At 49.2% G+C, this 57,671-nt stretch carries 52 protein-coding genes and 1 pseudogene (1 of these 53 cut by a window edge); 29 read left to right on the top strand and 24 right to left on the bottom strand.

Features of this window, described 5'->3' with window-relative positions:
* The first annotated feature begins 58 nt into the window (after nt 1–58).
* The 8 genes from H6629_07625 (at nt 59) to H6629_07590 (ending at nt 10,247) form a co-directional block, all read left to right on the top strand.
* Complete coding sequence (locus tag H6629_07625) at nt 59–2,947, top strand: hypothetical protein (protein ID MCB9067662.1); 2,889 nt, start codon at nt 59–61, stop codon at nt 2,945–2,947.
* Between the two features lie 22 nt (nt 2,948–2,969).
* On the top strand, nt 2,970–4,031 hold the full coding sequence (locus H6629_07620) for a PorV/PorQ family protein (GenBank protein MCB9067661.1): 1,062 nt from the start codon (nt 2,970–2,972) through the stop codon (nt 4,029–4,031).
* A gap of 118 nt (nt 4,032–4,149) precedes the next feature.
* On the top strand, nt 4,150–5,424 hold the full coding sequence (locus H6629_07615) for a hypothetical protein (GenBank protein MCB9067660.1): 1,275 nt from the start codon (nt 4,150–4,152) through the stop codon (nt 5,422–5,424).
* A 459-nt stretch (nt 5,425–5,883) separates the two neighbouring features.
* Nucleotides 5,884–6,888 (top strand): Gfo/Idh/MocA family oxidoreductase, encoded by a 1,005-nt coding sequence (locus H6629_07610; protein MCB9067659.1) that lies wholly within the window; start codon nt 5,884–5,886, stop codon nt 6,886–6,888.
* 125 nt (nt 6,889–7,013) lie between these two features.
* Nucleotides 7,014–7,970 carry a phosphoglycerate dehydrogenase gene (locus H6629_07605; GenBank protein ID MCB9067658.1) on the top strand — a complete coding sequence of 319 codons (957 nt, stop codon included), beginning with the start codon at nt 7,014–7,016 and terminating at the stop codon, nt 7,968–7,970.
* Between the two features lie 12 nt (nt 7,971–7,982).
* Nucleotides 7,983–8,666, top strand: coding sequence for a 6-phosphogluconolactonase (pgl, locus tag H6629_07600; protein ID MCB9067657.1), 684 nt, complete (start codon nt 7,983–7,985; stop codon nt 8,664–8,666).
* A gap of 153 nt (nt 8,667–8,819) precedes the next feature.
* Nucleotides 8,820–9,611 (top strand): 2,4-dihydroxyhept-2-ene-1,7-dioic acid aldolase, encoded by a 792-nt coding sequence (locus tag H6629_07595; protein MCB9067656.1) that lies wholly within the window; start codon nt 8,820–8,822, stop codon nt 9,609–9,611.
* 15 nt (nt 9,612–9,626) lie between these two features.
* A complete protein-coding gene (locus H6629_07590; GenBank protein MCB9067655.1) occupies nt 9,627–10,247 on the top strand; it encodes an SIS domain-containing protein in 621 nt (206 codons plus the stop codon).
* Between the two features lie 165 nt (nt 10,248–10,412).
* Here the strand turns inward: H6629_07590 and H6629_07585 are convergent, their stop codons facing one another.
* Nucleotides 10,413–11,390: a hydroxyacid dehydrogenase gene (locus H6629_07585; GenBank protein ID MCB9067654.1), complete on the bottom strand. Its 978-nt coding sequence runs from the start codon at nt 11,388–11,390 to the stop codon at nt 10,413–10,415.
* A gap of 177 nt (nt 11,391–11,567) precedes the next feature.
* Nucleotides 11,568–13,304: a response regulator gene (locus tag H6629_07580; GenBank protein MCB9067653.1), complete on the bottom strand. Its 1,737-nt coding sequence runs from the start codon at nt 13,302–13,304 to the stop codon at nt 11,568–11,570.
* Nucleotides 13,305–13,761: 457 nt separating this feature from the next.
* Here H6629_07580 and H6629_07575 point away from each other — a divergent pair, with 457 nt between their 5' ends.
* The 4 genes from H6629_07575 to H6629_07560 all read left to right on the top strand — a co-directional run bounded on the left by H6629_07575 (nt 13,762) and on the right by H6629_07560 (nt 17,056).
* Nucleotides 13,762–14,208, top strand: a complete 447-nt coding sequence (locus H6629_07575) for an Hsp20/alpha crystallin family protein (protein MCB9067652.1) — start codon at nt 13,762–13,764, stop codon at nt 14,206–14,208.
* A 73-nt stretch (nt 14,209–14,281) separates the two neighbouring features.
* Nucleotides 14,282–14,737 carry an Hsp20/alpha crystallin family protein gene (locus H6629_07570; protein MCB9067651.1) on the top strand — a complete coding sequence of 152 codons (456 nt, stop codon included), beginning with the start codon at nt 14,282–14,284 and terminating at the stop codon, nt 14,735–14,737.
* Nucleotides 14,738–15,016: 279 nt separating this feature from the next.
* Nucleotides 15,017–16,021, top strand: a complete 1,005-nt coding sequence (locus H6629_07565) for a c-type cytochrome (GenBank protein ID MCB9067650.1) — start codon at nt 15,017–15,019, stop codon at nt 16,019–16,021.
* A 129-nt stretch (nt 16,022–16,150) separates the two neighbouring features.
* Nucleotides 16,151–17,056: a patatin-like phospholipase family protein gene (locus tag H6629_07560; GenBank protein ID MCB9067649.1), complete on the top strand. Its 906-nt coding sequence runs from the start codon at nt 16,151–16,153 to the stop codon at nt 17,054–17,056.
* Here the strand turns inward: H6629_07560 and H6629_07555 are convergent, their stop codons facing one another.
* The 6 genes and pseudogenes from H6629_07555 to H6629_07530 all read right to left on the bottom strand — a co-directional run bounded on the left by H6629_07555 (nt 17,057) and on the right by H6629_07530 (nt 24,728).
* Nucleotides 17,057–17,362 carry a DUF2442 domain-containing protein gene (locus H6629_07555; GenBank protein MCB9067648.1) on the bottom strand — a complete coding sequence of 102 codons (306 nt, stop codon included), beginning with the start codon at nt 17,360–17,362 and terminating at the stop codon, nt 17,057–17,059.
* Nucleotides 17,343–17,580, bottom strand: a pseudogene (locus tag H6629_07550) (DUF4160 domain-containing protein). The gene H6629_07555 and the pseudogene H6629_07550 overlap by 20 nt, the downstream one beginning before the upstream one ends.
* Nucleotides 17,581–17,713: 133 nt before the next feature.
* Nucleotides 17,714–19,549 (bottom strand): glutamine--fructose-6-phosphate transaminase (isomerizing), encoded by a 1,836-nt coding sequence (glmS, locus tag H6629_07545; protein MCB9067647.1) that lies wholly within the window; start codon nt 19,547–19,549, stop codon nt 17,714–17,716.
* 106 nt (nt 19,550–19,655) lie between these two features.
* Nucleotides 19,656–21,191: a glutamine-hydrolyzing GMP synthase gene (gene guaA, locus H6629_07540; GenBank protein ID MCB9067646.1), complete on the bottom strand. Its 1,536-nt coding sequence runs from the start codon at nt 21,189–21,191 to the stop codon at nt 19,656–19,658.
* A 366-nt stretch (nt 21,192–21,557) separates the two neighbouring features.
* Nucleotides 21,558–24,179: a carbohydrate binding family 9 domain-containing protein gene (locus tag H6629_07535; protein MCB9067645.1), complete on the bottom strand. Its 2,622-nt coding sequence runs from the start codon at nt 24,177–24,179 to the stop codon at nt 21,558–21,560.
* Between the two features lie 105 nt (nt 24,180–24,284).
* Nucleotides 24,285–24,728 (bottom strand): hypothetical protein, encoded by a 444-nt coding sequence (locus tag H6629_07530; GenBank protein MCB9067644.1) that lies wholly within the window; start codon nt 24,726–24,728, stop codon nt 24,285–24,287.
* Between the two features lie 258 nt (nt 24,729–24,986).
* On the opposite strand from H6629_07530, the gene H6629_07525 reads away from it, so the two are divergent.
* Entirely contained in the window at nt 24,987–25,691 is a 705-nt protein-coding gene (locus tag H6629_07525) for a hypothetical protein (GenBank protein ID MCB9067643.1), read from the top strand.
* Here the strand turns inward: H6629_07525 and H6629_07520 are convergent.
* Nucleotides 25,661–26,506, bottom strand: coding sequence for an MBL fold metallo-hydrolase (locus H6629_07520; protein MCB9067642.1), 846 nt, complete (start codon nt 26,504–26,506; stop codon nt 25,661–25,663). The two genes, H6629_07525 and H6629_07520, sit on opposite strands and share 31 nt — an antisense overlap.
* A gap of 639 nt (nt 26,507–27,145) precedes the next feature.
* On the opposite strand from H6629_07520, the gene H6629_07515 reads away from it, so the two are divergent.
* Nucleotides 27,146–27,592, top strand: a complete 447-nt coding sequence (locus H6629_07515) for an S-adenosylmethionine decarboxylase (protein MCB9067641.1) — start codon at nt 27,146–27,148, stop codon at nt 27,590–27,592.
* Nucleotides 27,593–27,649: 57 nt separating this feature from the next.
* Nucleotides 27,650–28,717, top strand: a complete 1,068-nt coding sequence (locus tag H6629_07510; protein MCB9067640.1) for a deoxyhypusine synthase — start codon at nt 27,650–27,652, stop codon at nt 28,715–28,717.
* A gap of 230 nt (nt 28,718–28,947) precedes the next feature.
* Here the strand turns inward: H6629_07510 and H6629_07505 are convergent, their stop codons facing one another.
* The 9 genes from H6629_07505 to H6629_07465 all read right to left on the bottom strand — a co-directional run bounded on the left by H6629_07505 (nt 28,948) and on the right by H6629_07465 (nt 36,633).
* Nucleotides 28,948–29,496: a hypothetical protein gene (locus tag H6629_07505; GenBank protein MCB9067639.1), complete on the bottom strand. Its 549-nt coding sequence runs from the start codon at nt 29,494–29,496 to the stop codon at nt 28,948–28,950.
* 10 nt (nt 29,497–29,506) lie between these two features.
* Nucleotides 29,507–30,178 carry a helix-turn-helix transcriptional regulator gene (locus tag H6629_07500; GenBank protein MCB9067638.1) on the bottom strand — a complete coding sequence of 224 codons (672 nt, stop codon included), beginning with the start codon at nt 30,176–30,178 and terminating at the stop codon, nt 29,507–29,509.
* 205 nt (nt 30,179–30,383) lie between these two features.
* Nucleotides 30,384–30,779: a VOC family protein gene (locus H6629_07495; protein MCB9067637.1), complete on the bottom strand. Its 396-nt coding sequence runs from the start codon at nt 30,777–30,779 to the stop codon at nt 30,384–30,386.
* 262 nt (nt 30,780–31,041) lie between these two features.
* Nucleotides 31,042–31,680 (bottom strand): hypothetical protein, encoded by a 639-nt coding sequence (locus H6629_07490; GenBank protein ID MCB9067636.1) that lies wholly within the window; start codon nt 31,678–31,680, stop codon nt 31,042–31,044.
* A 114-nt stretch (nt 31,681–31,794) separates the two neighbouring features.
* Nucleotides 31,795–32,049, bottom strand: a complete 255-nt coding sequence (locus tag H6629_07485) for a hypothetical protein (protein ID MCB9067635.1) — start codon at nt 32,047–32,049, stop codon at nt 31,795–31,797.
* Complete coding sequence (locus H6629_07480; GenBank protein MCB9067634.1) at nt 31,995–32,480, bottom strand: hypothetical protein; 486 nt, start codon at nt 32,478–32,480, stop codon at nt 31,995–31,997. The genes H6629_07485 and H6629_07480 overlap by 55 nt, the downstream gene beginning before the upstream one ends.
* Nucleotides 32,425–32,889, bottom strand: a complete 465-nt coding sequence (locus tag H6629_07475) for a protein kinase (protein ID MCB9067633.1) — start codon at nt 32,887–32,889, stop codon at nt 32,425–32,427. Before H6629_07475 ends, H6629_07480 begins: the two co-directional genes overlap by 56 nt.
* Nucleotides 32,886–33,272: a protein kinase gene (locus H6629_07470; GenBank protein MCB9067632.1), complete on the bottom strand. Its 387-nt coding sequence runs from the start codon at nt 33,270–33,272 to the stop codon at nt 32,886–32,888. Before H6629_07470 ends, H6629_07475 begins: the two co-directional genes overlap by 4 nt.
* 22 nt (nt 33,273–33,294) lie before the next feature.
* Nucleotides 33,295–36,633 carry a serine/threonine protein kinase gene (locus H6629_07465; protein MCB9067631.1) on the bottom strand — a complete coding sequence of 1,113 codons (3,339 nt, stop codon included), beginning with the start codon at nt 36,631–36,633 and terminating at the stop codon, nt 33,295–33,297.
* Between the two features lie 213 nt (nt 36,634–36,846).
* Between H6629_07465 and H6629_07460 the strand changes: the two genes are divergently transcribed.
* Nucleotides 36,847–37,140: a 4a-hydroxytetrahydrobiopterin dehydratase gene (locus tag H6629_07460; GenBank protein MCB9067630.1), complete on the top strand. Its 294-nt coding sequence runs from the start codon at nt 36,847–36,849 to the stop codon at nt 37,138–37,140.
* 121 nt (nt 37,141–37,261) lie between these two features.
* Here H6629_07460 and H6629_07455 read toward each other — a convergent pair whose 3' ends face one another.
* Nucleotides 37,262–38,326 carry a transporter substrate-binding domain-containing protein gene (locus H6629_07455; protein MCB9067629.1) on the bottom strand — a complete coding sequence of 355 codons (1,065 nt, stop codon included), beginning with the start codon at nt 38,324–38,326 and terminating at the stop codon, nt 37,262–37,264.
* Nucleotides 38,327–38,484: 158 nt separating this feature from the next.
* Between H6629_07455 and H6629_07450 the strand changes: the two genes are divergently transcribed.
* Nucleotides 38,485–39,510: a TAXI family TRAP transporter solute-binding subunit gene (locus H6629_07450; protein MCB9067628.1), complete on the top strand. Its 1,026-nt coding sequence runs from the start codon at nt 38,485–38,487 to the stop codon at nt 39,508–39,510.
* Nucleotides 39,511–39,677: 167 nt separating this feature from the next.
* Here H6629_07450 and upp read toward each other — a convergent pair whose 3' ends face one another.
* Nucleotides 39,678–40,313 carry a uracil phosphoribosyltransferase gene (upp, locus tag H6629_07445; protein MCB9067627.1) on the bottom strand — a complete coding sequence of 212 codons (636 nt, stop codon included), beginning with the start codon at nt 40,311–40,313 and terminating at the stop codon, nt 39,678–39,680.
* Nucleotides 40,303–41,022, bottom strand: coding sequence for a 1-acyl-sn-glycerol-3-phosphate acyltransferase (locus H6629_07440; protein ID MCB9067626.1), 720 nt, complete (start codon nt 41,020–41,022; stop codon nt 40,303–40,305). The genes upp and H6629_07440 overlap by 11 nt, the downstream gene beginning before the upstream one ends.
* 277 nt (nt 41,023–41,299) lie before the next feature.
* On the opposite strand from H6629_07440, the gene H6629_07435 reads away from it, so the two are divergent.
* The 7 genes from H6629_07435 (at nt 41,300) to H6629_07405 (ending at nt 47,430) form a co-directional block, all read left to right on the top strand.
* Complete coding sequence (locus tag H6629_07435) at nt 41,300–41,905, top strand: thymidine kinase (protein ID MCB9067625.1); 606 nt, start codon at nt 41,300–41,302, stop codon at nt 41,903–41,905.
* A gap of 93 nt (nt 41,906–41,998) precedes the next feature.
* Entirely contained in the window at nt 41,999–43,273 is a 1,275-nt protein-coding gene (locus tag H6629_07430) for a NupC/NupG family nucleoside CNT transporter (GenBank protein ID MCB9067624.1), read from the top strand.
* Between the two features lie 129 nt (nt 43,274–43,402).
* Nucleotides 43,403–44,404 (top strand): asparaginase, encoded by a 1,002-nt coding sequence (locus tag H6629_07425; protein ID MCB9067623.1) that lies wholly within the window; start codon nt 43,403–43,405, stop codon nt 44,402–44,404.
* Between the two features lie 40 nt (nt 44,405–44,444).
* Nucleotides 44,445–45,029, top strand: coding sequence for a HupE/UreJ family protein (locus H6629_07420; GenBank protein MCB9067622.1), 585 nt, complete (start codon nt 44,445–44,447; stop codon nt 45,027–45,029).
* 98 nt (nt 45,030–45,127) lie between these two features.
* Complete coding sequence (locus H6629_07415; protein ID MCB9067621.1) at nt 45,128–46,072, top strand: acetyl-CoA carboxylase carboxyltransferase subunit beta; 945 nt, start codon at nt 45,128–45,130, stop codon at nt 46,070–46,072.
* 15 nt (nt 46,073–46,087) lie between these two features.
* On the top strand, nt 46,088–46,864 hold the full coding sequence (surE, locus tag H6629_07410) for a 5'/3'-nucleotidase SurE (protein ID MCB9067620.1): 777 nt from the start codon (nt 46,088–46,090) through the stop codon (nt 46,862–46,864).
* A 146-nt stretch (nt 46,865–47,010) separates the two neighbouring features.
* On the top strand, nt 47,011–47,430 hold the full coding sequence (locus tag H6629_07405) for a hemerythrin family protein (protein ID MCB9067619.1): 420 nt from the start codon (nt 47,011–47,013) through the stop codon (nt 47,428–47,430).
* 224 nt (nt 47,431–47,654) lie between these two features.
* Here H6629_07405 and H6629_07400 read toward each other — a convergent pair whose 3' ends face one another.
* The gene (locus H6629_07400) at nt 47,655–48,485 is read right to left on the bottom strand and encodes a DUF2236 domain-containing protein (GenBank protein ID MCB9067618.1); all 831 of its coding nucleotides are present in this window, start codon (nt 48,483–48,485) and stop codon (nt 47,655–47,657) included.
* Nucleotides 48,486–48,799: 314 nt separating this feature from the next.
* Between H6629_07400 and H6629_07395 the strand changes: the two genes are divergently transcribed.
* Together H6629_07395 and H6629_07390 are read left to right on the top strand one after the other, a co-directional pair.
* Nucleotides 48,800–49,861: a metallophosphoesterase gene (locus H6629_07395; protein ID MCB9067617.1), complete on the top strand. Its 1,062-nt coding sequence runs from the start codon at nt 48,800–48,802 to the stop codon at nt 49,859–49,861.
* Complete coding sequence (locus H6629_07390) at nt 49,858–52,200, top strand: AAA family ATPase (GenBank protein MCB9067616.1); 2,343 nt, start codon at nt 49,858–49,860, stop codon at nt 52,198–52,200. Before H6629_07395 ends, H6629_07390 begins: the two co-directional genes overlap by 4 nt.
* A gap of 6 nt (nt 52,201–52,206) precedes the next feature.
* On the opposite strand, the gene H6629_07385 is transcribed toward H6629_07390, so the two are convergent.
* Together H6629_07385 and H6629_07380 are read right to left on the bottom strand one after the other, a co-directional pair.
* Complete coding sequence (locus tag H6629_07385; protein MCB9067615.1) at nt 52,207–52,980, bottom strand: response regulator transcription factor; 774 nt, start codon at nt 52,978–52,980, stop codon at nt 52,207–52,209.
* A gap of 4 nt (nt 52,981–52,984) precedes the next feature.
* Nucleotides 52,985–54,130, bottom strand: a complete 1,146-nt coding sequence (locus H6629_07380; GenBank protein MCB9067614.1) for a histidine kinase — start codon at nt 54,128–54,130, stop codon at nt 52,985–52,987.
* 497 nt (nt 54,131–54,627) lie between these two features.
* Between H6629_07380 and H6629_07375 the strand changes: the two genes are divergently transcribed.
* The 3 genes from H6629_07375 to H6629_07365 all read left to right on the top strand — a co-directional run.
* Entirely contained in the window at nt 54,628–55,299 is a 672-nt protein-coding gene (locus H6629_07375; protein ID MCB9067613.1) for a TetR family transcriptional regulator, read from the top strand.
* A gap of 406 nt (nt 55,300–55,705) precedes the next feature.
* Nucleotides 55,706–57,490 carry a hypothetical protein gene (locus tag H6629_07370; GenBank protein ID MCB9067612.1) on the top strand — a complete coding sequence of 595 codons (1,785 nt, stop codon included), beginning with the start codon at nt 55,706–55,708 and terminating at the stop codon, nt 57,488–57,490.
* On the top strand, nt 57,453–57,671 hold the beginning of the coding sequence (locus H6629_07365) for a response regulator (protein MCB9067611.1). The gene runs 426 nt beyond the window's last position; only the first 219 of its 645 coding nucleotides appear in the window; it begins with the start codon at nt 57,453–57,455; its stop codon lies off the right edge, out of view. Before H6629_07370 ends, H6629_07365 begins: the two co-directional genes overlap by 38 nt.

The raw sequence follows: 57,671 nt of genomic DNA, 5'->3' as shown, positions 1-57,671 counted from the left end.
AAAAATTTTGATTCGAAACGCGGTTGTAATTAGCTGTTTTTAAAAAGGATAACATCTCATGAAATGGTTTGCGAAAACAATTTTCATCATGCTGCTGGCATCGGTTTTTGGCGGCGGATTTGCCCAGACTGCCAACAAAGAAGTGGACGATGTGCAGTCCAAACGCCCCAAAAAATCGTTGCGAAAAGTGAGCGGTTTTGCCGATGAAGCGGTTGGCGTGCTGGACAAAGGCCAGTTGCAAAATCTGACCATGAACTACGGACAGATCACCGATACACGATATGAGGACGTCGGCAACGCGCCCACCCAGTTTTTTTACGATTTCCGCTATCCGCGCAAAAATTTCACCGGGCTGACCGACGATTTTGCGCTGTTTTTTGCAACGCCGGAAAACACCAGAAACGGCAACAACGGCAACGTGATCGACGGGTGGACGGAAAACGACAACGAGGATTGGGTGGCAAAAGACGGTTCGTATGGCGCAACCCATTACAATCCCGCGAACGATCCGACACCCGAGGCGCAATTGCTTTATCCGCCGGATAACCCGACCACGCCGTATCTGGCGCACAGCGATTTGCCGATCACCTGGCCGGTGGATGAAAACGGCGAACATTTTTGGCCCGGCTACTTCCGCCGCGATGCCACCACCGGCGAAGAAGTTGAGGGCGAATTCGCATCCGATCGCGATGTGTACGCCGTGTTCGACGATTCGAACAACCAGCTTGGCAATCCCCTCGGCATCGAAGTGGAAATGATGGCCTACAGCTACGGTCGCCCGTATGCGGACAAATTCCAGTTTTACGAATTCTTTATCCACAACAAAAGCGGGCGGCAGCTCGATAGCTGTTTTGTCGGATTTTATCTCGATCCCGATTGCAGCGATCACGGCGAGGAAATTTTGCTCGCGCCCGATCCCACGTTCAGCAATCCGGATATTCCTGACCTGATTATCCAGCGCGATTTTGACGGCGATATCGGCGGCGCAACCCGCCCGAATGCCGTTGGTGTCACGGAAGATTATTCCTTCGGCACCGCCATTTTCGAAACACCGAAAAATATGGGCATCACCTCTTTTCATTATTACGAAGATTCAGGCCCGACTGACGATAAAATTTTGTGGCCGATCATCTCCGGTAATCCCGGCGACGCGGATTTGGCCGGATTTGCCGACAATTATTTTCACGGCAGCAACCCGATGATCGACGATATCGCGCTGGTGCAATCCTTCGGCAAAGTGGACTGGGTGTATATTTTTGCCACCGGCCCGTTCACATTCGCGCCGGGCGAAGTCGTAAAATACACGATTGCGGTAGCTGTGGGCGAGACCGATGCTGATCTGATCAAACAGGTGAATCAGGCGCAGGAGATGTATAATTTCAAATTTATCGGTCCGACGGCGCCGCCCGCACCCACGCTTTCCGCCATTCCCGGCGACGGAAAAGTGACCCTTTATTGGGACGATATCTCCGAACGCGTGCCGGATGCCTTCACCGGCGAGATCGATTTTGAAGGATATCGCGTTTACCGCAGTCAGGATAACGGGCAAACCTGGGGCACGGAAGTGACCGATGTTCAGGGCAATCTGATCACCTATCAGCCGGTTGCCCAGTTTGATCTGGACAACGGCATCAGCGGGTTCGATCCGCAAAATCCGTTCACTTATCTGGGAGACGATACCGGTGTTCGCCACACATTTGTGGACAATAATGTGAAAAATGGCATCCGTTATTCGTACACCATTGTGTCGTATGATCGCGGAGATAACATTATTTATTCGCTGGAAACCGCACGCGGAACCAGTACCGCCGACCGCAATTTTGTGACGATCACACCGCGACCCGATTACAGCGGGAAAATTCCCGCAGCGGTGGACGGATTGAGCCAGACCTCCGGCAACGGAAAAGGCGAAGTGGCCATCAATATTATCGATGAAGACAATTTGCCGACCGACAATTACGAGCTGCATTTCAACGGCACACCGGCAACCAGTTTCCGGCTGGTGAACGCCACGCTCGGCGATACGCTGGCATTCAATCTGCCGCTCAATTTTGATGACAATCCGGTGATCGACGGATTTCAGGTGTCGGTCGAATCCGAAGGCAAAATCGGCGGCGTGAAAGCGGTTACCGACGCTTTCGGCAAAAACGTTCTCGGGGGCGCGAACATCGACAGCAGCGGATCGTGGTTTGTAAATGTGGCGGAATTCAACACGTCATCGCTGGAAAATCGCTCCAGAGATTTCGAGATCCGCTTTACCAACGGCACATCGACTGCCTTCAGTTGGGGACCGCCAACCGTTTCCACAGCGGTTTTCCCGGTGAATTTTGAGGTGTGGGACGTTACCGGCGACAGCGAACGGCGCGTCGCGTTTGAGGTGCAGGACAGCAACACCAACGGTCAGTGGGATGAGGGTGAATTGATTTTTGTCCTCGCTGTGGATTATCCCGATCCGCAAATCGGCGAATCGCTGAACGCGGTTTTCCCGCAGGATTTTCCCTTTCAGGTGAATATTTCCAACGCACCTGCCGACACCGATCGCACGCCGCCGCAGCCCGGCGACATCGTGCGTATCGAATCTTTCCGCAGCGTCAGCAACGGCGATGTGTTCCGATTCGGCTTCACCCAAACCGCGTTCGATGCGGCGCAGGTTGAGCTGAGCGAAGTTCGCGCGGTGCCCAATCCGTACATCGTTGGCGCGGAATGGGAAGAAATCCAGAACGTTCACCAGATTCGCTTCATGTTTTTGCCGCCGGTTTGCACGATCAATATTTACACGATCAACGGCGAAAAAGTGAACAGCATCCAACACGATAATTTCACCGGCGACGAGCTGTTCAACCTGGTGAATTTCGAAAATCAGGCGCTGGCGTTTGGCGTTTACATTTATGTGGTAAAAACGCCGGATGGGCAGGAACACATCGGGAAATTTGCTATCATCCGCTAAATTGAAAGATACGGGTATCGGTATGAAATTGAAAGTTAACAAGTGTCAATGGTCATCGGCAATAATGGTTGTTTTTATTGTGCTGCTTGCCGTTGCAGGATCAACGGTTTTTGCGCAGGGTAACAGCGACAAAAATGGCACAACCGCAGCGCAATTCCTGAAAATCGGCGTCGGTGCGCGACCGATGGCGATGAGCGGCGCGTTCGCTGCGCAGGCGGATGACGCATACAGCATGTACTGGAATCCGGCGGGTATCACTAAAGTGAATCGCGTGACGCTATCCGGTGTGCAAACCAGCTGGTTCGCGGATGTCGAGCACCAGTTTCTGGGTATCGTGCTGCCGGTGGACGCATCGTCGTCAATTGGATTTTATGGCATTTTTTTAAATATGGACCCGATCCAGATTACCACCATCGACGATCCGCACGGCACCGGCGAATTTTACGAAGCCAGCGATCTGGCGATCGGCGTTACCTATGCCCGTCGTCCGGTGGATTTTTTGTCGCTGGGCATCAGTGCGAAATTTATTCACCAGCAAATCCACAACGAAACCGCCTCCACGTTTGCGTTCGATGTCGGCAGCATTTTGGATATTCCCTGGCACGGCATGAAACTCGGCATGAATTTCTCCAATTTTGGCGGCAGGCTGAAGCTCAACGGCCGCGATCTGATCAAGGAATTTGACCTGAACCCGGACAACACGCTCAACACCGGTGTGGAAACGCGACTGGCAACGCAGGGTTGGGATTTACCTGTGAATTTCCGGGTTGGCATTTCCACCGATCTGGTCGGCGGCGATGCGGCGTTTGTGCAAAATGAAACCAATCGCATTACCTTTTCGATGGACGGTAACCACCCCGGCGACGCGGCGGAATATCTCAACTTTGGGCTGGAATATTCATTCAACGAGATTTTGCAACTGCGCGGCGGCTATCGCGCCAACCGTGATCTCGAAAAATTTTTCTACGGTGTCGGGTTAAATATTCCCACCGGCGGCACCTCGTCGTTCACGTTCGATTATGCGCTGGCATCGTATGGCGAGCTGGACTACGTGCATATTTTCGCCGGCAGCATTTCGCTGTGATGCAGTTTGCCGGTCATTCCGGGCTCGTCCCGGAATCTCCAGGGTCATTGAATTTCGCTGTCATTTATTCATTTTTAATGATATTTTTGAGTCCAAAAAACCGGAGAAGTCGCATTAGATGAGCCGCCAATATTTGTTTCCCCCAAAATTTTTCCGCAAATATGCTATCCTGATTTTTACATCAGCGGTGATGTTTTCCGCCTGCCATTCCGCGAAACGCACGGCGCAAATTGATTATTTACAGCCAGATGCAACAAAAGACAAACCGTTGACCATCCAGAAAAAGCGCACCATCGCTTTCGAAAACAGCGGCGTTTGGGTGAGCAACCAGTTTGCCGGCGGACGGCTGAACGATTTCACCCGCGTTAACGATTCTGTGTTCACTGCGCTCATCAAACCGGAAAATGCGCCCGTTAACAACAGCGCGTGGTACGCATTCAAAATTTGGGGAAATTCGCCAAAAACCGTTTCGGTGAAGCTGACATACGACGATGGCGATCATCGCTATCACCCTAAAATTAGTGGGGATGGCGAACATTGGCAGCTACTGGCTGATCAATTTTATAGCGAAGACACCGCAACCGGTAGCGCAACCATTCGGCTGAACATCAGTCCGGACACGCTCTGGATTGCCGCGCAGGAGTTGTTTACCAGCAAAGATTTTGACCGGCGAATTGCCGCATTTGCAGAAAAACCGTTTGTGCAAAAAAGCGTGCTCGGCAACAGCAAACGCGGCAAAACCATCCACAAACTGGAAATCACCGAAGCGGAAAATCCCTCGCGATATGTGGCAATTATCAGTCGCCAGCATCCGCCGGAAGTGACCGGAACGTATGCGCTGATGGCGTTTCTGGATGCGCTTTGCGATGATTCGCCGCTGGCGCAACGATTTCGCCGGGAATTTTCAACCATCGTTATTCCGCTGATGAATCCCGATGGTGTGGACAACGGACACTGGCGCCACAACGCCGGCGGCATCGATCTCAATCGCGACTGGATGTATTTCAATCAGCCGGAAACGCGCCTCGCCAGCAACGAATTTTTGAAAATCAAAAATGATTCCGCAAAACAGCTCTACTTTTTTCTCGATTTTCACTCCACTCAACGCGATGTTTTTTATACACTTGATAAAAATTTAGAAACCATCCCGCCGCAAATGACCGACACCTGGCTTGCGGAAATCCAGAAACGTCTGCCGGCATACAAAGTTGTCGAGCGGCCGTATGGCACCGAATCGCCGGTGTCGAAAAGCTGGTTTTACCTCACGTTTCAGGTGCCGTCCATCACTTACGAAATCGGCGATGATACGCCGCCGGAAACCACCCGCCAGGTTGCCGGCGTTGCCGCAACCGTACTGATGGAGCAATTGCTGGCGTATATTGATAAAAACTGAGATTTTTCGGTTTTAATTTCACGGAATCGATCCCGCAAATTTTAATCCGGCTCACATTTCCGGGTTAAATCCCCGCGTATATTTGCCTCCCGGTTCAAATTTCATACTTTTTCAACTGCTGTTGCGCTATTTGAGATTGGAAATTTTTCTGCGAAAAGTAGAAAAACGGATCTGCGTGCCACTTTCTTTGGCGAAGTTTTTGATGGTATCGCTTGTTAAAAAGAAAGTGCAATAAATTTCATCAAAAATCACTGAAAATGCGATGTTGGCGGCTTATTTTCAAGCCCCATAATGACTAAAGAATCACACGTATTCGCCGAAAATGACAACATCTGTATGATTTTAGCAGCTGATGTTGTGTCATTTTGAATTGTATAAATATGCTGATTTATCGTTTGTAAAACGAGGGTTCTCTAACCGGAAAATGATTAACAACTTTAATAAAATGGCGGAAATTTAATGACAGAACCAATCAAGATAGGGATTGTCGGACTTGGTAAAATGGGCGGCATCCGCGCCAAAACCATCCGCGAAAATGATGCAACCGTGCTGATTAGCGGCACAGACCCTAACCCACCTGCCAAGGGATTCGAGGACATTCAAATTTTGCCCGATTACCGGGCTGTGATCAACTCCGGCGTTGATGCGGTGTTTGTTTGCGCACCCAACCGCTTTATTCCCGATGTGGTTACGGAAGCGCTGGACGCCGGCAAACACGTATTTTGTGAAAAACCGCCGGGACGAAATATGGCAGATATCCAGCGGATTATCGATGCGGAAAAACGCAATCCGGGTCTGGCGCTGAAAGTGGGATTCAACCACCGCTATCACTACGGCATTATTGAAGCCAAAAAAGTGGTTGAAAGCGGTAAATATGGCAAGGTGCTGTGGGTGCGCGGCGTTTACGGCAAAGCCGAAAGCTCCGGAAATCCCAACGAATGGCGTCACCGGCCGGAAGTTGCCGGCGGCGGTATTTTGTTCGATCAGGGCATTCACATGCTCGATCTGTTCCGCCATTTCTGCGGCGAATTTAACGAAATCAAAAGCATGTGCACCACGGCATATTGGAAAGAATGGCCGATGGAAGACAACGCATTTGCGCTGCTCCGCAACGAAGCGGGCGTGATCGCGCAGTTGCACAGCTCATTCACCCAATGGAAACACCGCTTTACGCTGGAAATTTTTATGGAAGATGGCTATGTGATTGTCGACGGAATGCCCTCATCCACCCGCAGCTACCGCGATGAATGGATTATTCAGGCGCGGAAACACACCGGATTCGCTATCGGCAATCCGCCGGAAGAAGCGACATTTTGCAATACAGATCCATCGTGGGATAACGAACTGGCGGAATTTGTCAAATGCGTGCAAACCGGCGAGCCGGTAAAATACGGCACATCCCGCGACGCGTATGAAACGATGAAACTGGTGTTCGATATCTACAAAGCGGATGGGAAGTTGTAAAAAGGATAAAGGATAAAGGGTAAAGGATAAAAGTTCGTGTAAAAAAAAAATCCAGAATCCAGAAACCAAAATCCGGAAAACAATGTCAATTAATCGGAGAACCTGCAAAAGCGGGTAACAAACGTATGAAAAATGACACACCCATAGCTGTAACCTCGCGATCGTTTTCGCGCCATCCGGTGTTGCGGGCGGAATTGCTGGCGCGTTATTCCAACGTTCGATTCAACGACGACGGGCTATCACTCTCGGGAGAAACATTGGTGGATTTTTTGCGCGGCGCAAAAAAAGCAATCACCGCGCTGGAACGCATTACCGAAGAAGTGCTGTCTCAACTGCCGGAGCTTGAGGTGATCGGTAAATACGGCGTCGGAACGGATATGCTGGACAAACAGGCGCTCATTCGTCACGGCATCCGGCTCGGCTGGACCGGCGGCGTGAACAAACGCTCGGTCGCGGAACTGGCGATTGCCTTCATGATTTCCACATTGCGGCTGATTCCCGAAGCGAGCCTCGATGTCCGCAACGGCATCTGGAAAAACCGCATCGGGCGACAGCTCACCGGACGCACTGTCGGTATTATCGGCTGCGGGCACATCGGCAAAGATTTGACGCCGCTGCTGCGTGCGTTCGATTGCAAGGTTTTGGCGCACGATATTTTGGATTTTCCCGAATTTTATAAAAAATACGATGTTACGCCGGTTTCGCTGACAGATTTGCTGCAGCATTCGGACGTTGTGACGCTGCATGTGCCGCTGGACAGCAGCACCCGTAATATGCTTTCCGCCGAAAAATTAGCAATGATGAAACCGGAAGCTGTGCTGATCAACTGCGCACGCGGCGGCATGGTGGACGAGCAAGCGCTGAAGGCAATGCTTCGTGACGGGCGGCTTTCCGCTGCCGGATTTGATGTGTTCGCAACCGAACCGCCGGAAGATTTGGAATTGCTGCAACTGCCCAATTTTTTGGCGACGCCGCACATTGGCGGCAGTTCGGAAGAAGCGGTTTTGGCGATGGGGCGTTCCGCCATTCGCGGATTGGACGACAACAAAATTCCCACCGCCGATTATCCGCCGGCAGGCTAAACAGGAGAATGGATGACGATCGAACATCAGCAATTTGATGATATGATTTCTGCGGCGCATGCATTGGCGGATGAATTAGCCATTGTTTTGCGCAACGCCATCGACCAGCGCGGCAACGCGCTGATAGCCGTTTCCGGCGGTCGCACGCCCGAACATGTGTTCAAACGGCTGCGGCAACAGCCGCTCGATTGGCAAAAAGTAACCGTCACGCTCACGGATGAACGCTGGGTTCCGGCGGATCATCCCGATAGCAACGAAAAACTGGTGCGCACCCATCTGTTGCAGGATGCGGCGGCAGCAGCAGCGTTCGTTCCGCTGTTCGGCGGCGAAGCCACACCGGAAGCGGGTCAATCCGCCTGCGAAGCGCGATTGCAAAAACTGAATGTACCGTTCGACGCCGTGTATTTGGGAATGGGTGGCGACGGGCACTTTGCCTCTCTGTTTCCCGGCGATGCGGCGGTAAACGTTACCGAAGGATTGTGCATTGCCGCACCGGAAACGGTGTCCCGTGTTGCCCGCATGTCGCTGACAGCACCCGCGGTTCTCAATGCCCGGAAGATTTTTTTGCTGTTTTCCGGTGCAGACAAACACGCCAAATATGCCGAAGCACAACAACCCGGTGTGCCATCGGAAGTGCCGTTGCGGCTGGTGTTGCGGCAGTCGCAAACGCCGGTAACCGTGCTCAGCGCACCGTAATGTATTGTTTCGAAACAGTATACGGGGATTCCGGAACAAGCCCGGAATGACAATCAATTCTTTTGTGGTCATTCCTGCGAATGCAGGAATCTCAATCAGACACTTAAAAACGAAAATAATCAACCAAAAACCAACATACTTAACGAGGGTGTAATGAGAAAAAATACGCTGAAAGAAATTTGGGCTCGCGGCGAAGCCGTCATTAATGGCTGGTGCTCGATTCCCAGTTCGTTTTCCACAGAAATTATGGCGCATCAGGGATTTGATTCGATCACCATCGACATGCAGCACGGGCTGGTCGATTACACGGATGCGGTAACAATGTTGCAGGCAATTTCCACAACAGATGTGATTCCGCTGACGCGCGTGCCGTGGAACGATCCCGCACGGTTGATGAAAATTCTCGATGCCGGTTCGTACGGCGTCATTTGCCCGATGATCAACACGCCGGAAGATGCGGAATCGCTGGTTCGCGCCTGCAAATATCCGCCGCACGGCTTCCGCAGCTTTGGCCCGATTCGAGCCAAATATTACGGCGGCGGAAACGCGCACGGTGGCGGAAATTATCACCAGTTCGCCAACGACGAAACGCTGGTGATTCCCCAAATCGAAACCAAAGAAGCGATCAAAAATCTCGATGCGATTCTCGAAGTGCCGGGCATCAGCGCAATTTACATCGGTCCGTCCGACCTCTCGATGGCGCTCGGAAAAGAACCGCGTGCCGGACAAAGCGATCCCGAAGTGGTGGAAGCCCGCAACTACATTCTCGAAACCGCCAAAAAACACGGTATTCCGGCGGGTATTCATACCAACTCAACAAAAGTATCGGTGGAAATGGTAAAATTGGGATTCCAGTTTGTTTCGCTGCAAAGCGACGACCGCTTTTTGATGTCCCGTGCAAAAGAAGAAGTTATTGCCGTTCGCGAAGGCATTGCCGGTAAATAAACGAAAGGAATTGAAATGAGTTTTCCAGACAACAAATACAAAGATGCCGGCAGTTTTATCGACGCGTATTTTGCAGAATACAGCGCGGCTGCCAAATCCGTTAACCGCGAAAAACTGCAGCAGGCGGCGGATATTCTCACCCGCGTTTATACGGAAGGCGGCATCGTTTATTCCTGCGGCAACGGCGGCTCGGCGGCGATTGCCAATCACCTCGTTTGCGATCACTGCAAGCTGGTGCGCACCGATACCACGCTCACGTCGCGAATCGTTTCGCTGAGCGCGACGGTGGAAATTATTACGGCGATCGGCAACGATATTTCGTATGACGAAGTGTTCGCCTATCAACTGCGCTGTCTCGCTAAAAAGGGTGATGCGCTGATTACCATCAGCTCCTCCGGCAATTCCGAAAACATCGTTCGCGCAGCAGCGTGGGCAAAAGAAAACGGCATTCCGGTGATATCGCTGACCGGTTTTGAAGGCGGCAGATCTGCCCAAATTGCGGATGTGAACCTGCATGTAACCGCAGATAATTACGGTGTTATCGAAGATGTTCACCAATCGCTGATGCACGTTTTGGCGCAATACATTCGCCAAGCGCATATGGATGAACATTTGATTCAGGAACGCAAATTCTGATTTGTCAAATCAATAATGAACACAAAAACGCCGGTGATGGGTTTCCGTCACCGGCGTTTTTTTTTGATCGTCGAATGATTGTTTTCAGGCAAAGATGCAATTGGTTCAGGCAAAAAGGCAACTCGTGAGTTGCCTCTACGGGTTTTTGTAATGGAATATTTTTGATTATTTCCCTAAAACCGCCGGATTCACCAGCGACCGGTGATCGATTTCCCCGCTGTTCAGCACAGAAAAAATATTTTTAATCGCATCTAATCCCATGTTTTTCATGGAATTATCCGATGCGCCGCCAACGTGCGCAGTGACGATAACGTTGTCCTGTTTGAACAGCGGATCGTCCATTGCCGGTGGCTCGGTTTCGAACACGTCCAGCGCTGCGCCGCGAACTTTTCCGGATCCCAACGCCGCCAGCAAATCGCTTTCGTTGATGATGCCGCCGCGCGCCACGTTTATGATACACACGCCGTCTTTCATCATCGCGATGGATTGTTCGTTAATCAGATTACGGGTTTTTGGCGTCAACGGACAGTGCAGGCTGATAAAATCCGCTGTCGCAAACACGTCTTCCGGCGATGCCGCTTTTCGAATATACTCCGGTAAATTTTCCATTTTGCCGGATGGATGATACACCCAAACGGTCATGTTGAACGGCGCAACCAGTTCCGCCAACCGTCGGGCAATTTTGCCGAAACCGATCAATCCGAGCGTTTTTCCGGTCAATTCGAGCCCGCCGTATTGTTTTTTATCAAAAATGCCGTTGCGGATTTGGCGATCCTGTGCCGGAATCTGGCGCGCCAGCGAAAGCAGCATTGCCAGCGTATGCTCCGCGGTGGATTCGAAATTGGCATCCGGCGTGAAAAAAACCGGAATGCCGCGTTCTGTTGCTGCGGCGATGTCAATATTATCCGTGCCGACGCCGTGTTTGCAAATTACTTTCAGATGTTCGGATGCGTCCATCACTGCGCCAGTAATTTTGCCCTGCCGGACAATCAGCGCGTGCGGCTGAAAATCGCGCACTTTCGCAGCGATTTCCTCCGGCGTATCTTTCGGCTCGCCAACGGCAGATTCACAATTTGAAACGCGCAGCACCTGCTGTGCTTCCGCCGCAATGCCGGAACCTGTGATAAAAATTCGATATCCCATACTTTCCCTCTGGTATTCAATCCCGTTTTTTTTAGTGCAACAAAGCACCGTTTTTGCTGCTCAAATATAATAATTGGTTGATTGGTTTGTGAGATTTGAAATACAAAATCGCAAATTGTTTTGCCGTGCAAATGGTGTTTGCTGAAGGGCGGCAAAACTTCAGCAGTTCAAATAAAATCAAGGGTTTATCGCATTCCAGATTGCCCGATACAGCTCTTCCCTTTTGATCGGTTTGCTGACGTAATCATTCATTCCTTCAGCGATGCATTTTTGGCGATCACTCAGCAAAGCACTGGCTGTTAGCGCGATAATCGGTAAAGATCGCGTCGAAGCCGTTTGTTTTTCCCATTCGCGAACCGCGCGGGTTGTCTCAAATCCGTCCAACTCCGGCATTTGGATATCCATCAAAACCACGTCAAAAGCGGTTGATTGAATATGCTCAAACGCCATAACGCCATTGTCTGCCAGCGTAACCTGAACGTTAATTTTGCTCAACAGCGCGTTCACCAGTTTTTGGTTCACCGGATTATCTTCCGCGAGTAGCAGCCGTAAATTGCGTTGGCGGATCAATTCCGGGTAATTTTTTTCCTGCTGCGCAGCGATTAAATTTACGGTTGCAAATTCGGGATTTTCACTGGTTGCAAACGGAATCGAAATGGAAAAAGTGCTGCCCGGTTGTCCGGCAACAGCATGATAATTTACCGGATTTAACGGCGCTGCGGGGCTTTGCACAAAAATATTGCCACCCATTAGTTTGGTCAGGTTTCGGGAAATGAACAAACCCAAACCCGTGCCGCCAAAACAGCGGGTTGTGGAAATATCCGCTTGAGAAAATGCATCGAAAATGATTTTCTGTTTGTCTTCGGAAATGCCGATTCCGGTATCCGATACCGCAAATAGGAGCGTGACGGTTTGCGCAACGGCATCGACCGCCGTGCAGCTTACCTCCACCAAAACCTGTCCGCTGGTGGTAAATTTGATTGCGTTGCTAACCAGATTGATTAAAACTTGCCGCAGCCGCGACGAATCGCCGACGATCACATCCGGCACACCCGTTTCGATTTTCCAATCCAGCGAAATGCCCTGTTCTTCCGCCCGAAAAGCCATCATTCGTATCGTATTTCGCAAATTTTCGCGCAAATTAAATTCGATTGATTCGACTATTACCCGCTGCGCTTCGATTTTGGATAAATCGAGAATATCGTTCAACAGCGACAGCAGCGATTTTGCCGAGCTGTCCACAATTCCCAAATATTCGATCTGCTTGGGTTTTAGCGGAGTTTCCAGCAGCAGCTCTGTCATACCGATAATACCGTTCATCGGTGTGCGAATTTCATGACTCATGTTCGCTAAAAACAAGGATTTAGCCTGCGTCGCTTTTTCCGCTTTTTCTTTTGCGGCAGATAATTCTTCCACTGTTTTCTGAAGCTCTTGCGCCTGTGCTTCCAACCGGGTATTGGCTTGGACTAAATCATCCGCATATTTTTTCAGTGCAAATCGGGTTTCCTGGCGGTGCAGCACATGATTGAGTGTTTTGGCGAGCACGGCAGCGGAAAGCTCGTCTTTGTTGATAAAATCATCTGCGCCGGCGCGCAATGCTTTTTGGATAACAAAACCACCGCTATGTCCGGTTATCAGAACAAATGCCGCATCGCAGCCCTTTTCTCTCATTTTGGAGATGGATTGTGTGCCGGGATATCCTTCGATATCGTAATCAATAAATACAACTTGCGGTTTTAGTTGCCTTAAGTATATGGGAAGCTGGCTTGCTGTGTGGATGATATTGATTTGGGAAATTTGGTAAGGCGGCACATTTTTCAGAAGCCTCGAAATTATTACTGCATCTGCTTTATTATCATCAACAATTAGAACACTAATTGCCTGATTATTGGCTGTAGTTAAGTCCGGTTCCATTGTTTGTCTCACATTTTGGATTGTAAAATCAAATGGCACTTTTGCGGAGAAATAAAACCCGCTAATTAAATATCGGTTGAATGAATTGAAATGCTTAACACCTTATTTTGAAAAATTATAAAGCTATAAAAAACAAACACTTGTATTTATATAGTTGTATGCATATTTAGCTAAAATATGTCAGTTTTGACAAATTGTCACACCCTGCCGAAAAAATTTCAGACAATCTGAAATTCCTGCATTTACTCTGCCAGCCGTTGGCAGCACCTCTGAAAAAAATTCATAACGCCAATTTTGTCAGACGTTGACGAATTTAAAAATCTAAAATAATTAAAAACAGCCGCTTAGCGAGCCACAGTTAAAATTGGCACAGCCTTTGTAAATACTACCGGTTGAGTATGAAAATAAAAACGATGGAAACAGAATTAACATCAAAATAAACCAAAGGAGATTTACCATGGCACATGTTCGTTTTTTTACCGGCAATGATTTTGGCAACATCGCTCAGGAATTTGATCGTGCGGTTGAGCACTTCCGGAACGGTTTTTCCGGCGAAACAACCAACGATGTCCAAAATGAGAAATGGCAGCCTCGCGTAGATGTTACGGAACTGGAAGACAATTTTGTGTTGAGCGCCGAATTACCCGGCATTCGCAAGGAAGATTTATCGATAGAATTTGACAAAGGCATCCTGCGGATTTCCGGCGAGCGCCTCCCTCAGGAAGTTACCGAAGGGGTAAAAGTGCTTCGCAGCGAACGGTTGTTCGGCAAATTTTCCCGCGCGTTCAAAATTAAAACGCCGGTAAAAGTGGACGCCATCGACGCAACATATAAAGATGGCATGTTAACGCTAACCCTGCCCAAAGCAGAAGAAGCGAAACCAAAAGCTATTAAAATTAGTTAAATAATACATAATCCGAGTGATGTTTTATCGCCCGGAAATAACTTAAAATTATAAACTTAAGGAGGTTATCACTATGAAACTCGAACGTTGGATTCCTGCTCGCGATCTGTTCCGCGCTCATGACGAAATGGGTCGGTTGATTGATCAGTTTTTCAGCAACGATGTGATGGGCGGCAGCGCCTGGGATGCCTCTTCGGATTGGCTTCCCGGGATGGATGTTCAGGAAGATGAAAACCAGTTTACGGTTTATCTTGAGCTGCCGGGTTTAACCAAAAAGGATGTGAACATCACATTTACCAATAATACCCTGAGTATCAAGGGTGAGAAAAAACGCGAATCGGAAGAGAAAAAAGCGAATTACCATCGCGTTGAACGCAACTACGGAAAATTCAAACGCAGCGTTACCATGCCCACTCGTATTCAGGATGGTAAAATTGATGCGCGTTTCAAAGATGGCGTGCTGACCATTACCCTGCCCAAAGCGGAAGAAGTGAAGCCAAAAGCCATCGAAGTGAAAGTGGAAGGCTGATCAAGCGGTTGAAAATGCCATCGCTTCTCACGTTACATTAAACACCTCATGCACCTCACAAAGGCGGGTTTTACCCGCCTTTTTTATTTGGCAAAACATCCGTTCGCAATTCCTGAAACAGACTGCCCATCGATTATTATTTCAAAAAAAACATCGTCCGCTGTGATACAAATTTGGCTTTTATGTATGAAATTTAGTAATTTCGAAAGCTTTAAAAATCTATCCCAATTAAGCCATTGCTAATGGCATTCAAATACATTTATAAACTGCGGAGTTCATATGAAAATGTTTGGAAAGATTGTTGCGGCTCTAGTTCTGCTCGTTATTGTTGCAGGTATTGGCGGTTATATATATTTGAATACAGCATATCCCTATGTGCCATCTGCATTGGAAATTTCAATAGACAGCACACCGGAAAAAATAGAACGCGGGCGATATCTCGCGCATAATGTTGCGGTGTGCATGGATTGCCATTCAACCAGGGATTGGAATGCTTTTGCCGGTCCGCTGGTTACCGGAACAGAAGGTAAAGGCGGCGAAGTTTTTCCGGAAGAAGCCGGTTTTCCGGGTACGTTGTATGCGCCAAATATAACGCCGGCTGGCATTGGTCACTGGACGGACGGCGAGTTGATCCGGGCGTTTACAACGGGCGTCAACCGGGAGGGCAGACCATTGTTTCCGCTAATGCCGTATCCGAATTACGCAAAACTCAGCACGGAAGATGTGCATGCAATCGTCGCGTATATCCGCAGTCTGGCGCCGATAGAAAATAAGGTTCCGCTTACAAAATTAAATTTCCCGCTCAATTTAATTGTCCGGACAATGCCTGCACCTGCTGATCCGCAACCAAAGCCAAACCCGGCAGATACAGTAGCTTATGGCAAATATTTGATTACTGTTGCATCGTGTGGTGATTGCCACACGCCGATGGAAAAGGGCGAACCGTTACCCGGTATGAATTATGCCGGCGGTTTTGAATTTCGTATCCCGAACGGCGTGGTGTATTCGGCAAATATCACCCCGGATGTTGAAACAGGGATAGGCACCTGGAGCAAATCGAAATTTATTAATCGTTTCAAACAGTATGCGGATTCCAGCTATCAATCACCGGTGGTTTCCATCAATGAATTCAATACAATAATGCCCTGGACAATGTATGCAGGTATGAGCGAAGAAGACCTTGGAGCAATTTACGCGTATCTTAAAACCGTTTCTCCGGTGAAAAACAAGGTTATTGGCTTTCAATCGGATCCAAATCCGTCATTGTTCAGCGTCCGGGAATAAGCGAAAAGCCACGACAAATATTTCAGATGCCACGAAAATCTGCCGACGAATGAATAAAGGGAAATAACGCAACTAAACCGCACTGATTGCGTTTCAATGGTTGTATTCAAAGAATTGTGGAGTTTTGGAATGAAAGTGGCATTGGTGTTGAGCGGCGGCGGTGCACGCGGATTGGCGCATGTCGGCGTACTAAAAGCGCTGGAAAAAGCAAATATCAAAATAGATATGATTGTCGGATGCAGCTTCGGCGCGATAATCGGCGGAATTTACGCCCAAAATCCCGATTGCGACGCGTTGGAAGCACGGCTAAACGCATTTATGCACGAAGCGGCATTTCGCGGACTCGGGCTGGATTTTCTCAAAAAAAGCAACGTAAAATCGGACGACACGCTCCGCCAGTTTGCCAATGGCATAAAAGATTGGGTGCTGATGAACCTGATCGCCAAAAAAGTTGCGTTGCTGAAAGCCGAGCGACTGGAAAAAGCTGTCGAGTCGCTCATCGCGCCCGGAAACATTGAAGACACCAAAATTCCATTTGCCTGCAATGCCACCGATCTGATCTCCGGCAGCCCGTTTTTATTCGCCGAAGGCGATATGCGTAAAGCGATTACGGCAAGCGCCACCATTCCCGGCTATTTTCCACCCGTTTCGCACGAAAATCGCATGCTGGTTGATGGCGCGATCACCTACAATTTGCCAATTCGCCATGCCCGAAATCTCGGTGCGGATTTCATCATCGCGGTGGATGTTCACCCGATTTTGCATCCGGAGCTGAATTTCAAAAATGTGTTCGAAGTCATTTTGCGATCGAAAACGATCACTTCAAACACGCTTTCGGATGAAATCCAGAATAGCGCGGAAGTGCTCATTCAACCACCCATCCGCGAATATTATTGGTATGAATTTGACCGGTATGTGGAAATTATCAAAGCGGGAGAGGAAACCGCCAACCTGCAACTGGAAGATATTAAACATGAAATAAAAGTGCGCAGCCGTGGCAAACGCCGCATTTTTACGCGCCAGCGTTCCAAATAATCAATTTGTTTTTGAACGAGATACCAACCAGCGCTTAAATGACTTTTGACTTTCGCCGGAAGGTTGACCTAAAATAATATTTTCCAGACTAATATCTTCGTCCAGATCCGGCCAATTTATACCAATTCCGTTGCCGATAATACGCCATTTTTTTCGTTCTTCGATGGACCCGTTAAGTAATCTTGGATACCAGGCTAATGGCACAGAAATGGTTCGGGCATCAGATAAATCGATCGTTAGCGTATCGTTATCACTGCGGACATCAATAATTTTTCCATTTATTTTTTCAATCGTTGAAGTACTCATTCCAAGCCTCAATTAACAATTCTTCATTTTCATAAATTATTTTTTGAAATTTTTCCAATTTCCTGACGGTTAAACCCTCCGCTACTTTGGATTCTGACAGGATCAAGCCAAAATTTAGCAGTGTTGCCATCCCGTTCAACATGGATATGTAATGGTTCGCTCCGGTCACCGGCAAAAAAGAAAAAACGATAAGGTCCAATTCTCAAAACTGTCGGCATTCGACAACCTTCATTTTCAATAAATATACGATCGAAAAATTAATTGAGCCAAATTTTTTAGGGAAAATAAAAAAGCGCCGTGATTTCACGGCGCTTTTTTTGTGGGAGGTTTCTCTGACGAGAATAAAAATTACTATTCGACAGTAACGCTTTTTGCCAGATTCCGGGGCATGTCCACATTGCAGCCGCGCATAACGGCGATGTGATATGCCAGCAATTGCAGCGGCACAATCGAGATGATCGGCTGCAGGAAGTTGAAGGTGGTGGGAATGGGAATCGTGTAATCCACCATGTTTTCCAGCGTTGTGTCGCCTTCCGAAACTACCGCAATGACACGGCCTTTCCGGGCTTTCACTTCTTCAATATTGCTGATAATTTTTTCGTAAGTGCTATCTTTTGTGGCGATGACTACAACCGGCATTTCTTCGTCGATCAACGCGATCGGTCCGTGTTTCATTTCCGCAGCCGGATAGCCTTCAGCGTGAATGTAGGAAATTTCTTTCAGTTTGAGAGCACCTTCCAGCGCAACCGGGAAGTTGTATCCACGACCCAGATAAAGGAAGTTCGGGCGATCTTTAAATTCTTTGGCGATTTTTTGAATCAGCGCGTCGCATTGCAGCGCTTTTTCCACTTTTTCCGGCAATGCCTTCATTTCCTGAACGATGCGGCGACCGGTTTCGGCGGACATGGTTTTGGTTCTGGCGATCATCACGTTCAGCAATGCCAGTGCCGTAACCTGCGATGTGAACGCTTTTGTGGAAGCCACGCCGATTTCCGGTCCGGCGTGAATATAGGTGCCGCCCTGTGTTTCGCGGGCAATGGATGAACCAACCACATTAACCAAACCCATTACCGTTGCGCCTTTGCGTTTGGCTTCGCGGAGGGCAGCCAGCGTGTCGGCTGTTTCGCCGGATTGGCTGATGGCGATAACCAGGTTATCATCATCAATAATGGGATCGCGATAGCGGAATTCGGAAGCATATTCCACTTCCACCGGAATGCGGCAATATTCTTCAATCATGTATTCGCCAATCAAACCGGCGTGATAGGATGTGCCGCAAGCGGTCACAAAAATTTTGCGGGCGCGCATCACGTTGTGCATAATCTGGCTCAATCCGCCGAGGTGCGAAACGCCGTCTTCTTCGATCAATCGTCCGCGCATGCAGTCGGCAACGGTGCGGGGCTGCTCATAAATTTCTTTGAGCATGAAATGATCGTAACCGGCTTTTTCGATACGTTCGAGATCGAATTCAACCCGTTCAATTTTCTTTTTGATGATTTCGTTCTGAATGGTTTTGGTGACATAGCCATCTTTGCTGATGATTGCGAACTCGCCATCTTCCAGATACATGACGTCGCGGGTGTGCGCGATAATTGCCGACGCATCGGAAGCCACATAATATTCGCCTTCGCCGATACCCAGCACCAGCGGGCTGCCCATTCGCGCAACGTATAATTTATCCGGCTCGTGACGGGAAATGACAGCCAGACCATAAGTGCCGTCCAGCTCCAGCAGTGCAGCGCGGAAGGCTTCCTCAAATGACGAATCACCTTGTTTGTAAATTTCTTCGATGAGGTGAGCAATAATTTCGGTATCAGTTTCGGTGCGGAAAGTGTGACCTTTTTCGATCATCATTTTTCGCAGGGTTGCATAATTTTCCACAATGCCGTTGTGAACCAGCACGATATCGCCGTAAGAATCGCTGTGCGGGTGAGCATTGGTTTGATTCGGAACACCGTGGGTTGCCCAACGGGTGTGCGCGATGCCGACATTTCCGGTCATCGGCGTACCGTTGACGGATTTTTCCAGCGCCGCTATTTTCCCAACCTGCTTTTTGACATCAATTTTACCTTCTTTCAACAATGCCACGCCGGAAGAATCGTAGCCACGATATTCCAATCGTTTTAATCCCCCGATAAGCACCGGGTACGCATCACGTTTACCAATATAACCGACGATTCCACACATAAAATCTTATCCTCCTTAGTGAACTCAACTGGTTCTGTTGCCCTGTCCGTGGGCAAACTGTTTATGAATATTTTCTTATTTTCGACCCTTGATTTTTAATCGCTGTTTATTCCCACTCGATGGTTGCCGGCGGTTTGGAGCTGACATCGTAAACCACTCGATTGATGCCTTTCACCTCGTTGATAATTTTGTTCGACACATCCGCCAGAAAATCGTAAGGCAACGGGTACCAATCGGCCGTCATCCCGTCTGTGCTGGTTACGGCACGCAGGGCGAGCACGTTTTCGTATGTCCGTTCATCGCCCATCACACCTACTGTTTGTATCGGCAGCAAAACTGCAAAAGCTTGCCATATTTCATCATATAAATTTGCCGCTTTCAAAGCGTCAATGAATATCTTATCGGCTTTTTGTAAAATCTCTAAATCTGTCTCGGTAATTTTTCCAATAATTCTTACCGCCAAACCCGGTCCGGGGAAGGGATGACGTCCGATTATGTTCTCCGGAACACCCAGTTCGCGTCCAACCTGGCGCACTTCATCTTTAAATAATTCGCGAAACGGCTCTAACAATTCGAAGTTCAGCCGTTCCGGCAATCCGCCAACGTTGTGATGGGATTTGATAGTTGCGGACGGTCCTTTGAATGAAACGCTTTCAATGACGTCCGGGTAGAGGGTGCCTTGAGCCAAAAAACGAAATTCGCCGGCTTTGCGGGCTTCTGCTTCAAATACATCGATGAATGTTTGGCCGATCAACTTGCGTTTTTTCTCCGGATCAATTACGTCGCGTAACTTATCGAGGAAAACCGGCCCAGCCGTGACAACGGTCAAATTTAGCGCTAAATTTTCCCTGAAAGTATAACTTACTTCTTCCACCTCGTTTGCCCGCAATAACCCGGTATCCACAAAAACGCTGGTAAGCTGATCACCGATGGCGCGATGCAGCAACGCCGCCAAAACGCTGGAATCTACTCCGCCGCTAAGTCCCAGTAAAACGCGATCTGCGCCAACGGTTTCGCGAATCTGCCGGATCGCCATTTCGATGAACGATTGCGGCGACCAATCCCCTGCAAAATCGCAAATGTTGAACAAAAAATTGTGCAGCATTTGTTTGCCGGCTTCGGTGTGGTGCACTTCCGGGTGAAACTGGATGCCGTAAATATGCCGATCACGATTTTCGATGGCGCAGATCGGCGAATTGTCCGTTTTGGCGATGGCAGAAAAACCTTCCGGCAATTTGGTGAGGTGATCGCCATGGCTCATCCACACCTGCGTTGGCGATGCGATACCCGCAAACAGCGGATTATCGCCGTCGATGTGCAGTTTCGCGCGGCCGAATTCCCGTTTGTGCGCCGGGTCTACCGCGCCTTTCATCGAATACGCGATGTGCTGCAAACCGTAGCAAATGCCCAAAACCGGCACGCCAAGTTCAAAAATAGCGTTGTTTGCGTGCGGTGCGCCATCCGCGTAAACGCTGGACGGACCGCCGGAAAAGATGATCGCTTTAATATGTGCATCCGCGCGAATGTCATCAATTGAATAATTGAACGGATGGATTTCCGAAAACACGCCCAGTTCGCGGGTTTTGCGGGCGATCAGTTGGGTATATTGCGAACCAAAATCGAGAATCAGCACTTTTTCCATGAATTGTTTCCGTTTCGTTTTCTGTATTTGTATTCATTTGTGAACAGTTTAAAAGATAACACAGAAATGTGCTGACGGAAAATTGTTTTTCGGAAGAGAGGGTATGCGTTTAGAGTGAGCGTTCCAAACGGGTATTTTTAACGCTGGGAGAACCGAATGTCATTTTATCGTGAATGACAGATGCTGTGCGCCAAAATTTTTTGCCACAGAGACACAGAGAATCACAGAGAAGTTAAGGGTAAAGCATTCTTTGGTAAATATTTGTTTTTAATGATAATAGCTTTTTTTTCTGAAACTATTTTTTTAATTCGTTTATAAAAAAACTCTGTGCTCCTCCGTGACTCTGTTGCGAAAACGTCCAAAAGATTACAGCGAGAACCAGTAATTGAATTTCAACAGAAAAATATTTTCTGGATCGATACCGAACAGGCTGTCCACGTTGCGCCGGAAATTAAAATTGCCATTGTTAAATGAATCGTCGCGCTGTTGCGCCCACACAAAATACATTGTGGAGCCGGGGCGAAATTCCCATCGAACCACTAAATTCGAGCGAAATTCCTGAAAATTGAAATCGGGAATTTCGAACGAATAATCGCTGTTGCCGTCGGCATCTTCGTCGATCAAAACTTCATCATCATTTTTGGAAATTTCGTCATCGATGTTTTCAAATCGATCTTCGTATCGTTCCGCCCGTGAATCGGTGATGCGTTTGTAATGGCTGTATTTTCCTGCGGAAACAAACGGCTGGCCGTAATATTGGAACGATAATGTTGGCGTGATGCTGTAATTCAACCGGACAATGACACCGGTTGTTTTCTGATCGATTCGCGCGAAAATATAGCGATCTGCGTTGCTAAATTCAGTGGTTTCAACATATTGCAAATCACGTTTGTTGATGTTGAAAAACGGTTGCAACGATAGCGACATCGATTTTGCCGGTCGCCACTGAACCCCACCATAAAATTCGCGTGATCGGGAAACGTCGTCATCTTTAAAGCTGTTGAATCCGCCAATTTCAAATTGAAACGGTTTTGTATCGTCCGAATCGATGCTCCACCAACTGTAAATCGCGCCCTGATAGCGCAGCATCGGGCCGCCCCGCAATCCGCTGGCATCCAGTCCGCTGGCTTCCAATTCCGTTCCGCCCCAAAATTGCCAGTTGTTCGCAAAACGGCCGCCGCCGTTTACATTCATGCCGCGGAACGTTTGTTCGCCGTCAAAATTCCAGCCGGTCCACTGGTTGAGGTTGATGCGGTATTCCCGGAAAATCCACTGCGGGTTCCACTCGCGATAGGACAGCCACGAAAATTGCAAAATGCGGTCCGCGGAGCGCATGTATCCCAAATCGTTAATTTCGAATCCGGGTGAGCGCCAGGTGCCGCCCAGCATTCCCTGAATATGACCGTTGGATCTGCCGATGCCAAACGCGCCGGCATGTCCGTCCAGCGATGTGCGGGTGGAATCCAGCGTGAGGTGCGGCGCGTCCGGGCGCTGGAAATAGCGCCGCGAGGATGTTTGCGCTTCAATCAACGCTTCCGGATCGCCTTCGATGCGGCTGAATGCGGTTTTCAGGCTTATCCAATAATCTTTGTTGTGCCAATTGTGGCGCACATCGAAACCGCCGGTGTATGCGGCTGTGTTCAAAAAGCGGAGGTTTTCGCTGGAAATATCGCGATTGGTTGCAGTCGCGATGCCGCCGATCGACGTGTTGCCTTCGGAAAAATCTTTCTGCAACCGTCCGACGAAATAGTTGGTTGCAGGCTCCACAATTTCTTTCCGGCGAACGCCGTTCAACTCGATTGCTGCGCGTTCCCGTGCGGTAAATGCGTTCAGTACGCCAATCGAAAGCCCGTTGTGGGTTTTGCCGGTAACTTTTGCTGCGGCAATAATCGACGTGTTGTCGGGCATTTGCATGTATTCGTTATCCCCGAGATCCGGTTCGTACTGCGGTTGTCGTCCCAACCGGCGGGAATAAAACAGCGATTCGCGGGAATCCGAGCCATCGCCAAAACCGAGGGTGTACGTAAAAATATTGCTGCCTTCGATAAAAAACGGTCGTTTTTCCTGAAAAAATGTTTCGAAAGCGGAGAGGTTCACTTCGGAGGGATCGGCTTCCACCTGCCCGAAATCCGGGTTGACGGTAAAATTGAGCGTTAAATCGCTGGTGATGCCGATTTTGCCATCCAGCCCGCCGGCAATTTTGCCATCGCGTCCGTCCAGAAACGGGTCGTCCGGATCATCCGGAAAAAAGCTGAACTGGCTGAGCGAATAGGGCAGCAACTCAATTTGCCGGGGCGTTTCCAGTCCGGTCATTCCCTGCATTTCGCCAAAATAGCTGACAAATCCGCCAACGGACGAGGGGTAAAATTGCCACATCGACCATTCATTATTGCGATAAAAATAGCGGGCAACTTGCAAGCCCCAGGTGTGTTCCTCGCGATCCGCAAAGCGCAACTGGCTGAGCGGAATACGCATTTCCGCAACCCAACCTTCGGGAATGCGCCGGGTGCCGACTTCCCAAATCGGGTCCCAGTTCATGTCGTCGTAATCGCCGTCCTCGGTCATCACGCCGTCCATTTTTACGCCGGCGGCGTTCACGCCAAAATAGAATGCGGTTCGTTTGTCGAAAAAGCTGTCCAGTAAAATCAACACTCGATCGGATTCCCCGGCCTGATCCCGCCGGGTGATGCTGTCCACTATTTTTTCCGGAACGGAATCCAGCGAAACGATCGCGACATACAGATTTTTGGCGTCGTAAGCAATCATGAATTCGGTGGGTTGGCTGGCAGGTTTGCCTTCGTTGGGGCTGGTTTGCAGGAATCCTTTATCCCGCGGTGTTTTTTGCCAGATTGCATCGGTGAGTTTACCATCGATTTCCGGCGCATGCGGATTGACCGGCAATGGTTTGTAGATGCGTTTTTCCACATCTGTCTGGCTGGCTGCGATGCCAAAACACATCGCTAAAAAAAGTAACGTTTTTAAGAACATGTACGCGCACCTCACAATATTTGACACTCTTGCTTGTTACGGAGTGTCAAACACGAATGTTGCGCAAACGTTCAAAAATAGAGCTGTCTCGGGCAAAAAAAAGAATCAGCTTTCCGGCTGAACCGTAAGCATGATTCGCTGGCTTTCCTGGCATTCGCGAACGGCTGTTTCCGACTGATATTGAGATTTCGGGCAGGCATACGCTCCTAAAATCAGGCAATTGTTGCGTTGCAAATACCAGCCGCGAATAAACAGATCTTTATGTTGCGCACTCGAAAAATAGCTGTAACCGCCAAAAACGTAATCGCTGGTTACCGGTTTTCGCACATCGAAAACGGTTTGCAAATCTGCCGCATTAATAAATTGACGCAGATTTTCCTCCAGTTCGGCAACGGTTTTGTCGGGTGCGGCATCGTCAATTTTGCGGATGCGCAGCACGCCGATCCGGGCTTCGGAGCGTGCCCAAATTTCCGTTTTCACCTGACCAAACAGCCAGTTTTCCGGCGCTTTCAGCGACATTTTGCTAAAATTTACGGATACGTATGGCATCGTATTCATCCTTTTGTTGAACAGTCATCGGATTATCAACACTAACGTGTAACTGTTGCGTCACAATATTTTTGTAAAAAAAATCAGATTCAAAATCGCTTTGTACCGTCGATAAATGTATTATATTTTGCCGGCAGATTTCAATAGAAACTGTCACGTTTTTTGGGTTTGGGAAAAAAAGGGTGGGTGAGCGGAGCGCCCAATCTACTTTCATCACAACTATATGTTTTGCGCCAGCCGCAGTTTTTATGTTTCCGGATGAATTCCGGTGCAGGCGCTGGCAGCGTTTCCCTTTTCGAAGCGCCGGTAAAATGGAATCCCTGCAAATACGAATGCAGGATACTCGTACGCGTTTGCATGTTGCGAATTCTCAAATGGTTACGAAAACAGGATGAGCCGATGATTACCGTAGTTTCCGGAATGCCAGATAGTGGTAAGCGATTGTTATTAAACGTGTTAAGCGTCGGTGGATTGCCGAAGTACGACACACCGCCAGACGCGGTGATTGACCTCGCAACGCCCCGTTCAGCCGTTGCGGATAATTTCCCCAAAAAGAGCGTTTGGCTAAATCAGTCCAACGGGAAAGCGATTCTGATCGATTACACGTTGTTGGGTTCGCTCGATCCGTTGTTCCGGTATCGGGTGATTTATTTGGAAAAATCGATTGATGAATTGATCCGGTATCACAGCGAATTGTTGGTTGAGCAGGGCAGCCGGACGCCAGCGGCCAGCGCCCGGATGATCGCCAATTCGGTTCATTTACGATCCGCGCGAATCAAAAATTGGCTGGTCAAACAACCGAATATGGAGCACCTGTTTCTGAACCGGGGAGAACTGCTGGCATCGCCGGTGGCGCAGTTAAAGCGCATCCGCGTGTTTTTGGGGGAAAGCGTGGACATGCACAAAATGCTGACCGCGATGGATCCGCACATTTACAGCGAAACCGCATCGCCGATGCTGTAGCCGCGCGCCGTTCGCGTCACGGTTGCGCAGGGCAGCAGCGGATCGTGCTCGAAAACCACCAGCCAGTTTTCGCTCGCCGCGCGATTCAAATATTGCTTTTTTTCTTCGATGGTGATCAGCGGAAACAAATCGTAAGCCATCACCCACGGCACCGGAACATGGGCGGAAGTGGGAATCAGATCCGCCGGAAAAAACAGCGGTTGTTCATCGCTGTGAATCAGCAGCATTTGCTGCGCCATTGTATGTCCGTCCGATAACAACAATTCAATTCCCGGAAAAATTTCGCTGCTGCTTTTCAGCAAATTCAGCTGTTCTGTTTGCACCAGCGGCACGATGTTTTCTTCAAGAAAACTGGCGCGATCTTTTTCTGATGCTTCAACGGACCATTCGTAATGGCGTTGTTGCACATGATATGCCGCGTTCGGAAATGCCGGACGAAATGTGCCGTTTTCATTTGGAATAGTGGCCCCGCCGGCGTGGTCGAAATGCAGATGGGTGAGGATCACATCGGTCACATCCGCCGGCGCAACGCCGTGATTTGCCAGGCATTGCGGAAGGTTGTGCACGGCGGTATCCACCGCATAAATCTGGCAAAATTTGGCCGGGTTGTGCTCGCCGATGCCGGTATCCACCAAAATGGTTTTCCCGTTGCCGCGCAACAGCAGCGCATTGGTGCACATGTGGATGCGGTTATGCTCATCCGGCGGTTTTTGTTTGCCCCACAACGCTTTGGGCACTACGCCAAACATCGCGCCGCCATCCAGTCGGAACAATCCGGTGTTGAGCAGTTGCACATCGTAATCACCAATTTGCATGTTTTTTTCCTCAATTTTCTAATCTAAAAATGATGTCGATCGCATCACCAAACGGTTAAATCACCAGTTCCGAAATAAATGGAATTTCCGGGAAAACGCAACCCGGATTTTGAAAAATTTGGCTCATACAGCCGAAATCCGGATAAAAATACCCAATGCAATGCCTAAATTGAAATGTCTCTAAATCACGCAATAGCTTGAAGAAAGTTTGTTTTGGGAAAAGCGTAACAATATAAATTTATTTTTTACTTTGTCACGCCGGAATCGATGGGTATTGTGTAATAGGCCAATTTGGCCAATTCAAATGGAAATATTATAATCCAGAGCGTCGAAAAAACAATCTTAAAATATGCTTTTCCGGTATATTTTTATAAATGACAGTCAGTCATTTTATGGTAATTATCCTGGCTAAATTCCATTAAAACAACATGTTAATTGTAGTGCGCCTATTGTTTAATATATTAAACAATAGTTTTAAAAAAAGAAATTTTTTTATTGCATTGTTGATTTTTGACGATGTATATTGGCGCGCCATTTGAGAATGTTGTGCAGTGAATATCTACAAATTACTGATTTGCTGTGCAGCAAAGTTGTATCTAATTCATTTATTCTAAAATCCAAATTGGGAGGATTTATGAGATGGCAAAAATCGATGCATTCGGACCCCACTTAACGCTTGACCTCAATTATTGCAATCCTGCAAAATTGAACGATTATGATTTAGTTTTTGACGTACTGAACAATTTGCCCGATATGATCGGGATGACCAAAATCACCCAGCCGTATGTGTTCAAATATTCCGGTCTGGTTCCGGAAGACAAAGGGATTACCGGCTTTGTGGTGATTGCGGAAAGCCATATTTCGATTCACACATTTCAGGACAAAGAATACTGCTTTGTTGACCTGTTTTCCTGCAAACCTTTCGACTACACTTTCGCTGAAAAATACCTGATAGATGTGTTCGAATCGCAAAAACCAACGGTAAATGTCATCATGCGCGGGCACGATTTTCCCCGCTCGGAGGCATTGAGTGGACCGGCGAACGGCATCCACACCATCAACAACGGATTGGTTACCGCGGTTTAACACGCAACAAGATTGAATGCGGATGACGGCGCCGATTTTGTCGCCGAAACATCCACTATGTACAAAACAGAGGAACCGGAAGTGAAAAAACAAGATTATCTGCAACAGACAATCGAACATATTGACATTAAAGCGTTCGATGCCACGCCGATCATCGATCAGTATGAAAAAATGGCGTTTCAGTCCCGCAATTTGGCGCGGGCATCTAAAATTTACGATATGATGTTGGGCGATAAAGACTGTACTGTCATTTTAACCCTGGCCGGTTCATTGATCAGCGCGGGTTTAAAAACAGCAATTGTGGATATGTTGCGCAACAAAATGGTGGATGTTATCGTTTCCACCGGCGCGAATATTGTTGATCAGGATTTTTTTGAAGCGCTGGGCTATCGCCATTATGTGGGCACCCAGTTTGTCGATGACCAGAAACTGCGAAAACTGGCTATCGATCGTATTTATGATACTTACATCGACGAAGAAGAGCTGAAAGAATGCGACGATACCATTCGTAAAATCGCGAACACGCTGCCGCCGAAAGCCTATTCTTCCCGCGAATTTATTGTGGAAATGGGCAAATATCTGGTGGAAAACAATCTTGGGGAAGGCTCCATCGTGCGCACAGCGTACGAGCTTGGCGTGCCGATTTTTGTGCCGGCTTTTTCCGATTGCAGCGCCGGATTCGGGTTGGTTGTGCATCAGGTGGAAAATCCTGATACGCACGTTTCCATCGATTCCGTAAAAGATTTTCGCGAACTGACGGACATTAAAATCGAAGCCGGCACCACCGGATTGTTGATGCTGGCGGGCGGCGTGCCCAAAAACTTTGTGCAGGATACCGTCGTTTGCGCGGAAATTCTCGGTCACGATGTGGAAATGCACAAATACGCCGTGCAGCTCACCGTTGCGGATGAGCGCGATGGCGCACTCTCCGGTTCCACCCTGAAAGAAGCTTGCTCCTGGGGCAAAGTGGACACCGCGTATGAGCAAATGGTGTTCACTGAATTGACGCTATCCTTCCCGCTGCTGGCGAGTTACGGCTACCATCAGCGCAACTGGGAACAGCGCAACCGCCGCAACTGGAACGAATTTCTGGCTGTGAATCAAAAAGCGGAATTGATTGCTTAAGGCTTCAACTAATATCATTTATATAGATTAAACCCACTCGCGAGAAATTGTGAGAGGGTTTTCTTTTTGGACAATTGGCCATTTAACGATTGCCGCAAAGTCGCGAAGTTCGCAAAGGGCAAATACGTTTTTCATTTGAGCAGAATCCATCAATTTGTTCAATGAAAAGAATGCTTTTCAATCCGCAAATTGCTCCAAAACGGATTACTCTGTTTCCACGCGATCCAGCGTCATCTCAAAAATTGGCGCCAGTTCTCGCCGTCTGCGGAAAACTCCCCGATTTCGTGCCATTGATCGGCGCTGTTCAGTTTGATCGTATAGCGAATGGTGCCCTGCGGCGTTTTGAACCACCAGACAAATGAGCCATCATCGTTGAATTTGGCATCGGCGGTGGTGGATCGCCCGTTCGATAAATGCGATTGCATTTTGTAACCGCCGCCATGCGGATCATACGACATCAGACCGAGCGCATTGTGCACAATCATTTCTTTCCCGGTTTCGGGGTCCGTTCGTTTACCGACACCTTCCACCATCAGCACCAAACCGTCCAGTTTCGGCGGATATTTTCTTCGACCATCGCATCTTCTTTGGCGCCTTGCGGCGTCATTTGCCAGCCAATTCCTTTCCATTTCCCGATCAAAAATCGAGCTTTTCATTGCCGCCACATGTTTTTCGGACGGCCCTTCCTGTGCAGAAACGACGCTTGCACACAGAAATAACGACATTGTTAAGCTAATGAAAAACAGCGATTTGAGGCATGAAATATCAGTAGCAGGCATATCTGTCTCCTTAAATTTTATTTGTAAAAAAAAATAGCTTTTCCGGGCGAGAAATGATTGTAAAAAACGACAACATCAACGCTGTGCATCGGGCGGTGAAATGTTGCGATGATCGATTTGCGAAATGTATTTTTTTAAACAAAGTGGGATTGGTGCCGGCAATTGCGCCGAAATCGCGGATAAAATGAGCCTGATCGAAATATCCCGCGTTGTGAATAACCTCCTGCAAATCCCGGTTTTCCAGCACCATCTTGATCAGCGATGTGCGGATGCGGCGAATCCGTGCAAATTCTTTGGGCGTCAGCCCCACTTTTTCGCGGAAAATGCGCTGCAACTGCCGCTCACTGAGGTGCACTTTTCCGGCGATATCCGCCATTTTGATGTTGCCGTTTGCCGCGACAATCAGCGAAACGGCGCGGGTAATCCGCTCGTCCGGTTTTCCGGCAAATTTGGTGATGAATGGCAGCAATTCTTCGTCGAACAGCTCGTATTGGTCGAAATTTTTGCAGATGCATTCCAGCAATTTGCCCAAATTGAGGTTGCTGCAAATCGTGCTCGCATCGATGGATTGATCGCGCAACGCCGCGCCGCTGATACCGAACAGTGCATCCACAACGCCGGGAAAAAACCGCACACCCACAAACACGCTGCCGGGATACATCTGTGTGTTATAATTCTGCATCCGCGCCTGAACAGCACAGAAAATCGTTGCTTAACATATTGATTATAATGAAATACCAGCGACACACAACCGTCCGGCAACACTGTGTGATCGAGCATTTCCGGCGGTTTTCCGTCGGATGAATCCGGGTGATATTCGAATTTCCAATAGGATAAAATGTGATTTGCCAGCCGCTTGTCCGGCACAATTTCCTGATAGAGCAACATTATTTTTCCGCCTGCGGATGACAAAACAGCTCGTGAATATTCCCGTCCGGATCGGCGAAAAACGCGGTGTGCATGCCCCACGGCATGGTTGCTGGCGCTTTTACCGGCGTTGCGCCGTTGGCGATAATTTCATCATATTTGGCGTCCACCGCCGCCGGGGAATCCAGCACAAATGCCAACTCAAACGACTGTCCGGCGGGCTTTTCGCGATAGGATTTGTGTCCGGTTGCCTGCGTCATTATCGGGCGTTCGCAAATGGCAAATCGCACGGATTCGTTGGCCAATTCCACATATTTTCCGGTATTTTGCGCCACGGAAAAACCGAGCACATCACGGTAAAATTTGCTGAGTTTTGGCGCGTCATTCGTCAAAATGGTGATCAAGTCGATTTTCATCAATCAAGCTCCTGTAAATTATGGAATTAAACGCTGAATGTTGATCGTCAAAAAATTCGAAATTATTCCACCGAAAACTGCTGTATCCGCCGAAAAGTTGTTGATCATCGCTGCCGGGCGATTCATCTGCCGCAGCAACGCGGAATCGGTGTTTGATATTGATACAGCACTCTTCGTTGGATTCGCCGAATGCTGCTTTCGCGAAGCGCAATCACCTGCCTCGTCCGGCATATCTGCAGCAAATAAACCGGTTTCGTCCTTTTCAGCTTCGCCAATTCATTTTCCGGATAGCTGAGCACCGCGATGCGCATCGCCAACCAGAACGTAAACATCGGCACCGCTTTTTTGCCAATTCCTCAGCCCGCCGAAAATCTTTTTTGCGAGTGCAGCGCGACCGAGATTGGCTATCCGCCGCCGGTCGCGTCGCGGTTAATACCGCCAGAAGCGTTTCGTAAATGGACACCACTTCCCACAATACTTTGCTCAAGCGTCGTAATCGCCTTTGAGCACCAGCGAACGTCCGTAGTTGTTCATCGCCAATGTCGATATAATTGCACATTGCCGCAGCGATGGTGAAAATATTACATCCCGAATGGATCAATGGCTGCTTTTGGCGATTAGTTGAGCCCCGCGTCCCACAAACCAATTCTGCTGATGTAGAAAAATCCGGCAGCTTCCAGCGCAACGCCTCGCTGTTCGGTTTGCGTCCAGCGCTTGTTGAAAGCACTGCGTATGTTGAATCAATGCTCACGCCGGAAGTCAGATAGGAATGCGCCAAAACCGCGAGCGCATCGGGATTGTCCGGCGCCAGCCGGATAGATTTTTCCGCCCAGTCAAGCTTGCGGCGATGCGCACCCCTGTCCCGGAATCCGCTAAACACCCATTTGTGATGCCAGCGCATAGTAATGCCGATGATGCCGGTGCATAAGTTGAATCGGTTGCCAGTGTTGTTTTATAAAATTCGAGTGCCTTTTCTCTGTTTCTTTTCCTGCGAAAAGCATGTGGTTACCGCGCTTCACGAGTTCGTATAGGCGCGTATCCTGTTTTTGCTATTTTCCTCGATGGCGGCGATGGCTTTCGGTGATAGTTGCACATGCAAGGCTTCTGCAATGGATTTGGCAACATCATCCTGCAGTGTCAAACACATCATCGAGTTTTTGTCATACGATTCCGCCCAGATATGCGACTCGTCATTCGTGCGGATCAACTGCGCGGTCACGCGGATGTTATCCTCATGTTTGCGAATGCTGCCTTCCAGCACGGTAGACACATCCAGTTCCTCCCCAATTTCCCGAATGCTTTTTCGGAGACAATTTTGTTGCGATAGCGCATTACGGATGTCCGGGCAATCACTTTCAGTTCGCCCAATCGCGCAAGTTTGGTGAAAATTTCGCCTCGGTCGGCTGTCGCGCAAAAATATTCCTGATCCTGTTCCGGGCTGAGATCGTCGAACGGCAACACAGCAATGGAATTGAGCTGTTGGGCATAATCTGGCAGGTCGGACGTTCGTCCGGTAAAGCGGGACCATAAAACCACAGCGATAATAAACACGGAAAAATAAAAAGCGTGCTGATAATCGCCTGTTTGTTGATGGTCGATTTTTTCCGGTTTTTCGGCGGATGGAATCCATTGAGAGCGGGAAATACTATCCACCTGCCGATCCGCACGTTGCAATTCGCCCAGCAATCGATGCGCTGGCATAGCGGTTTTCCGGATTTTTTGGAGCATTTCTTTTCAATTGCGCTGGACAGATTTGCAGCAATCGCCGGGGCACATCCGCCCGTTTTTGATCGACCGGCTCGCGAATGTTTCGTTGAGAATCGCGTAAATAACCGCCTGCGCTGAAATCGCCTGCAAACGGCATTTCGCCGATAAGTAGTTCGTACAGCACAACGCCCAGCGACCACAAATCGCTGCGCTGATCCACCGGTTCGCCCTGCGCCTGTTCCGGCGACATATATGCGGGCGTGCCCAGTGTCGATGCCGACCTGGGTGAGTTTTGCTGCGTGCCAACTTTCGCGATGCCGAAATCCATCAATTTGCACCTGCCGGTCAGCGGTGACCATGATATTGCCGGATTTGATATCGCGATGAACAATCCCTTTTTCATCGTGCTGCCTGCAACCCTTTGGCAATCTGGATGGCGATATCAGTTCCAGCCGTTCGATCCGGGCAGCCGTTCCAGTCCGGCAATCTCATGCATTTGGCGTCGGCCTGCCCGTCGATGTATTCCATGACAAAATAAACACATCTTCTTCTGCATGTTCGATAGCGTGGATCGTTGGCGATATTCGGATGATTCAGCGATGCCGCCGCTTTTGCCTCAATTTCGAATCGCTGCCGAGCTTCTGTATCCGTAGCGATGTGACCGGGCAGAAATTTGATGGCAACTTGTCGATCGAGCCGGGTGTCTTCGGCAAGATACACCACGCCCATCCCGCCCTCGCCGAGCTTTTTGACAATGTTGTAATGGAGAATTTTTTTACCAATCATACCTTGGTTTCCAATGTGTTGGTCAATTTTGAATCGACATCTCTGCTACCCGTTTTACTACCGAATCTGCTGCTGCCGGGCGATTCATCTGCCGCAGTAACGCGGCATAAGCGGTTTGGGCTTGCAGCACTTCTTCGTTGGCTTCGCCAAATGCCGCTTCGCGAAGCGCGATTACCTGCCGGAAAACCACTTCCGCTGCCGCAACATCGCCGGTTTCGGTTTTCAGCTTCGCCAGTTCAAACATGGGATAGCTGAGCACCGGATGCGCATCGCCAACCAGTTCGGTAAACATCGCCACCGCTTTTTTGAGGTATTCCTCAGCCCGCCGGAAATCCTTTTTTGCGAGTGCAGCGCGACCGAGATTGGTGTATGCTGCCGCCGGTCGCGGCGTGTCTTTGCCATATAGCGTTTCGTAAATGGACACCACTTCCCACAACACTTTTTCCGCAGCGTCGTAATCGCCTTTGAGCACCAGCGAACGTCCGTAATTGTTCATCGCCGTTGCCACGTCGTAATGCACATTGCCGTAGCGTTTTTTGAAAATGGTTACTGCCTGTTTGTGCAGTTCAATGGCATCTTCGTGGCGATTGAGCGATGTGTAAGTGGACGCCAGATTGCTCATCGCGATGGCCGTTTCCGGATGATCCGGCCCGTATATTTTTTTGAATGTTTCCAGCGCCTCGTTGAACAATTGGACGGCTTCGTCGTTGCGGCTCAAATCCAGCAGCCACCACGCGAGATCAATTTTGATGCGGCTGGTCAGCCAGTGATCGTCGCCGACCTGCGCTTTGGCGATGCGCAACGCTTCCCGAACCAGCGGCTCCGCTGCCTCGTATTTGCCCTGATTTGCCAGCGCAAACGAGAGTTTCGACACCGATTCCGCGTACTGAATATTATTTTTACCGATGGTTTGTTCAGCATATTCAACAGATTCCTGATGATAGTTGAGCTGCTTTTCCTGGTCGCCTTTTTCCTCCCAGACATCGCCGAGCTGCCGGAGATTTTGCACCACTTTTTCGTGATTGCCGTTTTCGCGGAAAATTTGCAGCGATTGTTCCATCAGCACCTGCGCACTGTCAAATTCGCCAAGCTGATAATAAGTGTAACCGAGATCGTGCAGCGTCGCGCCGAGTTCCGGATTTTGGGTGTCGAGCAGCGCCCGCTGTTTGGCCAGCGCGGAATCCAGCAGCGGTTTGGATCGCCCGAACAGCCCCATTTCCGAATATACTTTGCCCATCGTGTGCATTAGTCGCGCCTGAATTACCGGCTCATTTTTGAGCTCTGCGCCGATGCGCTCGGCGCTGCGGTCGAGCAATTGCCGCGCAGAAATCGTGTCGCCAACGGCTTCGGTGGGATCGGAAATTTTGAACAGATCGATCAAAAAATTGGAGACTTGCCGGGCAGATTCAGCTTCGCGGGAGGCTTTCTGCTCCGCTTTGGTGGCGCGGACAAATCCGGCTGTTGCGAAAATGAACCCGATCAGCAATCCTGAAACGGCAACGCCGGCAGCGATCACCGCCAATCGGTTGCGCCGCACAAATTTTGAAATACGGTAGCCTGCGCTCGGCGGTCGCGCAAAAACCGGTTCGTCATTCAAATATCGCCGGATGTCCATCGCCAAACCGTTAGCGGTCTCGTAGCGGCGATTGCGATCTTTTTCCATCGCTTTCACGGTGATCCAGTCGAGATCGCCCGCGAGCTTTTTGTGCAGCGATCCGGCATCCGTGCGGCGATTTCTGGCGATTTTTTCCCGCACATCGCCGATGGTTTGCAGCCGTTTGCTGGGCGTTGGCGGATCGGTTTCGCGAATCATTTTTTGCAGCGAATCGCCCGGTTTTTGGTATTCGCTGAAATCGAAGGGCAACGCGCCGGCGAGCAATTCAAACAGTATCACGCCGAGCGAATAAATATCCGATCGCGTGTCAATATCCAGTTGGGAATTTTCCAGTTGCTCCGGGCTCATGTATGCGGGCGTGCCCACCACCTCGCCGATGGCAGTCACCAACGTGCTGTCGGTGAGCGGCGTGTGGATTGCTTTCGCGATGCCGAAATCGATAATTTTGGGCACCGGTTTGCCGTCCTGCAGCGAAACGAGGATGTTCGACGGCTTCAAATCGCGGTGAATAACGCCCTTTTGGTGAGCATGCTGCACGGCACCGCAGATGGCGGTGAACAACTCCAGCCGTTCGTTGGTGGAAAGCCGTTCCGTATCGCAATAGGTGTTCAACGGCACGCCGGGAACGTATTCCATCACAAAATATGGGCGACCTTTGTCGGTGGTTCCGGCTTCAAAAACTTTGGCGATGTTCGGATGATCCATCACTGCCAGCGCCTGCCGTTCCGCTTCGAATCGCGCCACAATTTGTTTGCTGTCCATCCCCAATTTGATGATTTTGAGCGCTACTTTTCGGCGCACCGGGGCGATTTGCTCCGCGAGATACACTTCGCCCATGCCGCCCTCGCCGATCTGCTGACGAATTTTATACGGCCCGATTTGCTCTGCCTGCGGATCTTCTTTGGGCAATTTTGTTTCGCCTGCGCTTTTACCTGGTTTTGATTGAATCGCATTCAGCGCGGCGATCATTTCCGCCATCGTCGCAAAGCGTTCATCGGGATTTTTGGCGAGCGCTTTTTCGATAATCGCATCGATTTCGGCGGGAATTTCCGGTCGCGTTTCCGCGAGTTTTTCCGGCGATTCGTTGAGGATGGCGTAAATCAGCACCTGTTCGTAATCGCCCTCGAACGGTGCTTTTCCGGCAATCATTTGATAAAACACCACGCCCAGCGACCAGATGTCGGTGCGATAATCGACCGTCATGCCCTGCGCCTGCTCCGGGCTCATGTATGCGAAAGTGCCGAGTGTTGTGCCCTGGCGGGTTTTCAGCGCGGCATCGGCCATTTTCGCCAGCCCGAAATCCATGATTTTCACCTGCCCGTCACCGGTAATCATGATGTTCGTCGGTTTGATATCGCGATGAATAATGCCTTTTTCATGTGCTGCATGCAACCCGTTCGCAATTTGGTTTGCGTAGTCGATGGCAACCTCTGGATGTAGGGGCGATTCACGAATCGCCTCAATGAGTTCGTTACCGTCAACATATTCCATCACAATAAATTGTGCATCTTCGCTATTTTCGATGGCGTAAATTTGGGCGATGTTGGGGTGATTGAGCGCAGCGGCTGCTTTTGCCTCGTTGACAAACCGCTCCCGCGATTCGCTGTCGTTGGCAATATGATCCGGCAAAAATTTGATGGCAACATTTCGCCCGAGCCGCGTATCTTCAGCGAGATACACCACGCCCATTCCGCCTTCGCCGAGCTTTTCGATGATGTTGTAATGGAGAATGGATTGTCCCAGCATCAATTTCCCCAAATAAAAATTGGATGGTAAACTGTTTTTCCGGCAGGTGAGCCAGAAAATTTCAATTTGTCAGCAGGTGCCGTCAACGCTTCCCGATGTTGGTCGGTGACAATTTAGCATAAACAGGCAAGATTCGCAAACTTGAGATTTGGCAAACGGTTGACAACTGCAATTGGTCGACATATCTTGAATAATCAAACCAAAGGAGGAAATATGACCAGCAGGACAAAAATAAATGAGACAGATGCAAAAAAAATGTTGGGTGAAATTCCCGGTTGGAAAATTGTCGACGGCAAGCTGCACCGGGAAATCCAGTTCCCGGATTTTGTGGCGGCATTCGGATTCATGACTCGCGCAGCGATCCTCGCCGAAAAGCAAAATCACCACCCGGCATGGTTTAATGTTTACAATAAAGTGGTGATCGATCTGGATACGCACGACGCCGGCGGACTCACCGAATTCGATTTCAAACTGGCTAAAGCGATGAATCAGTTATTGGAGAAATAATCGCTCAGCATATTGTTGTGTCATTCCTGCGCAGGCAGGAATCTCTGAATAATTTGTTCAGGAAAATATTTACCACAGCGCGTTTTACGACGTTGTGGTAATTTAACTCTTTAAACATATATTATTCCCCGAGATAGCGCTTCAGCACATTCTCCCACTCTTCGCGACGGATTTCCGAAAGCAACGCCCGGTTGAGCGGCTCGCGCAGGTCGCTGCTATCCGGTAGCCCGATGCCGTAATCCTGCCGGGAGAAGGTGAACGGCAGCACATTCAGCGATCCCTGATATTCGCTTTGGGCGAGGTATCGCAGAATCGGCGCGTCGTACACGGCGGCGTCCACCGTTCCGTCGGCAACGGCTTGCAGCGCACTGCCGATCGTGTCAAAACTGCGGTGCCCGATGTTATCGCGAACCAGATAATTTTCGCTGGTGGAGCCGCGCACCGTAGCGACTTTCACATGCCGCAAATCATCCGCACTGTTGATGTTCGATTGCAACTGGTTCACCGTTAACGCAGATGCGATACCCGCCGTAAAGCTCGAAATAATGATGATTGCCATAAACATCCAGATCAGCCCGAGGATGCGTCCCCAAAAGGTGACCGGTGCTTTATCGCCATAGCCGACGGTGGTCATCGTGACTGCCGACCACCAGAAACCGGCGCCGAGCCCGTGCATCGCCGTGCCGCCAAATTGTTCGGGATTGCGGCGGCGTTCCACCAGCCAAACCAGCGCGCCTACGGCAAAAAGCAACAGCGCGAGCGCCGCAACAACTTGCAAAAAATCTTTGGAGAATAATCCCAAAAATAGCTGCCAGTAGGTGTTTCCGCCGGTTGTGCGCACCGCAACGCTCAGCCCGGTGTTGTAAAACGCGTGGCTGAAATCGAACGCTTTTTCGCGATCCGGTGTGATGGTCAGTGCCGCAACGGCGAGGTCAATCTGGTTGTTTTCCAGCCCCTGCAGCATTTCTTCGAGGCTCATTTCGCGATATTCAAAGGTGTAGCCTTCGTTTTTGGCGATCTGTTCCCACAGGTCGATGCTGATGCCGCGCCAACTGCCGTCCGGCTGTTTCATGGAAAACGGCGCTGCTTCCTTTGTGCCGACAATCCATTTTTTCTGCGGTACATTCGCGGTCGCCGCGATACAAAATAACAGTCCCCAAATCGCCAAAACATATTTTAACTGCATATCCGTCCACTTTTTTTATTGAATGAATTACGCTATCTTTAGCTTTAAATATAAAAATTTCTCAACTTTGCACAACAATTTCGCATATTTTCGCGTTAGCGAATGTCGGCGAGGCGCGAAATAATCGGAAAAAAATCAATCAAATAACGGGGAAATACATGCAATTTTCGATCAGAAATTTCAGAAAATACACGGCAATCGGCGTTGTTTTGCTGGTTGGTGCGGGATTGTTTTTGGCGTGCGGCGGTGGCGGCGATGCCGAACAACAATCCGCCAAACCTGCCGACCGGCAATTTTTGAGCTTGGGAACGGCACCGCCCGGCGGGGCATTTTTTGTGGTTGGCGGCGCGATTGCCCAAACCGTAAACGATAACGCCGGCGAATCAGGCTGGCAAATTTCCGCGGAAGCGACCAAAGGCACGCAGGAAAATATCCGGCGGCTGGACCGCGGCGAACTCGATTTTGCGATGGCCAACGCAGCGATTTCCTATTTCGCAGTGCGCGGCGAAGGCGATTGGGAGAAAGCCTACACCGTCCGTTCGGTGATGACGCTGGCGCCGAATATCGCGCTGTTTATCGCACCGAAGTCCAATAATATCAATTCGATAGCAGATTTGCGCGGAAAGCGGGTAGTGGTCGGTCCCGCCGGTGCGGGATTCGAATATTTTATCCGCCCGATTTTAGCGGCGCACGGATTGACATATGACGATTTCACGCCGTTGAACAACACGCAGGCCGGCGCAGTGGACATGCTCGCCGATGGTTCCGCGGCTGCCGCATTTTTGGGCGGCGCGGTGCCAACAGCATCGATCACGCAGGCATGCGCAACGCAGGATATCGTCTTCATTCCGTTTGACGCGGCGGCACGGGAAAAGCTGATCGCGGATTACCCCTTTTTCAACGCGGCAAATATTCCGGCAGAAACCTATCGCGGACAAGTTGATGAATATCAAGGGCTTAACGTGGGTTCTATGCATTTGGTTACATCGGCAAATGTGGCGGAAGAAACGGTGTATCAATTCACCAAAATTTTATACGAACAGCGGGAAGCGGTAGTAAAGCAGCATCCGGCGGGACGGGCGATCAACCCCAAAAACGTGATTCGCGATACCGGCACGCCGTTCCATCCCGGTGCGATCCGCTATTTTAAGGAAATCGGCATTTGGCCGGAAGCGAGCGAATAAACCGGCATCGCGGAGCACGGGCTTCGCAACGAAATTAAAACACAATGAAAAAAGGCACGCAGATTTGCGTGCCTTTTTGTTTTCGGAAATTTTTGAAAATGTGGATAGTTTCTGTTAAATCCAGTTGAGTGGCCGCGGAGATTCGAAACACGCCAAACAGCAGGTTCTCAAACGCCAAAATAACGGTCGCCCGCATCGCCGAGACCGGGCAAAATGTAACCGATCTCATTCAACTGGCGATCCAGCGCAGCGGCAAAAATCCGCACATCCGGGAAAGCTTCCGTCACCCGTTTTACGCCCTCCGGCGCAGCAATCAGCGCAATCATTGTGATGGTTTTAGCGCCGTGCTCCCGCAACTTTTTCAGCGCATCGGATGCGCTGCCGCCCGTCGCCAGCATCGGATCGACCAGAAACACCTGCTTTTGATCCAGGTTTTTTGGCAATTTTAAATAATAATCCACCGGCTGCAGCGTATCGTGATCGCGATACATGCCAATCATCCCGACAATCACCTCCGGCAAAATCGGCGTGATGCCGTTGACCATCGCCAGTCCTGCCCGCAAAATGGGCACCAACAGCACATCGCCGGCCAAACGCGGCATTTCCACCTGCTCCAGCGGTGTGCGGATGCGCTGGTTTTGGGTCGCCAAATTGCGGCTGGCTTCGTAAAACAGCAGCGAGCTGACGGCATCCAGCAGCATTTTGAACTCGTGATGCGGTGTTTCCACCGACCGGAGCCGGGTGAGTTTGTCGGCGATCAGCGGGTGATCCACCACTGTCAAATTTTTGAAATCATGATTCATATTGCATAAATCCCGAGGCTACTCGCTGGTAGGTTTCGTCCATTAATTGTTCACGGCTTTCGTAACTGGCATTTTCCACAATTACCGGCGGGTGAATGGTTACCCGAACCTGCTGCCCGCCGCGAATGAGCAATTTTCCTTTGGGCAAAATGGGAAAAGTGCCGCTGATCGACACCGGCAACACCGGCAAACGGGCATCCAGCGCCAGCATAAACGGCCCTTTCTTGAACGGCTTCAACTGCCCGTCCTCGCTGCGGGTGCCTTCCGGGAATGCCAAAATGGAGATGTTTTTGGATTTGGCAATTTGCGCCGCGTCTTTTAGCGTGGCAATCGCCCGGTTGCGGTTGCTGCGATCGATTTCCAGAATACCGAATCCGCGCATTGCCTGGGCAAAAATGGGAATCCGGAACAGCTCTTTTTTGGCGATAAAGGTGAAATGATTGGGCATTGCCGCCAGCAGCACGGGAATATCCATATGGCTTTGGTGATTGCTCAGCACGATATACGATTGCCGGAAATCCACATTTTCCACGCCTTCTACCGTCAGCTTTATCCCGGCGATCCATACCAGGGCTTTCGCCCAGGGTTTCATAATCCATTCCAGCGCAATTTTGGAATGCCGCTGAAACAATCCGATCACCATTACGCCAATTCCGCCTATCGTTGTGTTAATACCCAGCGCGATAAAAAAAAGCAGTGTCCGGATCATAACTCACCCTGAAAATATTTCTTTTGCAATGTGCAACCCGGTTCGTTTACGTGTTGCGTATTTTATCTTTTAATATAACCCTAAAATAGATATTCCGGCAAGTTTTAGCGGACATTATTCAAACTTTTCAGTTGTTTTTTGGGTTTCTGGTAGCGGTTTAATCAAACGCGAACGGGAATTTTCGCTTAAAAAATCTGTTTGTTCTTTAGGTGGGAATGAATATCTTTGGGCTTTGTGGAATAAAGAATCAACAAAGGGTTTCAATTTGGAGTTTGGAATGGTTCCAATAATTCAGCGGAATGTCGGGTGGATAGAAGTGGTGTGCGGTTGCATGTTCAGCGGCAAATCCGAAGAGCTGATTCGCCGGTTGCGGCGGGCGCTCATCGCAAAGCAAAAAGTGGCAATTTTTAAGCCGAAAATCGATAATCGCTACAGCGAAGATCACATTGTGTCGCATTCGGAACAGCGGATTCCCTCGATGGTGGTTGAAAGTCCCGCCGAAATTCTCGAAAACGCGTTGGAAAGCCACGTTGTGGGCATCGACGAAGCACAATTTTTTGATGCAACGCTCATCGAAGTATGCCAGCGATTGGCCAATATGGGCAAACGCGTGATCGTCGCGGGGCTGGATATGGACTATCGCGGTGAGCCGTTTGAGCCCATTCCGCAACTGCTGGCGATGGCGGAATACATCACCAAAACGCAGGCAATTTGCGTGAGCTGCGGCAATCCCGCATCCTTCACCCAGCGAACCAGCAAAGATGCCAGCCGCGTGGTTGTCGGCGCGACGAATATTTACGAAGCGCGTTGCCGCAACTGTTTCGAGCCGCCGGCAGAAGCAAAAAAAGAGAATAAAAAATCTGCGGAAACAACTGAAAAATAGACGTTTACAACGCGGGGTGATCGCCAGGTTTTAGCCGGCTTTCTGCCAATTGTTGCCGTGACAGTCATCGACAAATCAAGTTCTGGAGCAGCTATGTTAACAGATATGCTATTTGGGTTATTCGGATTAACGGTGTTGGTTGGTATTGCCGTGCTGTTTTCCAACAATCGCGGCGCCATCAGTTGGCGATTGGTGGGAATCGGTATCGGGCTGCAGTTGCTCTTTGCCGTAATTGTTATTCTCACCACCTGGGGATCACGTTTTTTTAGTTTCATCAGCACTATTTTTGTGAAAGTGATTGCGTTTACCAACGAAGGATCAATGTTTATTTTTGGTGATCTGGCAGATGGCAGCAAAGGCTTTTATTTCGCGTTCCAGGTGCTGCCGACGATCATTTTCTTTTCCTCGCTGATGTCTGTTTTGTATCACCTCGGTGCGATGCAAAAAGTGGTGCAGGGTATGGCGTGGGTGATGGCCAAAGCCATGCGCGTCAGCGGTGCGGAATCGATTTCCGTTGCGGCGAACGTGTTTATCGGGCAAACAGAAGCGCCGTTGGTGGTGCGCCCGTATGTGTCGCCAATGACCCAATCGGAACTGTTGACGCTGATGGTCGGCGGGATGGCGACGATCGCCGGCGGCGTGCTGGCGGCATACGTTGGTCTGCTCGGCGGCGGCGATCCGCAACTGCAATTGTTCTATGCGAAACACCTGCTTTCCGCCAGTATTATGGCTGCGCCGGCAACCATCGTCATCGCCAAAGTTCTGGTGCCGGAAACCGAAACCTCCCAAACCATGGGCGAAGTAAAAGTGCATGTGGAAAAAACCGCATCCAATATTATTGATGCGGCAGCCAGCGGTGCGGCAGACGGTTTGAAGCTGGCGTTGAACGTTGCGGGAATGCTGCTGGCGTTCATCGCGCTGATTGCCATGGTCAACTGGATTTTTGAGGGCATTTTCACCGAACTATTGGGATTGACCATCGCCGGTGAGCCGATTACGCTGCAAGTGTTGATCGGCTACGCGCTCAGCCCGATCGCCTGGCTGATCGGTGTGCCGTGGGGCGATTCCGTGACGATCGGTTCGTTGATCGGGCAAAAAGTAATCATCAACGAATTTGTGGCTTATCTGGAATTATCGCAAATTCCTGCGGGACAACTATCTGAAAAAGCAACACTTATCGCCACTTACGCATTGTGCGGATTCGCCAATTTTTCATCCATTGCAATACAGATTGGCGGCATCGGCGGGATTGCGCCGGATCGCCGGTCGGATTTGGCGAAATTCGGTTTGCGCGCTGTCCTCGGCGGCACCCTCGCCACAATGATGACCGCGACCATCGCCGGTGTGTTGAGCGGCATCGTTTTATAGTTTTCCAACATAAAACACAAAAATTGCCACAGAGACACAGAGTGCACAACGTTCCAAAAATCAATATTTTATATCCTCTCTGTGTTCTCCGTGACTCTGTGGCAAAATCGTTTTGAAATCGTTGCCCAAATGAAAAAAATTCTCATCATACATACCGGCGGCACATTCGGAATGGTGCCGTTGAAGCCCGCGCCAACGCTGGCGCCCAATCAGGTTCAGGCGAACATCACCCAGTTTGTTCCGGAGTTGCGGCAGATCGCTGAAATCGATTTCCGGGCGTTGTTCAATCTGGATAGCGCCAATATTACCCCAACCCACTGGCAGCAGCTTGCCACGCTTATTTTTGATGAATTGCCCAATTACGACGGATTTGTGGTTATCCACGGCACGGATTCCATGATTTATACTGCTGCGGCGTTATCGTACATGTTGCGCAATTTGTCGAAACCGGTGGTGCTCACCGGATCGCAGCGTCCGCTCGCGGAAATCCGCTCCGATGCCCGGATGAACCTGATTAACGCGGCAGAGCTGGCCACGCGGGATATTCCTGAGGTGAGCATTTTTTTCGGCACGGAACTGTTGCGCGGCAATCGTTCTGCAAAGGTTTCCGGCATCGATTACGGCGCGTTTGTCAGCCCCAATTATCCGCCGCTGGCGGATGTGGGATTGGAAATTACCCTGCACGACAATTGTTTGCGACCGTCCGGAAAGCCGGAATTGCTCACCGCCATTTCCGATGAAGTGCTGGCGATGCCCTTTTTCCCGGGGCTGCATCCGGAATATTTGCGTTGGATGATTGATTCCCCGCTGAAAGCGATTGTGGTTCAGGCGTTGGGATTGGGCAACGTTGCCACGCAGGAAAAATCGCTGGTGCCGTTGGTGCAATCGCTCTCCGATGCCGGAAAACTGGTGGTGATCGCATCGCAGAGCCGCCACGGATTTGTGGATTTGCAACGCTACCAGAACGGCAAATTGATCGCCGAAGCCGGTGCCGTCGGCGCGCAGGATATGACAATGGAAGCCGTAATTGTGAAACTGATGCACCTGTTGGGCACCCATCCAAATGCGTTGGAAACGGTGAAAAAATTGCTGCACGAACCCATCGCAGGAGAAGTCGATCCGCAGGCGTAATCAATATTCCTTTATCCTTAACCTTTTATAATTGATAAATATGACCACATTTGAAAGTTATCTGAAATTGGGATTCAACCACATCGCCGATCTGGCGGCATACGACCATATGTTGTTTATCGTGGCGCTGTGTGCTGTGTATCGTGCGGCGCAGTGGAAACACATTCTGGTGCTGGTTACCGCGTTTACGATCGGTCACTCGCTAACGTTGGCGCTGGCAACGCTGGGTGTTTTTGTCATTCCCGGCGATATCGTGGAATTTCTCATCCCGCTGACCATTTTTGTGACCGCATTTCTGAATATTTTTGAACACGTTGAACGGGCCGAGCGCCGGAAAATGAGCTGGAATTATGGACTGGCAATGTTTTTCGGGCTGATCCACGGTATGGGTTTTTCCAATTATCTGCGGATGCTGCTCGGCGATGAGGAAAGTTTGCTGCAACCGCTGTTCGCGTTTAACGTCGGGTTGGAGCTCGGGCAATTGCTGATTGTTGCTGTAACGATGGGTGCGGCATATCTGGTTATGAACGTGTTCCGCGCGCAACACCGCGAATGGAATTTATTCGTTTCCGGCGCTGCGGCAGGCATTTCGCTGCTGCTGATGGTCGATGCGAAATTTTGGTAAGTTTATTTAAATCAATATATTAAGGACGTCATTTTTTTTAGTTTACATTGTCGCTTTCAGTGCGTATTTTAAACGATGTATAAATCGGGAGTGCAATAATGGATTGGTTCAAACGAAAAAAAGGCATCGACACCGGCGAAAAAAAAACCATACCAGATGGTTTATGGGTAAAATGCGAAAACTGCGGCGAAATCATTTATCGTGCGGAATTACAGAAACGCATGTTCGTTTGCCCCAAATGTGACAACCATTTTCGCATCACCAGTAAAGAATTTATCGAGTTTTATTTTGATGAAAAAAGCTTCAAAGAAGTCAACGGGCACATCAAATCCGTTGATCCGCTGAAATTCAAGGATTCCAAAAAATATACCGACCGGCTGAAAGCCGCCCAAAAAGCAACCGGATTAAACGACGCTGTTGTCACGGGTTCTGCCACTATCGAAGGACAGCCGGTGATTGCGGCAATCATGGATTTCTCGTTTATCGGCGGGAGTATGGGGTCGGTTGTTGGCGAAAAAATTGCCCGTGCAACCGATATCGCCCGGGAAAAACGCCATCCGTTGCTCATCATTTCCGCATCCGGCGGTGCGCGAATGATGGAAAGCGCACTCTCGCTGATGCAATTGGCGAAAACCAGCGCAAAGCTGGCGCAGCTGGAAGATGCCGGCGTGCCGTTTATCGCCATTTTAACCGATCCGACAACCGGCGGAACAACCGCCAGTTTTGCCATGCTCGGCGATGTGCAAATTGCTGAACCCGGCGCGCTGATCGGTTTTGCCGGGCAGCGGGTGATCAAACAAACCATCGGACAGGATTTGCCGGACGGTTTCCAGACCGCGGAATTTGTTCAGGAACACGGGTTTATCGATATGATTGTTCATCGCCACGAGATGCGCGAAACTCTTGCCCGTTTGCTCCGTTTGCTTTGGCCGCTACCCACGGATGAACCGATGACCAACAACCAATCCAAAACAGATGTTGCTGCAGAAACGCCAAAAACGCCTGCCAAAACCACTCGAACGACTGCCAAAAACGGAAAATAACGGAGCTGTATTTTCATGAGCGAACGCCCAAAAATTCTGGTGACCAACGACGACGGCATTTTTTCTCACGGTATTTGGGCGTTGTGCAATGCCATGAAAAGCATCGGCGAGCCATACGTGGTTGCACCCGATTCCGAGAAAAGCGCGGTTGGGCATGCGATCACACTGTCTGATCCGCTGCGGGTCGCAAAAGTGGAACGCCACGGCGAATTTTTCGGATGGTCGGTGAACGGCACACCCGCAGATTGCGTAAAATTGGGCGTAAAAGGCATTCTGGAATTCAAACCGGATTTGGTCGTTTCCGGCATCAATCAGGGCAGTAACGCCGCCGTAAATGTCATTTATTCCGGGACAGTTTCCGCCGCAACCGAAGGCGCGATAATGGGCATTCCATCCATTGCTTTTTCCCTCACCAGCTTCACCAACCGCGATTTTTCCGGTGCCGCGGAAGTGGCAAAAGTGTTGGCGGATGCTGCTTTAAAAAATGGAATACCGGAAGATACGTTGCTCAGCGTAAACATTCCCGCATTGCCGCTTTCGGAAATCAAAGGTATCAAAATTACCCGGCAGGGGCGCGGCAGGTTTGAGGAATTTTTTGAAAAACGCACCGATCTCACCAACCGCACCTACTACTGGCTGGGTGGCAAAAAACTGGTGCTCGATACCGACGACGACGTGGACGAAGTCGCCATCTCCCGCCAATATGTGGCGGTAACGCCGCTGCATCTGGATTTAACCCAATATCGTTTTCTCGCCGAACTGCGCAATTGGCAGCTCGATCTTCCCCAATAAAAAATCACCACTTCAGAAAATCGTTTGCGGATCTTGTGCAATTCGGCAACCGGTCGCGTTCTCATTCCGATATATTTTAGCTCAACCATGCTTTTTGGTTTTGTATCGTTTAAGGGGCTAATTTATCATCAAACAAGGAGGGGATCATGAGTGGATCTCTGAGAATCGCCTGGGATGACTCGCTAAGTTCCGGTAATCGCGCGGTGGATATCCAGCACAAATATCTCATCGATATTATTAATGAACTTGCGGATGTTATCGAGCAGAAAAAAGGGCGTCAGGCAGTAAAAAAAGTCATCAATTTGCTGAAATATTACACCGTTTGGCATTTTGAGCGCGAAGAAAAATGTATGGAAAAGTTCAATTGTCCGACAGCAAAAGCCAACAAAGGTGCTCACGCCAAATTTATTGAAACATTTTTGCAGTTTGAAAGCGATTATCGCAACGGCGCTTCCGACGATCTGGCGATGCGGATGTACAAAGAGCTGACAGACTGGCTGGTATCACACATCAAAAAAATTGACGGCGGTCTGGCATCGTGCGTTCACACCGATTCCTCCCACTAAATAGTGGCAAAAAATTGTAACTTATTTTCGCGGGACAGTTTATTTTTGTCCCGTTTTTTTTTTGCACCTACCATAATTTTTGAGATAAATGTAGTTGAACTTGGTTTTCCATCAAAAGGTTTAAATTACACAATATTGAACTTTGATAAAAAATCGGTTTGTTTTTCACGATGTTTCAATTGCGCAATAACCTACCCTGGTAACATCGTTTGAAGAGCGTGATTTCAACGGGTTTCCCGGCGAATTTTCCAGGCCATCGGCAATGACCGCATCCGTTCCGGCGTGAATCGCAACAACCAACGAAAAATGGAAATAATCCGGCGGAAGCGTTTTTCCTGCCGATCAGACCAATCGAAACCGAATGCGGGGCGTAATGATTTTGGCAGCATCCCGATCGTCAAAAATTTCACCGGCGCCAGCGCAATATTGGGAATCCAACGAATATTCGGACGAAAAATACTTTCGCAAATCTCGCGCCCCGCAACGCCAACTGCCAGTTGTCCGGTGTCTGCCATGCTTTGCAGATAGCTGCAAAATGCCGGATAATCCGGCGGCAGCACATCTGCCGAAACGCCCAACCAACCGCCCCAAATGCAGCTTTCCCGGTAAAACTGCTCTTTTTCCGCATCGCTCAACGGTTGAAACAGCAGCTCGTAAATGACAATCGAAGTATCCACCAGCGTGGCAAAAACCCACATCAGCAGCACCGGATTTTCTGCAAAATACCGCCGCTTTTGTTCGAACGAACCAACCGTTTCGCCCATTTCGCCGGTAACGCTGCGGTGAACAGTGCGAACGCGGGCGGCAACTTGTTGGGCAACTTCGCGCTCCGCAAATACAATCTGGATAATGCTGAACAATGTGCGAAACAGTCGGTCTAGCGGTCGTTCTCGAAAATCGCTGTGATCAGCAACACCCTGTGCGACCATCGGGTGGGCAATTTGCATCAGCAGCGCGCGCCCGCCGCCGAGCAGCAGTGCGATTTCTTTGTTTATTCGCCAGGTTTGCGTTCCCGGCGGGAATTGGTAACGACTTGTTTTCTCTGATGTTATCATTTATAAAGGATAAAGGATAAAGGATAAAAGTTTAAGAATACGCATCGGCGAGCCCGGCGACCTAACGTTTACTCCCCGAGCAAAGCCGAAGGGCGGTATTATTACGATTTCATCTTCAATTTTTAAATCATCATTCGCCGGTGCAAAGTAAACCTAACATACGTAATTTTCAAACAGCCAGAAAAAAATGGCGTCACTTGCGTCACATTCCCAACTCACCAAAATTCATATCTTGCATAAAAGACAAAATTTCCGTTATTTTGTAGTGATATTACCACAAAACCGGATCCGAAACGGAAGCAAAACGCAAATTTATGAAAATTTTACACACAGCAGATTTGCATTTACGCAGCATTACCGATGTGCGATGGCAGGCACTGGAACGGGTTGTTGAACTGGCGCAATCAGAAAATGTTCGTGTGCTGGCCATCAGCGGCGATCTGTTCGATAGCGATGCCGACGGGCAAACATTACGCCCAAAAATCCGCGAAGTTTTCGAACGATTTGGCGGGAACGTGCTGATCATCCCGGGAAATCACGATGCCAACGCTTATCCGGATGGCACCTATTTTGGTGATAACGTGACCATATTGCGTGATTTGCTGATGCCGGAAACCATCGACGGCGTATGCTTTTGGGGATTTCCCTACGAAGAAATGGGTGAAGAAGAAATCCTGCCATTTTTGACAATGGCTGCGGAACGCGCCGAACCTGACGCAACCCACGTGCTTTTATTCCACGGCGAATTGTATGATATGATTGGCGGATGGGCGGAATATGGCGAGGAAGGGCGGCAACGGTATTTGCCCGTAAAGCTCAGCTATTTTCAGCGATTGCCGTGGCAATACGTACTCGCGGGACATTTTCATAGCAATTTTTCGGTGCACGAAATTCAGGAAAATCAATACTTTGTGTATTCCGGGTCACCGGTTTCGGTTACCCGCCGGGAAACGGGCATCCGCAAAGTGAATTTATTTACCATTGGCGAAGTGCCGCAGCCGCGATTGCTCAATAGTTTTTATTATCACATTTTGCGAATTTCGCTGGATCCGTTTGCGGAGAAAACGCCGCTGCAAACGATCACCGAACGGATGGTTAATTTGCCGGAACACGCCGGAATGCTGCTGCACATCAACGGATTTATCAACAGCAAAAAATTGGCGATGAGCGAAACGGAACTGCGCGAGGCGTTGTTGCGGCTGGTCAGCGAAAAAGGCGATATCGCCAGCATTGAATTTCGCGATGTGCACGAAGTGCTGGAGAACGATCTGTTCAAAAGATTCCGGGAACGGCTGGATGCCAGAGATTTGGATGACGCGGAAAAGCAGCGCATTCTGGATGTTACCGTGAAGGCAATGATGGAGATAAACGAATGAGAATAAAGGAGTTCCGAGTCCATCGCTATGGCCCGTTGGGCGAAAGCGGCGTGGTCAAACTGGAAAACTTCAACCTTTTTTATGGCAATAACGAAGACGGAAAAACCCTCACTCTCGAAGCGATGGTCAATTTCCTGCTCGGCAAACGCGCAAAAATTTTCCCGGGCATCGACCGGGTTTCGCACCGGCCGGAAGGGTATTTGCAACTTGAAAATCAGTCCGGCGAAACGTTTATGCTGCCGGAAGCCGGTGATATTTCCAGCATCATGAACGTTACTGCGGAGGAATATCGCAACCTGTTCATCATTCGCAACAGCGATTTGACGATCTCCCGCGAAAGCGAATTTTACGACGCCATTTCCGAACGCCTGACCGGTTTGCGAACCGGATCGGTGCAAAAAGTGATCGACAAATTGCGGGAAATCGGTGATTTTACGCCAACGATGGAAGTGGTGAATACTCGCGAAAGCCACTATCTCAAAAAGCGATTGCTGGCAGCGCGGGAATTGGTGGATGAGTGCGAATTGCTCTATCACGAAGCTGCGTCCGATGGCTACGATATTGTGGAAGAAAATCTGGTGGAAATCCAGCAACGGCTGCGAAGCGCCGAAGAGCGCATCAGCGGATTGGGCAAAGCCCGCCAGCGGGAGCGCTATGAAAACGGGCGGCGTCATCTCGACCTGATTTACAATCTCCAGCAACAACTCAATGTTTTTCCAGAACTTAACGACGAAATTTATCTGCAATGGCAGCAGATGGAAAATGTGGTTCGCGAAAAAGAAGCCGAATTGAACGCCAGCATCCGGCAAAGCCAGTCCATCGAAAATGAGCTTGCGGAAGAGCAGCGCAAATTACTCGAACAACGCAATACGTTTGAGGTGGTTCGCCAACGGAAGTTTGCGGTAGATAACCGGCTCCGCCCGCTCATGCAGCAAATGAACGAATACCGTAAAGACAACGCCAAGTTTATGGCGAGCAAACCGTTCTTCACTACGGCGATAGCCGTGTTTTTACTGGTGGCGCTAATTTCGCTGGCGGGAGTGATGTGGCAGCCGGGAAATACGGGCATTTTGGTTGCGGCGGCATCGTCTGCAACCGGCACTTTTTTGATGTCGCTTTTTTACTATTTCCGGTTTATCAGCCCCACCGGCGAACATCAGTTACGGGTGTCGGATGCCTTGCTGATGGCTGAAGAAATCAACCTTCCTGGCGAGAATCTATCGCAGATACAGGAGCAGATTTTGCGGCTGGAAGAAACCTATCAGCGACAACAAAAGCAAATTAATGAAGCAGAGAGCCGCGTTCAGTTTCTAGAGAAAACCTACGCAAATTTGCGCGATGAGCGCATCGAAGGATTACAGGCACGTATTTCCGAAGCGCAAAACAGCATCAAAAAAATTCATCAATCCAGCAAAATGGACACGCCGGCGGAATACCAGCGCAAGCTGAAAGAGCGCCAGCGGGTGGAGCAAAAAATCAACGAGTCTGTCACGGTTCTCACCAGCTTTTTTGGTCCGGCATCCGGCGATTTGACGGAGCAATTGCAGCAGTGGGAATCATCGGTTTACGATTTGCGAAGCTACCAATCCGAAGCAGCGAACATTGCATTCGAGGAAAAAACGCTGGCACAGGCAACCGATGAACGGGATGATTTGCTGTCGGAAATTCAGATGTTGCAGCAGCAATTGCATGAATTTCGCACCCGCCTCGGTGATATCGAACGTCGGGCGTACGAGGTTGTATTGCCGGAAGAAGACCGCTTTCCCAGCCGTACACTCAGCGATCTGAAGCAGCTGGATCACATGCTCAAACAGTTCATTAGCGATACGGAAATGCGTCAGCACAACGTGCGGACATCCATCAATATTTTTGAAGAAATCGAACGGGAAGAGCGCGAAAAAATTCGCGAATTGTTTGGAGAAGGTAGTCGTATCTCTAATATTTACAGCGAAATAACCGATGCGCTTTATCCGGTTGTGCATTACGATGCAGATGAAAGTGGCATTCGCATTCAGCGCAGCGACGGCAAAAAATTGCTGCCCTCGTGGCTATCAAGCGGTGCGTATGACCAGCTTTATTTTGCCGTGCGGATCGCGCTTGGCGAACGGTTGCTACAATCGGAAAAGGGCTTTTTTATTCTCGATGACCCGTTTCTCAAATCCGATTCCAAACGGTTGCGGCAGCAATTGGATATGCTGGTGGAAATTTCCAAACAAGGTTGGCAAATCCTCTATTTTTCCGCGAAAGATGAAGTGGTCAGCACGCTGAATCATCACATCGACAGCGGTTTGGTGGCACTGCAGGAAGCCCCGCAAGTCGATTACAAAGTTGATGCTTAGTAGCTGCTAAGCCGGGATTTCGAATCGCCCGATGAGGTTGTCCCGGTATGTTCGTGTGAGGGTCAGCTCGGTGTTGTCGCTCATCACGATGATCAATTCCCCATGCGATGACGGCTGCATTTTGCGAATCCGCTCGATATTCACGATGCAGGAGCGATGGATGCGGATAAATTTATCCGGATCGAGTTTTTCCTGCAAATTGTTCATCGTTTCGCGTAGCAAACGCGATTTTTTGCCGGTGTGCAGATAGACGTAGTTTCCCGCCGCTTCAATCCAATCGATATCATCTGTTTTCATGATCAAAATATCATCGCCGCTGCGGATGAGCACGCGCTCCATGTATCGCGGGCGACGAGTGAGCTGGGAAAGCAGGCTTTGCAGGTGCGAATCCAGCGCTTCCGGCGTTTCTGTCTGGTGTAAATCGCGGTATTTTTGAATGGCTTTTTTGAGTCGCGCCGGATCAAACGGCTTCAGCAGGTAATCGAGCACGTTCAGTTCGAAGGCTTTCATCGCAAATTGATTGTGTGCCGAAACAAAAACCACCGCCGGCGGTTTGACGAGCTGGTTGAGTGTATCCGCGATTTCCGTGCCCATCATTCCGGGCAAATTAATATCCAGAAATACGATTTCCGGTGCGGTTACGCGAACCATTGCGAGCGCTTTTTCGCCATTATCGCATTCGGCGACCACTTGCACATCGTTTTCTGCGTCCAGTAAATGGCGCAGTTTTTCGCGTGCCAGCGGTTCATCATCGACGATTAACGTTCGAATGTACTTCATTTTTTCACTCCTTTGAAGGGTTTACTGCGGCGGCATCTTTATGAATACGAAAAGGAATCAAAATTGTTACATTGGCGCCGCCAGCTATCCCGTCAGAAATCCGGAATTGGTGACGGGTGCCGTATAATTGCTCTAACCGTTTGATAGTATTGGAGATACCAACGCCGGCATCTTGCCAGTTTGCTTCTTCCAACGAAAAGCCTCTGCCGTTATCGGCGATATCCAACTGTAATTTTCTGCCGGAAATAGCTGCGCTGATGCGTATGTTCCGGCTATCGTCAACCGGATTTGCGCCGTATTCAATCGCGTTTTCGACCAATGGCTGCATCAGCAAATAAGGCACTTCTGCGTTCAGCGTTTTGGGTTCGATGTCAAATGTAATTTGCAGCGTGTTCTCAAAACGAGTTTGCATGATGTCCAGATACAATTTCAGCATCGCAAGCTCCTGTTCCAGCGCGATCACTTCCACATCCGTTTGGCGAAGGGTAAGCCGCAGCAAATTGCTGAGCTGAACAATCGCCTGATCTGCACGGTTGGCGTCGTTGTGCACCAGCGCGCTGATCATCTGCAACGCATTGAACAAAAAATGCGGGTTGATCTGGGCATTCAACGAGCGCAATTCTGCCCGTTGCAGAGCATCCTGCAACCGCCGGGTTTGGCGATCGCGTTCGCGGGAGCTGTGCCAAAACAGCACTGCGTAATGGCTGCCAAGCATCGTTGGATAAATACACAATGCCGGCAACATCTGGTTTGAAAAAAAGCTTCCGATAGCAGCATAAACATTTGGAAATGCATCAGGGCAATACGAGCAGATCAGCCACGTAACATCACGAAAAACAAATAGGTGTGCAATCGCAACACCGATGGTTATTCCCAAATGGACCAGCCCGTGTTTCACCGGTGCCTGCGCCAGCGGAAACCGTTGGCATAGCCAGATAACGACAGGAAACATCAGCAAAGCAAATCCGGTAGCGACAATCAGCCAGACAAAAATGGTGACCGGTTTTAGCGTTGCGGACGCATGTCCGTGATGGATGTAACGGCTGTTCAGCAACAGAAGACTCATCAGCACGCCGGAAAGCAGAATTTTTTCCCGGTATTGCCACGAACCTCGCTGAAAGCCCGAGTCGTTCAAGTAGCGCTGCATCATAAATTGGCCTGTTTTGCCTGTCAACCAACAAATCTCCAGTTTTGTTGGCAATCAGGTACGTTAAAGCTACTTTTTTGAAATGGAGCTCAGCAAAGCCCAGGCGGCTTAGATGTGTCTCTGCGGCAACGGCGAAAAAAAACTTCGCCGACTCAATACCTCTTCCTTGCGAACAAAATTTACAAAAAAGGTACCATTGCAAATAAACTTGATCACAAAAACATACTATGTCGATTATTTATAATAGTTTAAATGCTTACTCTTTTGTTCAAAAATGATGATGTGAGGAAACGTTTTTCCACAGTTGGGAAGCGTGTTTCCCGGTACGGTAGAAAATTGTGTTACGTTCCGGCGGTAATTTTCGGTGATTAAATGGTTGCTTTCGAGCGAAAAAAATAACTTCCTTGACACGCTTTTCACAATTTAATAAGCTGAACTAATTTGTGAATATCGCAAATATCAACAAACAATCATCGGTAGTTGTAAATAAAGGATATAGCATGCGGGAAAACCTGGAAATTCGTCAGCAGATCATTGATGCGGCAATCGATTTGCACATCACCACTGGCGGCAACTTTACGCTGAAACAGCTTTGCCAGAAGGCGAAAATCAAACAGGGTGAATTTTATCAGCAATTCAACAGCAAAAATCAGGTGCTCGGACAATTTTACCCGCTGTGCGTGCAGCGCTGCCGGGAAATGTCGCTGCAAATTGAAGCTTACCACAGCATGAGTTTGGCTGAAAAGCTGGGCAATTTTATTTACATGATGTTCGATCTGCTACAGGAACAGCGCGAATTTGTGGACGAAACGTTCGGGGAAATGGTTTTCCAAAATACCGGGACGGCGTTTCATCGCGAAGTTGCCGATGTCATTGGCGAAATTTTGGAAAGCGATCCGCAAATTCCCGATCTGCAGCGCTCTTTTTTGCTCAATGCCCAAATGTATGATGTTTTGGCGAAAGAATACATTCATCTGTTGAAATTCTGGCTTTCCGATGACAGCCAAAATTTCGAGAAAAGCATGGCGCTGACAGATAAACTGGTCAATTTTTTGGAGGAAGTGCTGCACAGTAACGTGATTGGACGCGCCGCAGACTTGCTGAAATTTTTTGTCCAAAATGATGTTGTAAAGTTGAACTTTCCGCTAATAAAATGGCTGATTCAGCGATAATTTAGCATACTCCGGTTATTTTGCGATTCACTTTTTTATATCACACCAACCACAATTTCTATAAAAAAATATCTGTCGGTAGCGGCTCAAATCTGGTGATGAGCGGTCGATTTTATTTGCTGTTAAGCTGTTGATTAATATGGGTTTGAGTTTTGTTGTTGGAAGTAATAAATTGAAACGGGGTAAGTTTCATTATTGCGAAATATAGGTTGCTAACAATCTAGCCCTGCTAAAATAGTATTAAAAATATAGGGCGTAAAGTATGCAATGGTTCCGTCGAAAATAGTGTAGCGGAAAAGCTATGTTTCAAAGGGAATTTGGGCGATTCATGGGTGAAAATAAGTATTATCGAATATTAATCATTCTCATTTTTCTCAGTGTTTGGGGGGGCTCAAAACCGTCTGTGATGAACCCGGCGTCCGGGCTGCCGATAAAAATGACGATTGAGCAAGCCCGGATCGATAAAAATTTCGATGGTTTACCGGATAAAATCGGTCAAAAAGTAACCATTTCCGGTCGTGTTACTGTGGCGGCAGGTGTGTTTCACCCGAGCGAATTGCGAATTTTTATTCAGGATGGCACCGCAGGCATTCAGGTGATTTCCAAAACCATCAGTCGAAATTTGCAAGTTGGCGACAGTGTACTCGTCGCTGGTAAAATCGGTCAAAACAATGGCTTAGCCCATATTGATGCAGAGCAGATTATCCAGTATCGCGGTGATTCAAAACCGCCCGATCCCGTTGAGGTTGAGTTAACCCTCGCAAATATGGAATCATTCGAAGGCCAACTGGTTCAATTTGAAGCCCGCCTGCTCAAATATGAAAAAATCGAAACCGGCGAATATCTGATGCTCCATTTGCAAAGCCGGGAAGTGATATTGGCATTTCGCCAAAAAACGCAGCAGGACGATCTGGAATTCACCCGTTTTGAACCCGGCGATCTAATAGCTGTAACCGGCATTTTGGGGCAATACGATCGCACCGAACCGTACGACGGCAATTACCAGATTTATCCCCGGTCGCCGAAAGATATTGAAATCAGCGGGTTATCCAGCGATATCAAATATTATCTGGTGTTGGGAATCGTTGGTTGTTTGCTGATCGTATCGTTTTGGGGAATGTTGCTCCGTTACAAAGTAAAGGAGCGTACCCGGGAGCTGGAAACCCAAAAAACGCGCCTGCAAGAAACCGTGGATGCGTTGAACAAAGCCCGCAAAATGGCGGAAGAATCTACCCTGATGAAAAGTGAATTTTTGGCAAATATGAGCCACGAAATTCGCACGCCGATAAACGGCGTTTTGGGGATGAACGAACTTTTGCTGAAAACAAACTTAACGCCGGAACAGCACGATTATGCAGAAACGATTTTCTCCAGCGCGAAATCGTTGTTGAACCTGGTAAACGATATTCTGGATTTTTCAAAAATAGAGGCCGGAAAATTGACCCTCGAACAACTACCCTTCTGTACCGGCGAACTGACGGAACAAACGGCTGCGATAATTGCGCTGCAAATTCAGCAAAAAAAGCTCGATTTTGTATTGGAGATCGATCCGGGATTGTATGGCGCCTACCTTGGTGATCCCACCAGAATTCGCCAGATAATGCTCAATTTGTTGAGCAATGCCGCAAAATTTACCTCGAATGGTGAAATTCGCCTTCGTGCCGAGCTGCTCGATCGCCCGGAAAACGGCCCCGCCACCATTCGATTTTCGATAAAAGATACCGGCGTCGGTATTCCGCCGGAAAAAAAAGATTTGATATTCCAGAGCTTTTCGCAGGCGGACGGCTCCATCACGCGCATTTACGGCGGCACCGGTTTGGGGTTGAGCATCTCCCGCGAACTGGCGTTTCTGATGGGCGGCGAAATTGGTGTTAACAGCGAAGTGGGCAAAGGGTCGGAATTCTGGTTTACAGTAAAACTGGATACGCCGACACCGGCAAATTTCCTGAAATTGCCATTGGACAAACTGGGAAATGTTTCCGTTGTGGTGATCACAAAATCCGCATCGACAGCCCGCTATTATGAGAAATCGCTTTCTGGTATTTGCCGGAGAGTGTGGACATTTTCTGATATTCATTCCGTTAGCGAACACTGGTTTCCGGAAATTTCGATGGCTATACCGGCCATCATTCTCGATTCCGATCTCATCCAAAATGAGCAGGAAGCCGCAGCCATTTTATTCAGAAAATAATCAGCGCCAATTTACCGGTGATTGTCATGCAATATCACCATCACGGGCGAAATCAGGAATTGCTGGAATCGTTGTCGGACCGGCTGGTGTTTATCAAAAACCGATTTCCGCGGTGCGGATTACCGAGTTGCTGCTGTTTTTGTATGAGCAGCCTAAAGTCAACGAAAACAGAAAGTTACTG

The organism is Calditrichia bacterium (genome assembly GCA_020634975.1).
In the GTDB taxonomy this organism is placed as follows: Bacteria; Calditrichota; Calditrichia; order RBG-13-44-9; family J075; genus JACKAQ01.
The sequence above is the reverse complement of the archived record's forward strand: the minus strand, read 5'-3'. Positions and strand labels throughout refer to the sequence as shown.

Bases quoted from the DNA above. Each gene is read 5' to 3' on its own strand.
- H6629_07625 (MCB9067662.1), top strand. From the start codon at position 59: ATGAAATGGTTTGCGAAAACAATTTTCATCATGCTGCTGGCATCGGTT.
- H6629_07620 (MCB9067661.1), top strand. From the start codon at position 2,970: ATGAAATTGAAAGTTAACAAGTGTCAATGGTCATCGGCAATAATGGTT.
- H6629_07615 (MCB9067660.1), top strand. From the start codon at position 4,150: ATGAGCCGCCAATATTTGTTTCCCCCAAAATTTTTCCGCAAATATGCT.
- H6629_07610 (MCB9067659.1), top strand. From the start codon at position 5,884: ATGACAGAACCAATCAAGATAGGGATTGTCGGACTTGGTAAAATGGGC.
- H6629_07605 (MCB9067658.1), top strand. From the start codon at position 7,014: ATGAAAAATGACACACCCATAGCTGTAACCTCGCGATCGTTTTCGCGC.
- pgl (MCB9067657.1), top strand. From the start codon at position 7,983: ATGACGATCGAACATCAGCAATTTGATGATATGATTTCTGCGGCGCAT.
- H6629_07595 (MCB9067656.1), top strand. From the start codon at position 8,820: ATGAGAAAAAATACGCTGAAAGAAATTTGGGCTCGCGGCGAAGCCGTC.
- H6629_07590 (MCB9067655.1), top strand. From the start codon at position 9,627: ATGAGTTTTCCAGACAACAAATACAAAGATGCCGGCAGTTTTATCGAC.
- H6629_07585 (MCB9067654.1), bottom strand. From the start codon at position 11,390: ATGGGATATCGAATTTTTATCACAGGTTCCGGCATTGCGGCGGAAGCA.
- H6629_07580 (MCB9067653.1), bottom strand. From the start codon at position 13,304: ATGGAACCGGACTTAACTACAGCCAATAATCAGGCAATTAGTGTTCTA.
- H6629_07575 (MCB9067652.1), top strand. From the start codon at position 13,762: ATGGCACATGTTCGTTTTTTTACCGGCAATGATTTTGGCAACATCGCT.
- H6629_07570 (MCB9067651.1), top strand. From the start codon at position 14,282: ATGAAACTCGAACGTTGGATTCCTGCTCGCGATCTGTTCCGCGCTCAT.
- H6629_07565 (MCB9067650.1), top strand. From the start codon at position 15,017: ATGAAAATGTTTGGAAAGATTGTTGCGGCTCTAGTTCTGCTCGTTATT.
- H6629_07560 (MCB9067649.1), top strand. From the start codon at position 16,151: ATGAAAGTGGCATTGGTGTTGAGCGGCGGCGGTGCACGCGGATTGGCG.
- H6629_07555 (MCB9067648.1), bottom strand. From the start codon at position 17,362: ATGAGTACTTCAACGATTGAAAAAATAAATGGAAAAATTATTGATGTC.
- glmS (MCB9067647.1), bottom strand. From the start codon at position 19,549: ATGTGTGGAATCGTCGGTTATATTGGTAAACGTGATGCGTACCCGGTG.
- guaA (MCB9067646.1), bottom strand. From the start codon at position 21,191: ATGGAAAAAGTGCTGATTCTCGATTTTGGTTCGCAATATACCCAACTG.
- H6629_07535 (MCB9067645.1), bottom strand. From the start codon at position 24,179: ATGTTCTTAAAAACGTTACTTTTTTTAGCGATGTGTTTTGGCATCGCA.
- H6629_07530 (MCB9067644.1), bottom strand. From the start codon at position 24,728: ATGCCATACGTATCCGTAAATTTTAGCAAAATGTCGCTGAAAGCGCCG.
- H6629_07525 (MCB9067643.1), top strand. From the start codon at position 24,987: ATGAATTCCGGTGCAGGCGCTGGCAGCGTTTCCCTTTTCGAAGCGCCG.
- H6629_07520 (MCB9067642.1), bottom strand. From the start codon at position 26,506: ATGCAAATTGGTGATTACGATGTGCAACTGCTCAACACCGGATTGTTC.
- H6629_07515 (MCB9067641.1), top strand. From the start codon at position 27,146: ATGGCAAAAATCGATGCATTCGGACCCCACTTAACGCTTGACCTCAAT.
- H6629_07510 (MCB9067640.1), top strand. From the start codon at position 27,650: ATGTACAAAACAGAGGAACCGGAAGTGAAAAAACAAGATTATCTGCAA.
- H6629_07505 (MCB9067639.1), bottom strand. From the start codon at position 29,496: ATGCCTGCTACTGATATTTCATGCCTCAAATCGCTGTTTTTCATTAGC.
- H6629_07500 (MCB9067638.1), bottom strand. From the start codon at position 30,178: ATGCAGAATTATAACACACAGATGTATCCCGGCAGCGTGTTTGTGGGT.
- H6629_07495 (MCB9067637.1), bottom strand. From the start codon at position 30,779: ATGAAAATCGACTTGATCACCATTTTGACGAATGACGCGCCAAAACTC.
- H6629_07490 (MCB9067636.1), bottom strand. From the start codon at position 31,680: ATGCGCTGGCATCACAAATGGGTGTTTAGCGGATTCCGGGACAGGGGT.
- H6629_07480 (MCB9067634.1), bottom strand. From the start codon at position 32,480: ATGCCAGCGCATCGATTGCTGGGCGAATTGCAACGTGCGGATCGGCAG.
- H6629_07475 (MCB9067633.1), bottom strand. From the start codon at position 32,889: ATGAAAAAGGGATTGTTCATCGCGATATCAAATCCGGCAATATCATGG.
- H6629_07470 (MCB9067632.1), bottom strand. From the start codon at position 33,272: ATGATTGGTAAAAAAATTCTCCATTACAACATTGTCAAAAAGCTCGGC.
- H6629_07465 (MCB9067631.1), bottom strand. From the start codon at position 36,633: ATGCTGGGACAATCCATTCTCCATTACAACATCATCGAAAAGCTCGGC.
- H6629_07460 (MCB9067630.1), top strand. From the start codon at position 36,847: ATGACCAGCAGGACAAAAATAAATGAGACAGATGCAAAAAAAATGTTG.
- H6629_07455 (MCB9067629.1), bottom strand. From the start codon at position 38,326: ATGCAGTTAAAATATGTTTTGGCGATTTGGGGACTGTTATTTTGTATC.
- H6629_07450 (MCB9067628.1), top strand. From the start codon at position 38,485: ATGCAATTTTCGATCAGAAATTTCAGAAAATACACGGCAATCGGCGTT.
- upp (MCB9067627.1), bottom strand. From the start codon at position 40,313: ATGAATCATGATTTCAAAAATTTGACAGTGGTGGATCACCCGCTGATC.
- H6629_07440 (MCB9067626.1), bottom strand. From the start codon at position 41,022: ATGATCCGGACACTGCTTTTTTTTATCGCGCTGGGTATTAACACAACG.
- H6629_07435 (MCB9067625.1), top strand. From the start codon at position 41,300: ATGGTTCCAATAATTCAGCGGAATGTCGGGTGGATAGAAGTGGTGTGC.
- H6629_07430 (MCB9067624.1), top strand. From the start codon at position 41,999: ATGTTAACAGATATGCTATTTGGGTTATTCGGATTAACGGTGTTGGTT.
- H6629_07425 (MCB9067623.1), top strand. From the start codon at position 43,403: ATGAAAAAAATTCTCATCATACATACCGGCGGCACATTCGGAATGGTG.
- H6629_07420 (MCB9067622.1), top strand. From the start codon at position 44,445: ATGACCACATTTGAAAGTTATCTGAAATTGGGATTCAACCACATCGCC.
- H6629_07415 (MCB9067621.1), top strand. From the start codon at position 45,128: ATGGATTGGTTCAAACGAAAAAAAGGCATCGACACCGGCGAAAAAAAA.
- surE (MCB9067620.1), top strand. From the start codon at position 46,088: ATGAGCGAACGCCCAAAAATTCTGGTGACCAACGACGACGGCATTTTT.
- H6629_07405 (MCB9067619.1), top strand. From the start codon at position 47,011: ATGAGTGGATCTCTGAGAATCGCCTGGGATGACTCGCTAAGTTCCGGT.
- H6629_07400 (MCB9067618.1), bottom strand. From the start codon at position 48,485: ATGATAACATCAGAGAAAACAAGTCGTTACCAATTCCCGCCGGGAACG.
- H6629_07395 (MCB9067617.1), top strand. From the start codon at position 48,800: ATGAAAATTTTACACACAGCAGATTTGCATTTACGCAGCATTACCGAT.
- H6629_07390 (MCB9067616.1), top strand. From the start codon at position 49,858: ATGAGAATAAAGGAGTTCCGAGTCCATCGCTATGGCCCGTTGGGCGAA.
- H6629_07385 (MCB9067615.1), bottom strand. From the start codon at position 52,980: ATGAAGTACATTCGAACGTTAATCGTCGATGATGAACCGCTGGCACGC.
- H6629_07380 (MCB9067614.1), bottom strand. From the start codon at position 54,130: ATGATGCAGCGCTACTTGAACGACTCGGGCTTTCAGCGAGGTTCGTGG.
- H6629_07375 (MCB9067613.1), top strand. From the start codon at position 54,628: ATGCGGGAAAACCTGGAAATTCGTCAGCAGATCATTGATGCGGCAATC.
- H6629_07370 (MCB9067612.1), top strand. From the start codon at position 55,706: ATGAACCCGGCGTCCGGGCTGCCGATAAAAATGACGATTGAGCAAGCC.